We start from the raw sequence: 55,970 nt of genomic DNA, 5'->3' as shown, positions 1-55,970 counted from the left end.
CCCACGAATTCGAAATCTGTTTTAGGGGAAGTGCATATGTCTGCTGTGATCCAACGCAGCCACCTGGATTGGCTGGAATCGGAAGCAATATTCATCCTGCGCGAGGTGGCCGCCGAAAGCGAGAAACCCGTGCTGCTGTTCTCGGGCGGCAAGGACTCCGTGGTGCTGCTGCGCCTGGCCGAAAAGGCCTTCCGGCCGGGGCGCTTTCCGTTCCCGCTGATGCACATCGATACCGGCCACAACTTCGAAGAAGTGATCGCCTTCCGCGATGCGCGCGCGGCCGAGCTGGGCGAGACCCTGATCGTGCGCAGCGTCGAGGATTCGATCGCGCGCGGCAGCGTGGTGCTGCGCCGCGAGACCGATTCGCGCAATGCCGCCCAGGCCGTGACGCTGCTGGAGGCGATCGAGGAATTCGGCTTTGACGCCTGCATAGGCGGGGCGCGCCGCGACGAGGAAAAGGCCCGCGCCAAGGAGCGCATCTTCTCGTTCCGCGACGAATTCGGCCAATGGGATCCGAAGGCGCAGCGCCCGGAACTCTGGAACCTGTTCAATACCCGCGTGCACCGCGGCGAGAACATGCGCGTGTTTCCGATCTCGAACTGGACCGAGCTGGACGTCTGGCAGTACATCCAGCGCGAGCAGCTGGCGTTGCCGTCCATCTACTACAGCCACCAGCGCGAAGTCGTGCGCCGCAAGGGGCTGCTGGTGCCGGTCACGCGGCTGACCCCGCCGCAGGATGGTGAACAAGTCGAACGCCTGCAAGTGCGGTTCCGCACGGTGGGGGACATCTCCTGCACCTGCCCGGTGGCGTCCGACGCGGCCGACACCCGCGCCATCATCGCCGAAACCGCGGTGACCGACATTACCGAGCGCGGCGCCACGCGCATGGACGACCAGACTTCCGAGGCCTCGATGGAGCGCCGCAAGAAGGAAGGCTATTTCTGATCGCATGACACGCCGGCATGCGCCGGCGACCAGGAACGCACATGAACGCACTAAACGACTCTTTTCTTTCCGGCGCCGACACGGGCGTGCTGCGCCTGATCACCGCGGGTTCGGTGGACGACGGCAAATCCACGCTGATCGGCCGTCTGCTGTATGACAGCAAGGGCGTGTTCGCCGATCAGCTGGACGCGATCTCGCGCGCCAAGCACAAGCGCGTGGCGGGCGACGGCATCGACTTCTCGCTGCTGACCGACGGCCTGGAGGCCGAGCGCGAGCAGGGCATCACCATCGACGTGGCCTATCGCTATTTCTCCACGCCCGCGCGCAAGTTCATCATCGCCGACGCGCCGGGGCACGAGCAGTACACGCGCAATATGGTGACGGGCGCGTCGACGGCGGACGTGGCCGTCATCCTGATCGACGCCACCCGCGCGGCCGACGGCGTGCTGCTGCCGCAGACCAAGCGCCACAGCACCATCGCGCGCCTCTTGGGCATCCGCCACATCGTGGTGGCGGTCAACAAGATGGATCTGGTGGACTGGGACCGCGCCGTCTTCGAGCGCATCCGCGACGCCTATGCGGACCTGGCGGGCAAGCTGGGCATCGAGCATTTCGACGCCTTGCCGCTGTCGGCGCTGAACGGCGACAACGTCGTCACGCTGTCGCCGCAGACGCCCTGGTACGAAGGAGAGCCATTGCTGGCCCTGCTGGAATCGCTGGACCTGGCGAGCGACGGCCGCGCCTTGCCGCTGCGCTTTCCGGTGCAATGGGTGGCGCGCCATGACGGCAGCCGCAAGGATGACTTCCGCGGCTATGCCGGCCGCGTCGCAAGCGGCGTGCTGCGGCCGGGCGACGAGATCACGGTGCAGCCCTCGGGCGTGACGGCAGTCGTGCGCGAAGTGCGCGCCTTCGACCGCGCGCTGGATGAAGCGGTGGCGGGCGACTCGATCACGCTGGTGCTGGATCGCGACGTGGACGTGTCGCGCGGCGACGTGATCGTGCATGCGTCGGCGCCGGCGCAGGTCACGCGCGAGTTCGAAGCCGAGCTGTGCTGGCTCGATGCGCAGGCGTTGAACCCGGCGCGCAAGTATCTGCTGAAGTCGGGCACGCGCCTGACCTCGGCGAAGATACGCGCGGTGCTGTCGCATCGCGACATCCACGAACTGCAGGAAGTGGAGAACACCGAAGGCACGCTGCGCATGAACGACATCGGACGCGTGACGATCACCACGCGCGAGTCGCTGGCGGTCGATCGCTATGCCGATGTGCCCGCGACGGGCACGTTCATCCTGATCGACGAGGCCACGCACCAGACCGCGGCGGCGGGCATGCTGCGCTAGCCCGGAAGAGACTGGAAAACAACGGATTTCCGGCCCTTCAGAACCTGTTGTTTTTTTGCTAAATTCAATACTGGTGCGGGTTTCCGGACGATCTCGTCTGGTGAAATCGATTTGTCCGGACGGCGTTGGCGTCTTGCGGTAAAGTGGGGTTGTCTTACGAAAAGGCTTTTGGTGCTTGTCAAAACCACTGTGTTTTTGTACAGTAGTTTTCATGGCACGCACCGATCATTCTTTTCCCGCCGGTTCTGGGTCCCCGGCTGCCGCCCCCGCCGCCTTGCGCGGTCGGGGTGCGGTTACTAATGTTCGGCATCGCTTTCAGCGCGATGACCGTGTGCAGGTCGACGACGGCTGGTCTTCCTCCGGTCTACCCGCCGACTTCGTAGATTCCGTCCCCGATAATTTCCCTGAAGCAGCCTCTGGCGAGCAAACCGCCGCCCGCGTCATTCCCATCCTGCCGGATGCGCGCATCGCGCCGGCCGCTCCCAAGACCACGGTCACCGCCGAAGAAGCGCGCAAGATGTTGTCGCGCAACGATTCGCCGGACATTCCCTTCGACGTCGCGGTCAATCCGTACCGCGGCTGCGAACATGGCTGCGTCTATTGCTACGCCCGGCCCACCCATTCCTACCTGGGCCTGTCTCCGGGGCTGGACTTCGAAACCCGGCTGGTGGCCAAGGCCAATGCGGTCCAGGCCCTGCGCGCCGAACTCGCGCGGCCCGGTTACAAGCCGTCTCCCATCAACATCGGTTCCGCCACGGACGCCTACCAGCCCATCGAACGCGAATGGCGGCTGACCCGCGGCCTGCTGGAACTGATGCTGGAAACCCGTCACCCGCTCACCATCGTCACCAAGAACGCGCTGGTCGCCCGCGATCTGGACCTGCTGGCCGCCCTGGCCGAGCAGAAGCTGGTGGTGGTGTACATGAGCATCACCACGCTGGACGCGGGCATGGCCCGCACGCTGGAACCGCGCGCCGCCGCGCCGTGGCGCCGGCTGGAAACCGTGCGCAGCCTGACCGACGTCGGCGTGCCGGTGGGCGTGCTGGTGGCACCCATCATCCCGTTCATCAACGACGAGTCCATGGAACACATCCTCCAGGAGTCCAAGGCGGCCGGCGCGCACTACGCCAGCTACACCGTCCTGCGCCTGCCCTGGGAGGTCAAGACCCTGTTCGAGGACTGGCTCAACGCCCATTTCCCGGACCGCGCCCAGCGCGTCCTGCATCGCATCGAAGACCTGCGCAATGGCCGCCGCAACGATCCTAATTTCGGGTCGCGCATGCGCGGAACCGGCGTATGGGCCGATCTGCTGCGCCAGCGCTTCACCATCGCTACCCGCAAGCTGGGCCTGAACCGCCACCGGCTGGCGCTGGATTGCGACCGTTTCCTGCCTCCCGCCGCATCGGTGGGGGCTGCCGATTTCCTATCCCCGGTTGGCGCGCAAGCGTCTTCAGGGGTCCCTTTTTCCGCCGTATCGCCCGCAGCCGGCGCCGTGCACGGGCGCGCAGCGCGCCAGTTGCAAGCCATGGCCGCGGGCCAGTTGTCATTGTTCGATTGACCGCCGGCTGCCGCCGCGGATGCCTGCCGGGGGGCTACGCCCTGGCGCTGGACCATCTTTGCTAGGAGTTCCCTATGAACACCGCTGATATTTCCGTCTTGTCGGACGAACTCGTCGTCACGCTGAACCCGCTGCGCCGCGGCACGAACCACGCCCGCGCCTGGTGCGCCAGGGTGGCCGGCATGGCGCTGCCCTGGAACACGTCCGCGGCCGACGTTGAACCGCGCCGTCGCGTGCGGCCCGGTTCCGTACCGGCTCGCTGGCCGTTCCCGCCAGCGCCCGCCGAAGCGGGCGCACTGGCCGGCCAGGCTGTCGCCGCGCCGGTACCGATGCCTGCGCCCGCAGTACCGGTTGCGCCGGTCGAGGCCGCGCCGGCCTCGCGCGAGCGCTGCCTGGGCAACGCCACGGTGGAGCCCGTGACGGCTCAGGTCACCAGGAAGGCCATGGTGATCGATGTGGTGATGGTGTTGGCCTGGGGCGCGATCATCCCCGGACTGATGTGGCTGGGTGCGGCCGCCGGCTTCTGAGCGGTACAGGGCTGGTCAGCTCGAACCCAGCAGAATGACGCCCGCCAGGATGCCCAGGCAGCCGGCCAACCGGCCTGGTCCGACTTTTTCGCGCAGCAGGAACATGCCGGCCAGGGTGCCCAGCATCATGGACATTTCCCGGGCAGGGGCGACCAGGCTTAGCGGCGCGCCGTTGCGCAGGGCGTACAGCACCAGGATGTATCCCAACGGCGACAGCAGGCCCACGGCCAGCGCCAGATGCCAGTGTCCGCGCATGGCCTCCCAGGACTGGGGGCGGCGGCGCAGCATGTGGGGGGCCATCATGGTCGTGCGGGTGACACAGGTAAACCAGTCGAACAGCACGGGGCTGATCAGCAGCACCTTCACGCCATAGGCGTCGACCACGGTATAGGCGGCGATGAACAGGCCGATCACCACGCCCCAGCGCACGCCCACCCAGGCCTGGGCCTGCTTGAAGATGGTCAGGCGCCCCTGGGTTGCGATCAACAGCACGCCGCCCACCACGCAAAGCATGCCGATGATGCCGGTGCTGGTGGCGGGTTCGCCCAGCAGCAGAAAGGCGCCGGTGGTGGACAGCAGCGGCCCGGTGCCCCGGGCGATGGGGTAGACCACCGACAGGTCGGCCACCTGATATCCCCGTTGCAGGCACAGGCTGTAGCCCAGATGCAACAGGCTGGAGGTCAGGATGGCGCCGACCACCGGCCAGGTCCAGGTCATGCCGTCGTGCAACAGCACCCAGATGACCCACGGCGCGTACAGCACCGAGGCGCACAATCCATAGGCGAAGACGAAGGGAGCGCCCACCATGGCCGCGCGCTTGGCGAGCAGATTCCACGTGGCGTGGGCCATTGCCGCCAGGACGACCAATATCAGGGACGAATACGACATGAAGGAACAGCGCCAGATGACGTGTTTGTTACAGAAGACGGAAGGGTACTCCAAACCGCGAGAACCGGGGCCATGTTACCTGATGCCTGGGGCGATTTTTGGTGTAGAATCATTGGTTTGCCAAATCTCATCCTCTGCTTGCGGCACATGCAACGGGAGCTGGCCTAACCGCCAGTTGGCCGTGCAGCACGCGACGAATGTGGGCTTGTGCGTACAGCGCAATCCTGCAGAAGCGGCGTGAACAACATCGAACGGCAAAAGTTTTAGTCCGCAAAGACATGATGATCTAGGAGTTCTCATGAACCTTATCGCTATCCTGGAACAGGAAGAAATTGCCCGTCTGACCGGCGGTCAAGCCAAGCCTGAATTTGCTCCTGGTGACACCGTCATCGTGAGCGTGAACGTCGTTGAAGGCACCCGCAAGCGCGTGCAGGCTTTCGAAGGCGTTGTGATCGCCAAGCGCAACCGCGGCCTGAACTCCGCGTTCACCGTGCGCAAGATTTCGTCGGGTGAAGCCGTGGAACGTACGTTCCAGCTGTACTCGCCGCAAATCGCCGGCATCGAAGTCAAGCGCCGCGGCGACGTGCGCCGCGCCAAGCTGTACTACCTGCGCAACCGCTCGGGCAAGTCGGCGCGTATCAAGGAAAAGCTGGTCAGCAAGCAAGCCCCGGCGGCTTGATCGCTTATCGGCACACGGCCCCACCAGTGTCGGACGCTCACGCCATCCAGCGTTTTCGTTCGGCACGGGTTTCCGGGTTAAAAAGGCACCTGCGAGGGTGCCTTTTTCTTTTTGCAGAGCCTTTTGCAGAGACGTATGTCTGATTCCTCGTCTTCCCCGCGGCCCCGGCGGCCGCTGGCGCGTCCCGGCTTCGATCCGGCGACGCAACCCTGGGTGGTGGCCAACGCGTCCTTGCCGGCCGTGCCCGCCCGCCTGTTGACCCCGGATTCGTTGCGGGGCACGCTCAGCCAGCCGTCCACCTGGACGCTGGAGCTGTCGCGCGATACCGACCTGCGCTATCCGGGCCGCGAAGGCGTGCCCGTGCCGGCGGCGGTGCTGATTCCGCTGGTGACGCGCGACAACGGTGTGCACATCATGCTGACGCAGCGCGCCGCCCACCTGCATGACCATGCCGGCCAGATCAGCTTTCCGGGCGGACGCATCGAAACCAGCGACTCCACGCCGGAGGCCGCGGCCTTGCGCGAGGCGCAGGAAGAAACCGGGCTGCCCGCCAACCACGTGGAAGTGCTGGGCAGCATGCCGCCGTATCTGACGGCGACGGGCTTTTCCATCATTCCGGTAGTGTCGCTGGTGCGTCCGGGTTTTGACCTGGCGCCCGACGCCTTCGAGGTGGCGGAAGTATTCGAGGTGCCGCTGTCCTTCCTGATGGATCCCGCCAACCACCGGCTGTATGAAGCCCGCCTGGAAGACGGCCGGGTGCGTCAGTATTACGGCATGCCCTACGGCAAGCATTTCATCTGGGGCGCGACGGCCGGCATGCTGCGCAATCTGTACCACCTGCTGCGGCACGGCTTCACGCCTCGTTGATCCCGGCCGGCGCTTGCCGCCGCAATGCATACGGCCCCTGGATGGGGCCGTATGCATTGCGGAACTGCGCTCGGGATCCGGTGCCCGGCTTGGCGTTGCCGGTCTTTCGGCATGGGGCGCCTAGTAGCGCTGCTGCCCCGCCAGGTTCTCTTCCAGGATGCGCTGGTACAAGGCGTAGCGCGCCGGATCGATCGCGCCGGCCTGCAGGGCCGCGACCACGCCGCAGCCGGGCTCCTGCCGGTGGGTGCAGTTGTAGAAGCGGCATTGCTCGATGGGTTCGGTGAACTCCGGGAAGCCGCGGATGATGTCCTCGCGGCTCAGATGCTGCAGGCCGAAGGCCTGGAAGCCCGGTGAATCGATCAGGTCGCCGCCCGGCGCGGGCAGGTGATAGAGCCGCGTGCTGGTGGTGGTGTGCTTGCCCATGTCCAGCGCGGTGGAGTGCTCGCGGGTGGGGGCGGCGGCGTCCGGCACCAGGGCGTTGAGCAGCGTGGACTTGCCCATGCCGCTCTGGCCCAGCAGCAGGCTGGTGTGTCCGGCCAGGCGCGGCGCCAGCAGCGTATGCACCTTTTCGGGCTCCAGCGCGCTGAGTTCGATCACGTCCACGCCCAGCGCTGCGATCGGCGCCAGCCGCGCGCGCGCCGCGGGCAGTTCATCGGCAAGGTCGGTCTTGTTGAGGATGATGATGGGCGCGATGTCCGCGCTCCAGGCGCCGGCCAGGGCGCGCCCGGTCAGGTCGTCCGAAAACGTGGGCTGCACGGCGACCACGATCAGCAGCTGGTCGACGTTGGATGCGAACTGCTTGGAACGCATTTCGTCCGAGCGGTAGAGCAGGTTGCGGCGCGGCAGGATGGCGTCGATGGCGCCTTCGTCCTTGCCCTGGGGCGTGATGCGCACGCGGTCGCCGACCGCGGCGCCTGCCTTCTTGCCGCGGGGGAAGCACTTGCGCAGCGTGCCGTCGGCAAGCTCCACGGTGTAGTGGCGCCCGTGGGCGGCGATGATGCGGCCTTCGTTGGGTCCGGCTGCGGGCGCGCTCATGCAGCGGCCGCCGTCAGGTGGCGGATGCGCACGGCGGCGGGTGGGTGGCTGTCGTAGAAGGCGGAGTGCACGGGGTCGGGAGTCAAGGTGGCGGCGTTGTCGTCGTAGAGTTTGACCAGCGCGGACACCAGGCGTTCCGGCGAGCTCTGTTCGGCCGCGTAGCGGTCCGCTTCGAACTCGTCACGGCGCGAGTACCAGCTGGCCACGGGCGTGAGCATGAAAGTGAATACGGGGATGACCAGGAAGAACAGCAGCAGCGCCATGGCGTCGTTGCGTCCGCCCAGCTGAGGCATGACGCCCAGCCCCACGTAGAACCAGGGCTGCTGCGAGACCCAGCCCAGGATGGCGAAGAAAACCAGCGCGGCGGCGAAGCTGAACACGATGCGCTTGACGATGTGGCGCTTGGCGAAATGGCCCAGCTCGTGCGCCAGCACGGCCTCGATCTCGTCGCCGTTCAGGCGCGCCAGCAGGGTGTCGAAGAACACGATGCGGCGCGAACGGCCGAAACCCGTGAAATAGGCATTGCCGTGGGCCGAGCGGCGCGAACCGTCCATCACGAACAGGCCGTTGAGCGCAAAGCCGCAGCGCTGGGCCAGGCGCTGGATGCGTCCAGCCAGCTCGGGGTCGGACAGCGGCGTGAATTTGTTGAAGAGCGGGGCGATGAACATCGGGTAGATGATCAGCAGCGCCAGGTTGAACGCCGTCCACAGCGCCCAGGCCCAGACCCACCAGTAGGCGCCCGCGCTGCCCATCAGCCAGAGCACCGCCGCCGCCAGCGGCAGGCCCAGCACCGCGGCCACCAGCAGGCCCTTGACGGCGTCGGCGACAAACAGGCCCGGTGTCATGCGGTTAAAGCCAAAGCGCGCCTCCAGCTTGAACTGCCGCCACAGCGTGAAGGGCAGGCCCAGCACGCCCAGCAGCAGCGCCACCACGACCAGCAGCAGCATCTGCCGCAGGAAGTCGTTGCTGGTAAGTTGGGCCACCATCAGGTCGATGAACTGCAGCCCGCCCATCAGCGTCAGGCACACCAGCAGGATGGCATCGTAGGTGCGTTCGAGCATGCCAAGCTTGACCCGCGCCACCGTGTAGTCCGCCGCGCGCTGATGGCTGGCCAGGCCGATACGGTGGGAGAATTCCGGCGGCACCTGGTCGCGGTGGAGCGCGACGTGGCGGATCTGGCGCGTAGCCAGCCACAGGCGCACGGCGATATCGGTCAGCAGGAAGGCAACGAACAGCAGTGTGAACATGGGCGGTGCGGCTTGCTCAAGTAAGTGTGTGCGAAAATCGTGTGTTTTACCGCCGGGCCGCCCCTAGGTAAAAGCGCCCCCTGGGGGGCAGCAAGCCGAAGGCGCGGCGTGGGGGTAATCTTTACCGCCGGGCCGCCCCTAGGTAAAAGCGCCCCCTGAGGGGGGCAGCGAGCCGAAGGCGCGGCGCGGAGGTATCCCTTATAGGCAAATTATATGGCTGTGAACGAAAACCGCCTGGTTTGGCTGGACATGGAAATGACCGGCCTGGATCCCGAGAAAGAACGCATCATCGAAGTCGCCGTGGTGGTGACGGAGCCCGACCTGACCGTCGTGGCTGAAGGCCCCGTGCTGGTGGTGCACCAGCCCGACAGCCTGCTCGACGCCATGGACAGCTGGAACAAATCCACCCACGGCAAGAGCGGCCTGATCGACAAGGTCAAGGCGTCCACCATTTCCGAGGCGCAGGCCGAGGATACGCTGCTGGCGTTCCTGGCGCAGCACGTGCCGGCGGGCAAGTCGCCGCTTTGCGGCAATACCATCAGCCAGGACCGCCGCTTCATGTTTGCTTACATGCCGCGCCTGGAGCAGTTCTTCCACTACCGCAACCTGGACGTGAGCACGCTGAAGGAACTGGCGCGCCGCTGGGCGCCGGCCGTGTACAAGGGCTTCGAGAAGAAGAGCCGCCACGAAGCGCTGGCCGACATCTACGAATCGATCGACGAACTCAAGCACTACCGCGAACACTTCCTGAAGGTGTAAGCGGTACCTGCCCATGCCCGCCGCCCCGTCCGCCTGCGAGCCGCTCATCGGGGATCACCCGTCGATGGCGGCCCTGCGCGATCTGGTCGGCCGGGTCGCGCGCAGCAAGGCCAGCATCGTTCTCATCTATGGCGAGACCGGCACGGGCAAAGGGCTGGTCGCCCGCAATCTGCATGCGCAGTCGGCGCGCGCGGCCAAGGGCTATACCGAAATCAATTGCGCCGCCATACCAGGCAATCTGCTCGAGTCCGAGCTCTTCGGCCATGAACGCGGGGCCTTCACTGGGGCAGTGGCGCGCAAGACCGGGCTGCTCGAAGCGGCCAACGGCGGCAGCGTGTTCCTCGACGAGATCCGCGAGTTGGATCCGGTCATGCAGGCCAAGATCCTGACCCTGCTGGACAGCCGGCGTTTCCGCCGCATCGGTTCCGTCCAGGAGGTCTCGGTCGACGCGCGCTTCATCGCCGCCACCAACAAGATCCTGTTGGGGGAAGTGCAGGCCGGGCGCTTTCGCGACGATCTGTATTACCGCCTGCAGGTGGTGTCGATCAACCTGCCGCCGCTGCGCGAGCGCGGCGACGACGTCATCGTGCTGGCGCAGCGTTTCCTGGAACGCTACAACGCCACCCACGGCAGCCGCTTCACCGCTATTGATCCCGAGGTCCAGCGCATCTTCAAGGCCTACGCCTGGCCAGGCAATGTGCGTGAACTGAGCAATCTGCTGGAGCGGATCTGCATCCTGGAAGACGGCGACACGGTGCTGGCGCGGCATCTGCCGCAGCGCATCCTGCGCGAAGCGGGCAAGCCCGCGCCCGCGGCCGCGCCTGCCGCAGCCGGCAGCTATGCCGAACTATCCGCGCAGTTCCAGCGCGGCCTGATCCGCGCGGCCCTGCAGGCCCAGGACGGCAACCTGGGGCGCGCCGCCGAGTCCCTGGGACTCACGCGGCACGCCTTGCGCCACCAGATGCTCAAGCTGGGGCTGGACGGCTGACGCCTATTCCGCGCTGATGTTGTGCTTGCGCGCAATGGCTTGCCACTGGGCCAGCTCCTCGCGCACGCGCGCGCCGAATTCGGCGCTGTCCATGCGGGACGGCACCGTGCCGTCCAGATCCAGCAATGTCTTCATTTCCGGCGAGGCCGCGATCTCGACGAGCGCGGCGTTGAGCTTGTCGATGTAGGGCTGCGGCGTGCCTGCCGGCGCGAACACGCCCACCCAGATCTGCACCGAATAGCCCGGCAAGGCCTGGGCGGCCGGTGGCAGATCGGGGAAGGCCGGGGAGGGCGACTGCGCCGTGGTGGCCAGCAGCTTGACCTTCTTGCCCTGCACCACGGGCGCCAGCGTGCTGTAGTTGGACAGCATCACGTGGATCAGGCCGCCGGCCAGGTCGGACGCGGCATTGGCCGCGCCCTTGTAAGGCACGTGGGTCATCTCCGTGCCCGCGGCGTCGTCCAGCATGACGGTAGCCAGATGCGCCAGCGAACCGACGCCAGCGCTGCCGTAGTTCAGGGCGCCCGGCTTGCCGCGCGCCGCTTCCAGCAGCTGTTTCAAGGAGGTGTAGGGCGTCTGCGCCGAGGCGGCGATGACCAGCGGCCCCTGTCCTATCATCGCCACCGGCGCGAACTGCTTCAGCGGGTCGTAGGGCAGGTGAGGCTGGGTGGCGGCGGTGGTCAGGAAGGTCGACGAGGTCAACAGCAGCACCGAGCCGTCCTTGGCCGAACGGGCGACGTACTCGGAGCCGATGGCGCCGGCCGCGCCGCCGCGGTTTTCCACGATCACCGTATTGCCGAGACGGGCCGCGAGCTGCGGCGCGATCGCGCGGGCGATCGCGTCATTGCTGGCGCCGGCGGTGAACGGCACCACGATCTTGACCTGCTTGGGCACATCCGTCTGGGCCGCGGCCGCGCCAGCCAGCAGGGATGCCGCCAGGAACAACGTTGTTTGCATGAGCGCTTTCATGATCGATTCTCTGGGAGAGCGAAGGTTGGAGCGGGCGCCGGACGCGGCGCCCGCGGTGTTCAGTCCGGCATGGGCACATCGACGTCCAGCAGCGGCGCGTACTGCTGCGCGCCGAAGATGTCGCCGTCGCCCGCGGATCCGCTGGGAGCCAGCCGGTAGATCGTGAACTTGATGGCCAGGCCGGGATCGTAATGCACGAAGTCCGAGATGCGGCTGTCGTCGATGCGGTACAGGGCCGCCATGCTGGCGCGCGTGAGTGCGCCGGAGCGCTTGACCGCCTCGTAAGTCGCCGGCTCGCGGAAGATGATGTCGAAGGTGATCTTGTTCACGCCCGCGTTCTTGCTGCGGATGGTCTTGGCCAGGGTGCTGAGTTTCTGGGTGCTCATGGTCTTGCCGGCTCAGGCGCCAGCCTCGGTGAGGTGGGTCGGGAAGAGTTCGCCGGCGTCTGTCACCGGCAAGGTGTGGTTCAGGGTCCAGCGGTAGGCGGCGCTGGTGCGCACCACCTCGTCCAGCGGGAACGACACGGAACCGGCCGTGCCCTTCACGTCGGGCAGGCGGGCGTAGAACATCTGGCGCAGGCCCGTGAGCGTCAGCTCCTCGGCCATTTCGGCGGTCGGCGCCACGCCCTGGACCATGACGCAGAGCTCATGGCCGGGCTGGCCGCGCAGCGGCTCCAGGTCGCCCATGACGCCGTCGCGGCCGTAGACCTTGTAATGCAGCTCATAGCCCGAATCGCCGAAGCGCTCGCGCACCTTGTCGCGCGCCCAGGCGATGACGCGGTCGACGTTGGCGATGGTGTAGGGGTCGCGTATGCCGCAAAGTCCCATATAGCGTTCGCCGACCTTGCCCGAGCCTTCCAGCTTCACGCGCACCTGGGCGGCAGGCTCGAAGCGCGAGCCGGTGATGCGGGCGGTCTTTTCGCTCAACTGCTCGTAGCGGCATTCGGCCATGTCCAGCCGGCCGCCCGCGAAGAATTCTTCGTAGGGGTTGGAGCGCTCGTACATCGCATGGCCCGCGACCGAGGCGATGGTGCAACGCTGGTCGGGATGCATGGCCGTGACGCGCACGTCCTCGGCCGAGATCTCGCCCATCACGGTTTCCTTGCCGCCATAGGGTTCGGCGCAGAACGAGGCGCACTCCAGCACCTTGCCCAGGTAATAGGCGCGGTCGGCGTCGTAGCCCTGGTGCAGGGCCGGGGCGGCGAACACGGCGGCGTCCGAGCTGCGGCCGCCGATGATGACGTCCGCGCCGGCTTCCAGCAGCTTGATGTAGGGATGCACGCCGGCCACCGCCACGATGCGGTCGCTGGCGTCGAGTTCGGCCTCGGTCAGGTCGGCATAGCCGTCCAGGCCCGCTACCTGCCGGCCGTCGCGCAGCGCGCGGCGCACGCGCTCCTTGTCGACTTCCGAATAGAAGTAGCCGATCTTGAACGGCGCCAGCTTGTGCTCGGCGGCGATCTCCTTGATGAGGCGCACGTACAGGTCGACGCGGCTGTTGGAGCCGGTGTCGCCGGCCGATCCGATGACCATCGGCACGCCCAGCTTGCGCGCGGCCAACAGCATCTGCTCCAGGTCGTGGCGCTGCCAGGCTTGCGGGCTGGTGGACGTGTCGGAGCCCAGCGGCACGGGACCCACGTCGTCGCTGCCCGAGTCGGCGGCGATGCAGTCCGGCCCGGCGGCCACGCCGAGCTGGAAGCTCTCGGTGCGCAAGGGGGCGAATCCTAAGTGCCCATTCGGGCAGATGATGCTCATGGAACGCATGGGTGTAGTCTCTTTCAGTTGAGTCGTCCGGTCTCGTTCGTACCGGCCAGGACTACAACGCAAGATGCGTGCCAGCCGGCAAGAGGCGCAAATCCCGCGTATTAGCGGGGCTGGCGGCGCAATCTCTTCCGAATTGCGGGTAAATTTTCACGCAATGCGTGAATTTCACGTATGGGCAAACTATGTCGTCTTCCTACTCGGTCGCCCGGATCCGCGACGCCGAACGTCAGGCCCTGGCCGCCGGCAGGCGCTTGATGCCGCTGGCGGGGGCGGCCGCGGCCCGCTACGCGGCGGCCCGGATCCGGCCGGGGGCGGTGGTGCTGGCGCTGGCGGGTCCAGGGAACAATGGCGGCGACGCGCTGGAAGCCGCGGCCGGCTTGCGCGCGTTGGGGCATGACGTGCGCGTGCTGCTGCCGTCGGGCGCGCAGCGCCTGCCGGCCGATGCCGCGCGCGCCTATGCAGGCTGGCTGGCGGCCGGCGGCGCAACCTGGTCCGAGCTGGAACCGGGCTTCGTGCCGGGGCTGGTCATCGACGGCCTGTTCGGCATCGGATTGAATCGCCCGCTGGGCGCCGGCTGGCAGGCGCTGGTGGACACGGTCAACGCCTGGAACGTGCCGGTGCTGGCGCTGGACGTGCCCAGCGGCATAGACGCGGACACGGGCGAGGCCCTGGGACGCCCGATCCGGGCGCGCTGGACCCTGTCGTTCATCGGCCGGGCCAGGGGGCTGGAACGGCCGGGGCCGGGGCGCGATGCCTGCGGCGTATCGGAGGTGGATACGTTGGGCGTGGCCATCGCCCCGCAGGCCTGAGCCTGGGGGGGGCTCGTTTCAGGCGGGTTTTCCGCCGAAGCGCGCGGCGATGTCGGCCGCCAGCGGCGCGTAGCGTTCGTTGTCGCGGCCGGCCAGCGCGTCCAGGTGCGCTTCCGACGCGTCGAACACCTGCCAGTAGATGCGTCCGCAGATTTCGCGGGCGGCATGGCCGGGCCAGTCTTCGGGCAGCATGGGGCCGGGCAGCTGCGGGTCGTGCAGGACGATACGGCGCCAGCTGTGCAGCAGCATGACCCGCACGATGAAGGCTTCGGCGGGCGAGGGCGGGGTCTCCAGCAGCTTTTCCAAGGGCCCGAAATTCTTGGCGAACTGGCGGTACTGCTCGGCCAGCTCGTCCAGGTTCCAGCATTGAGAGGCCAGGCTGGCTATCGGCAGGCCGCCAGCGCCCGCCAGATCGCGCGCCGACAACACCAGCGCGCGGTCGGGGATGCCCAGCTTTTCCAGAATGTCGTGCGCGGCGCGCGCCTCGGTGTGCGGGTGGGCGAACAGGCCCGGCGCGATCATGCCGAATCCTTCCCAGACCAGTTCCCGGCGCAGCTCCGCGCGCTCGGCCAGGCCGTTGCCGGTGCGCGGCAGGGCCACCAGCGTCCATTCCCCGTTCCATTCCTGGGCCGGGCCGACATAGATGCGCTGCGAGGCGTGCGCGGTGTGGCGCAGCCCCTGCTCGGAGATCAGATAGAGGCTGCGCCGTCCGTGGCGTTCCGATTGCAGCCAGTTCTGGGCCACCAGACGAAAGACGCTGGTGCGCAGCAGTCGTTCGTTGATGCCCAGCGGGGCCAGCAGTTCGATCAGGTCGCCCAGCCAGATGGCGCCGCCGTGCGGCGCCAATGCGTCCCCAAGCAGGCTGACGCAAAGCGATTTCGCGCGCGGCGGATCGTTCTTGATCAGGCGTGAGAGAAAGCGGTCCAGGGGCGACTGAGGGTTTGCCATTAGAGGGGGCCGGGGGCGGCCGATATCGGGATCCGCAATATGATACATAAATCCAATGTGATACAGATTTGAGTTTGACAATGAATTTTTTGTATTAAATAATCCGCCTATGACATGACGGCACTGCGGAACGTTTGCTTTGCGTTTTCGCAAACCGTCTTCAAGGAGACAAACATGTACGCTCAACTCGTCGAAACCGGCGTCAAGCAGGTCAAGACCGCGGACCAGCTCGAAGGCCGGGAACAGACGTTCCAACGCCGGATCGACGACGGCGTCCGCATCGAGGCCAAGGACTGGATGCCGGACGCCTACCGCAAGACGCTGGTGCGCCAGATTTCCCAGCACGCGCACTCCGAAATCGTGGGCATGCTGCCCGAAGGCAACTGGATCACCCGCGCGCCTTCGCTCAAGCGCAAGGCCATCCTGCTGGCCAAGGTGCAGGACGAAGCCGGCCACGGCCTCTACCTGTACAGCGCCGCCGAAACCCTGGGCGTGTCGCGCGACGACCTGATCGACGACCTGCACGCCGGCCGCGCCAAGTACTCCAGCATCTTCAATTACCCCACGCTCAGCTGGGCCGACATCGGCATGATCGGCTGGCTGGTCGACGGCTCGGCCATCATCAACCAGATCCCGCTGTGCCGCTGTTCCTACGGCCCCTATGCGCGCGCCATGGTGCGCGTCTGTAAGGAAGAGTCCTTCCACCAGCGCCAGGGCTACGACCTGCTGATGCAGATGTGCCTGCATGGCACGCCCGAGCAAAAGGCCATGGTGCAGGACTCGCTGAACCGCTGGTGGTGGCCCGCGCTGATGATGTTCGGCCCGTCCGATGCCGACTCGCCCAACAGCGCCCAGTCCATGGCCTGGAAGATCAAGCTCTTCTCCAACGACGAACTGCGCCAGAAGATGGTGGACCAGACCGTGCCGCAGGCCGAATACCTGGGCCTGACGGTGCCGGATCCCGAAGTCAAGTGGAACGCCGAGCGTGGCCACTACGACTTCGGCGAGATCGACTGGACCGAGTTCTACGCGGTGCTCAAGGGCAACGGCCCCTGCAACCGCGAACGCCTGGCCGCGCGCGTCAAGGCGCACGAGGACGGCGCCTGGGTGCGCGATGCCCTGGTCGCCTACGCCGACAAGCAGGCCGAGCGCAAAGCAGCCTGAAAGGATGACGCCCACCCCCGAAGCGCTGCGCGCTTCCCCCTCAAGGGGGCGCCGCTGCGGACCGGCAAAGCCGGCTCCGCGCGGCCGCGCTACGGCTCCGGTAGGTGAGCTTCCAGACTCACTCTTCTAACCATTGCAGATCAGGGCGCGCGGCGCGCGCCCGGCATTCAAGGACATCCATCATGAGCAAAGACTGGCCCCTGTGGGAAGTGTTCATCCGCAGCCAGCACGGCCTGGCGCACAAGCACGTCGGCAGCCTGCACGCATCCGACGCCGAAATGGCGATCAACCACGCCCGCGACGTCTACACCCGCCGCAACGAGGGCCTGAGCATCTGGGTGGTGCGCGCCTCCGATATTTCGGCCAGCAGCCCCGGCGACAAGGACCCGCTGTTCGAACCGGCCAACAGCAAGGTCTACCGGCATCCGACGTTCTTCCCGATGCCCGAAGAAATCAAGCACATGTAAGACGGCGGGGGAGACATGGACAAGACTCTGTTTGAATACCTGCTGCGCCTGGGCGATTCCTCGCTCATCCTGTCGCAGCGGCTGGGCGCCTGGACCGGCCACGGCCCCATCCTGGAAGAAGACCTGGCGCTGACCAACACCGCGCTCGACCTGCTGGGCCAGGCCCGCATGTGGTTGACGCTGGCGGGTGAAGTCGAAGGCGCCGGCCGCGACGAAGACGCGCTGGCCTACCTGCGCGACGCGCACCAGTTCCACAACCTGCTGCTGGCTGAACGCCCCAACGGCAATTACGCCGACACCATGGCGCGCCAGTTCCTGTTCGACGTCTGGCACTACTTCCTGCTGCAGCGCCTGGAGCAGTCGACGGACGAGCGCGTCGCCGCCATCGCGGCCAAGGCCATCAAGGAAGTGACCTACCACGTGCGCCGTTCCTCGGACATGGTGGTACGCCTGGGCGACGGCACGGCGGAAAGCCACGCCAAGATGCAGGCTGCCATCGATGACGCCTGGCGCTTCACCGGCGAACTGTTCGCCGACGACGCCGTGGACCTGGACGTCGCCGCCCGCGGCATCGGCTGTGAGCTGTCGGCCTTGCGCCAGCCCTGGCTGGCCCATGTGCGCGAAGTGCTGGAAGAAGCCACCCTGACCGTGCCCGACGAAGCCGCCGCCAACCATCTTGCGTACCGTGGCGGCCGCCAGGGCAGGCACACCGAGGACCTGGGCTACGTGCTCGCCGAAATGCAGTTCCTGCCGCGCGCCTATCCGGGAGCCACCTGGTGAACGCGCTGGCGCCCGTTTCCGCCGACCAGGTCTACGCCTGGCTGCAAGAGGTCCCCGATCCGGAGATCCCCGTGCTGTCCGTGGTGGATCTGGGCGTGGTGCGGGACGTGTCCTGGGACGGCGAGGCCTGTGTCGTGGTCATCACGCCCACGTACTCCGGCTGCCCGGCCATGCGCGAGATCACGCAGGACATCCAGCAGACGCTGGCCCGCCACGGCATCGCCGAGGTCCGCGTGGAAACGCGCCTGGCGCCGGCCTGGACCACCGACTGGATGAGCGAGAAGGGACGCGAGGCACTCAAGGGCTACGGCATCGCCGCGCCCGTCCAGCGCGCCGTCGACATCTCGGGCATCAGCCGGCGCACGGCCGGCCCCGCCATCGCCTGCCCGCGCTGCGGCTCGAAAGACACGCGCCTGGTCAGCAATTTCGGGTCCACGTCCTGCAAGGCGCTGTATCGCTGCGTGTCTTGCCGCGAGCCCTTCGATTATTTCAAGACTCACTGAGAGCGGTTTCGCAATGAGCCAGAACCAATTCCATTCCTTGACGGTGGCCTCGGTGGCGCGCAACACGCGCGACGCCGTGGTCGTGACCTTCGACCTGCCCGAGACGCTGGCGCAAGAGTTCGCCTTCCTGCCGGGCCAGTACCTGACGCTGCGCACCGAGCTCGACGGCCAGGAACAGCGCCGCTCCTATTCCATCTGTTCGGCGCCTCATGACAAGCTGCTGCGCGTGGCCATCAAGAAGGTGGACGAGGGCGTCTTCTCCAGCTGGGCCAACCATGAGCTGCAGCCTGGCCAGACCCTGGAAGTCATGGCGCCGGCCGGCAACTTCACGGTCGATTTTTCGCCCGAGAACAAGCGCCACTACGTGGCGTTTGCCGTGGGCAGCGGCATCACGCCGGTGTTCTCGCTGGTCAAGACCGCGCTTTCCACCGAGCCTGGCAGCACGTTCACGCTGTTCTTCGGCAACCGCGCCTCGTCCGCGGTGCTGTTCCGCGAAGAGATCGAGGACCTGAAGAACCTCTACATGGAACGCTTCTCGCTGGTCTACATCATGAGCCGCGAGACCCAGGACATCGAACTCTTCAACGGCCGCCTGGACGGCGACAAGGTCGACCAACTGATGTCGGCCTGGATGAGTCCCGAGGATATCGATTACGCTTTTGTCTGTGGTCCGCAGACCATGACTGAAAGCGTGGTCGAGCGGCTGCAGGCCCGCGGCATTCCGAAGTCGAACATCAAGTTCGAACTCTTCGGCGCGCCCAAGGGGCCGCGCGCGTTGCGCACCGGCCAGGACGCCCGCCAGGCGCCCGGCAAGGGGCAGTGCGAGGTTACCGTGGTGCAGGATGGCCACAGCCGTATGTTCGTGATTGAAAAGAATAAAGACAGCGTGCTGGATTCGGCGCTGGCGCAAGGGATTGAACTGCCGTATTCGTGCAAGGGCGGGGTGTGTTCCACCTGCCGCTGCAAGGTCATCGAAGGCGAGGTGGACATGGACGCCAACTTCGCCCTGGAAGACTACGAAGTGGCGCGCGGTTTCATCCTGAGCTGCCAGAGCTTCCCGGTCAGCGACCGCCTGGTCATCGACTTCGACCAGGAAACCTGACCCGGCCCGCGCCAGGCAGAAAACCATACTTATCTGGAGAGACGCAGTGTCCCAACAATTCTTCGAACGCCACCAGCCCCTGCTGGAACAAGCCATCGCCGCCGCCGCCCTGCGCGGCTACTGGAGCCCCTTTCCCGAGTCGCCCAGCCCCCGCAACTATGGCGAGACCGCCAACGACGAAGGCCGCGCGGCCTTCGAAGCCTTGCAAGGCAAGCCTTTCCCGCTGAACCTGCATGATGCCGACGGCACCGTGGGCGGCGAAAAGTCGCCCTTCGGCTTCGACCTGGGCATCACCTACCCGCGCGTGCCCGCCGACAAGCTGATCTCCGCTTCCAAGCGTGCGCTGGAAGACTGGCGCCGCGCTGGTCCGCGCGCCTGGGTGGGCGTGTCGCTGGAAATCCTGGCGCGCCTGAACAAGCGCAGCTTCGAGATCGCCTACGCGGTCCAGCACACCACCGGCCAGGGCTTCATGATGGCCTTCCAGGCCGGCGGCCCGCACGCGCAGGACCGCGGCTTCGAAGCCGTGACCTACGCCTGGCAGGAAATGTCGCGCATCCCCGGCGTGGCCGTCTGGGAAAAGCCGCAAGGCAAGAATGACCCGATCCGCATGGAAAAGCAGTTCACCGTGGTGCCGCGCGGCGTCGCGCTGGTGATCGGCTGCTCCACCTTCCCGACCTGGAACGGCTACCCCGGCCTGTTCGCCAGCCTGGCGACCGGCAACACCGTCATCGTCAAGCCGCACCCCGGCGCCATCCTACCCCTGGCCATCACCGTGAAGGTGGCGCGCGAAGTGCTGCAGGAAGCAGGCTTCGATCCGGACGTGGTGCAGCTGGCCGCGCATGCCGCCGGTGACGACACCGCGCAGAAGCTGGCGCTGGACCCGGCGGTCAAGATCGTCGATTTCACCGGCAGCACCGCCAACGGCGACTGGCTGGAAAACAACGCCCGCCAGGCGCTGGTCTACACCGAGAAGGCCGGCGTCAACCAGGTCATCATCGATTCCACCGACGACCTGAAGGGCGTGGCCCGCAACCTGGCGTTCTCGCTGGCCCTGTACTCGGGCCAGATGTGCACCGCGCCGCAGAACATCTACGTGCCGCGCGACGGCATCCAGACGCCGGAAGGCCGCGTCAGCTTCGATGAGGTCGCGGCCGCCCTGGGCGCCGCGGTCGAAAAGGTTGGCGCCGATGCGGCCAAGGCCGTCGAGCTGACCGGCGCGATCCAGAACGAAGGCATCGTCGAGCGCATCGAAAAGGCCCGCGCGCTGGGCCTGCCGGTGGTGGCCGACAGCAAGGCGCTGGCGCACCCGCAATTCGAGAACGCCCGCGTCCGCACGCCGCTCTTGCTGCGCACGGAAGCCGGCAACGCCGCCATCAGCCAGGAATGGTTCGGTCCGATCGCCTTCGTGGTCGCCACCGATTCCACCACCCACAGCATCCAGCTGGCGCGCGACAGCGTCATCAAGCATGGCGCGCTGTCGCTGTCCGCCTACACCACCAGCGACGCCGTCGCCGACCAGGTGCAGGACGCGGCGGAAGTCTCGGGCGTGTCGCTGTCGCTGAACCTGACGGGCGGCGTGTTCGTCAACCAGACGGCTGCCTTCAGCGACTTCCACGGCACCGGCGCCAACCCGGCCGCCAACGCCGCGCTGTCCGATTCGGCCTTCGTGTCCAACCGCTTCCGCGTGGTGCAAACCCGCCGTCACGTTTGAACGGGGCGGCCGACATGAGCTACCAGGATATCCAATTCGACCTGTCCGGCGGCATCGCGCGCCTGACGCTGAACCGCCCCGACAAGCTGAACAGCTTCACGGCCAACATGCACGGCGAAGTGGCGGATGCCCTGACCCGCGTGGAAACCGAAGGCGCGCGCGTGCTGGTGCTGACCGGCGCCGGCCGCGGTTTCTGCGCCGGCCAGGACCTGAGCGAGCGCAAGCCCGCGGCCGATGGCACGCCGCCCGACTTGGGCGAGACCGTCGACAAGTTCTACGGGCCGCTGGTGCGCCGCGTGAACGCCTTGCCCATGCCCGTCGTGGTGGGTGTGAACGGCGTGGCGGCCGGCGCGGGCGCCAACCTGGCGTTTGCCGGCGACATCGTCATCGCCAAGGCTTCGGCCACGTTCATCCAGTCGTTCTGCCGCCTCGGGCTGATCCCCGACACGGGCGGCACCTTTGTGCTGCCGCGCCTGGTCGGCCGCGCCCGCGCCATGGGCCTGGCCATGCTGGGCGACAAGCTCAGCGCCAAGCAGGCCGAAGAATGGGGCCTGATCTGGCAATGCGTGGCGGACGAGGAATTCGACGCCGCGCTGGAAGGCCTGGCGCAGCACTTCGCCAAGGCGCCGACCATGGGCCTGGCATACACCAAGCGGGCCATGCAGGCCAGCCTGGGCAATGACCTGTCCACGCAGCTCGATCTGGAACGCGACATGATGCGCGAACTGGGCCGCAGCGCGGACTACGCGGAAGGCGTGGCCGCCTTCCTCGGCAAGCGCGAACCGCAATTCAAGGGGCAATAAGAATGAACGCACACGTTCCCGCGGTCGAAGTGCCGGCCGATCCCCAGGAGCTGGCGCACGCCGTCGGCACCGTGATGTACGCGGGCGATGCCGCGTCGCAGGGCCTGGACATGAAAGTCGAGGAAATGGCGCCGGGCTACGCGCGCCTGACCATGCGCGTGCGCGCCGACATGTTGAACGGCCACAAGACCTGCCACGGCGGATTCATCTTCGCCCTGGCCGACAGCGCCTTCGCGTTTTCCTGCAATTCGCGCAATGTCAGCACCGTGGCTTCGGGCTGCACCATCGATTACCTGGCGCCGGGTTTCGAAGGCGATCTGCTGACGGCGGTGGCGCAGGAGCGCTCGCTGGCCGGCCGCACCGGCGTCTACGACGTAACCGTGACCAACCAGGAGGGGCGCAACGTGGCGTTGTTCCGCGGCCGCTCCTACCGCATCAAGGGCCAGATCGTCGGCGTCCCCGCGGACGCTTAAGGCAGCCAGCCAAGCAAAGAGATACGGCCGCGGGCCGCGTTGCGAGCGGGCAGGGCTTCCGCCCGCCGCGATCAGGCCCCGCGCAGAGAGAATTTCAGGAGAGAGATAACCATGTCCAACACCATGAGCAAGCCGGGGCTGGACCCCATCGAGCATGCCAGCGAGGATGAGCTGCGCGCGTTGCAGCTGGAGCGGCTGAAGTGGTCGCTCAAGCATGCCTACGAAAATGTTCCGCACTACAAGAAGGCCTTCGATGAAGCCGGGGTGCACCCGGACGACCTGAAGCAGCTGTCCGACATCTCGAGGTTCCCCTTCACCACGAAGAAGGAACTGCGCGAGAACTATCCTTTCGGCATGTTCGCCGTGCCGCGCGAGCGCATCTCGCGCATCCACGCCTCCAGCGGCACCACCGGCAAGCCGACGGTCGTGGGCTACACCAAGAGCGACCTGGACAACTGGGCCAACCTGGTGGCGCGCTCGATCCGCGCGGCGGGCGGCAAGCCCGGCGACACGGTGCACGTGGCCTACGGCTACGGCCTGTTCACGGGCGGCCTGGGCGCGCATTACGGCGCGGAACGCCTGGGCTGCACGGTCATCCCGATGTCGGGCGGACAGACCGAAAAGCAGGTGCAGCTGATCAACGATTTCCGTCCGGACATCATCATGGTCACGCCTTCCTACTTCTGCAATATTCTGGAGGAACAGCGCCGCCAGGGGATTGATCCGCGTCAAAGCTCGTTGCGCATCGGCATCTTCGGCGCCGAACCCTGGACCGGGCAGATGCGCGCCGACATCGAGACCGAAGCCGGCATCGACGCGGTGGACATCTACGGCCTGTCCGAAGTGATGGGGCCGGGCGTGGCCAGCGAGTGCGTCGAAACCAAGGACGGCCCGGTGGTCTGGGAGGACCATTTCTACGCGGAAATCATCAATCCCGACACGGGCGAACCCGTGGCCGACGGCGAGCCGGGCGAACTGGTGTTCACCTCGCTGACCAAGGAAGCGATGCCCATCATCCGCTACCGCACCCGCGACCTGACGCGCCTCTTGCCGCCGACCGCTCGCAGCATGCGGCGCATCGGCAAGATCACCGGCCGCAGCGACGACATGCTGATCGTGCGCGGCGTCAACATGTTCCCGACGCAGGTCGAGGAACTGGTCCTGAAGATCGCCCAGTTGGCGCCGCACTACCAACTGGTGCTGTCGCGCTCCGGCAATATGGACGAGCTGGAAATCCTGACCGAGTTGCGCGCCGAGTTCTCGACCCTGTCGGACGCGGAACGCGCGAACCTGGGCAAGCAGCTGCAGCATGCGGTCAAGACGCATATCGGCGTCAGCGCGCGCATCCAGGTGTCGGATTCGGGCCACGTGGAACGCACGCTGACCGGCAAGGCGCGCCGCGTGATCGATAAACGGCCGAAGTAGGCCCCCACGCCGCGCCCGCTGCGCGGGCTAGCTGCCCCCCGAAGGGGGCGCTTTCCCCTTGGGGCGGCCCGGCGGGGAAAGGCCCCCACGCCGCGCCCGCTGCGCGGGCTAGCTGCCCCCCGAGGGGGCGCTTTCCCCTTGGGGCGGCCCGGCGGGGAAAGGCCCCCACGCCGCGCCCGCTGCGCGGGTTAGCTGCCCCCCGAGGGGGGGGGCTTTCCCCTTGGGGCGGCCCGGCGGCGGGGCGGATTCTTGTACGCAGTAGTCAAAAAGCAGCCGCAAGGCTGCTTTTTTTACTTGATCGTCCCGCGCACGATGCGCCGGTACCAATAGTGCAGCAGCGCGGCCGACAGTCCCAGTCCGACCATGGCCATCAACCACATGCTGCCCGCGCCCTGCGGCGAGCCCGGCACCAGGATGGCACGCACGCCGTCCAGGCCGCCGCGGCCCGGGCCGAAGCCGAACCACCAGCCGCCGACCAGGCCCACGCCCGCCAGGGCGACCACTTGCAGCAGCAGCGGCACCACCGCGACCTTGTAGGCGCGCAGCAGGTAGGAGTTGATGCATTGCATCGAGTCGAACAGGTGGAACAGGGGCAGGACCGCCAGCAGCGTGGTCGCGACCGCGGCCACCTCGGGATTGTCGGTGTAGGCGGCCAGGATGAGCGGGCGGCCGGCCAGCAGCACCGCCGCCGTGAGCAGCGCGCCCAGGATGCCCAACGTCAGACCCGCCATGCCAGTGCGATGCGCGTGCGCGAGATTGCCCGCGCCGATGGCCTGCGCGGTCAGGGCTGCCGTGGCCACGCCCAGCGCCATCGGCATCATGTAGCAGAGGGCGGCCAGGTTGGACATGATCTGGTGGCCGCCGGTCACGAAAGTGCCTTCGCGCGCCACTAGCAGGGCCATGAACGTGAAGGCCGATACCTCCACCAGATATGAACCGCCCATGGGGATGCCCAGGCGCAGCAGTTCCTTGAGCGTCTTCCAGTCGGGCTTGCCGACGTGCAGCTTGAAGCGTCGGTAGTAGCGGTCATGGGTGATGACCCACAGGCCCAGCCCCAGGCTCATCCATGACACCACGGCCGTCGCCAGCCCGGCGCCGGTGGCGCCCATGGCCGGCAGGCCAAGATTGCCGTAAATCAAGAGCCAGTTGAAGAAGGCTTTGAAGCCGATCGCCGTCAGGTTGATTGCCATGACCAGCTTGGGGCGCGAGACCGAGGTGCCCAGCGCATAGATAGTGCGGAACACCAGCGCGGCGGGCAGGGCCAGCACCAGGGCCTGCAGATACGAGCCGATGCGTTCGCGCACGCCGGGGGCGACTTCGCCCGACATGGACAACCACATGTTCGGAAACAACATCAGCACGGCGCCCACCACGGACAGCCCCAGCGCCAGCCAAACGCCTTGGCCCCAGCTGCGGCCGACCTCAAGATTGTTGCCGGCGCCGAAGTGCTGGGCCAGGATGGGGATCAGGGCGTGGACCACGCCCATCAGCCCGACAAAGACGGTGATGTAGATGGATGCGGACAGCGCCATCGCCGCCAGGTCGGCGGCGCTGGAGTGGCCCGTCATGGCGGTGTCGAGCACGCCGAAGGAGATGCCGGCCCATTGGCTGACCAGCACCGGCCAGGCCTGCCTGGCGATGCCGCGCAGGGTGGCGCCGAAACTGATCGGCGCGGCGGGCGCGGGCGTCATCGGGGAGTGCCGACTCTGAGCAGGCGAAATACTTCCTGACGGTCGGCGCGGCGGCCGCCTTGCCATAGCACTTCGGCGCCGTCGCTGTATGCGGCGGTATTGTCCCGCAGGCTCTGGTTGCTGGTCTGCTGCAGCACCAGCGTGCACTTGGAGTCGAACGTGAACGTCAGATTATTGAAGATCAGGAACGAGGCGCGCTGTCCGCTGCCCAGGCTTAGTCCGCGCACGCACTCGCCGGGACGCACGTTCTGTTCCAGCGCCAGGGCCAGTTGGCCCGACACGGTGCGATAGCTGCGGGCGTAGTCCACGGCGGGCTGCCACAGCAGCACCAGCAGGATCCAGGTCACGGTCAGGCCGCCGGCCGACAGCACGGTGCCACGCCATAGCGCCTGTGGGCGCACCCGCAGCCGCCACACCACCAGCGCGATCCAGCCCACGGTGAACCCCAAGGCCAGCGCGAACGCCACCCAGGAGATCTCGGGCTGGTAGCCGGTGGTCTGGCGGGCGATATTGCGCGAAATCTGCGCCGGCCAGCCGAAGTGCAGGGCGACCCAGCCCAGCCAGACCGTGGTCGCCGTCAGCGAAAAGCACATGACCGCGAACCAATCCAGCGTGTTGACCACGCCGCGGCGCAGCGTGGGCAGCGAGAATGCGCCCAGCACCGCGCAGGGCACGGCCAGCAGCACATACTCGGAGTCAGAAGCTTCTTCCAGGCCGAACAGGACGACCGCGGAGCACACCAGCAGGCTCAGGGGCAGCCAGATGTGCGGCGCATAAAGCCAGGCGCGCCAGCGCCAGATGGCCAGCAAAGCCAACGGCCAGGTCGGCCACAGGTACCAGGGCAGGTCGCGCAGGGTGCGTCCGATGTCGTGCCAGGAGGGCGCGGTGAAGGACGACAGGTTCCAGGTCTTCCAGTTGCGGATCCAGTATTCGCTGCCGTGGCTGGCGGGGATCCACCAGGCCAGGATAAGGAGGGTGGCCAGCAGCGCGGTCCAGGGCAGCCAGCGGCGGCATTTCCACAGCCGGCTGCGGGGATAGAACGCCAGGGCTACGCCCACCATGATCGGGATGGCGCCGACCCAGCCGCGGGTCAGGAAGCTGGCCGCGAGGGCGATGCCCAGGGTGGTGCTGCCGGTGAACGGCCGGTCGATGCTGCGCGCCAGCGAATAGAAGGCCAGCGCCTGCCACGCCATGATGGCGGGCACGACGGTGGTTTCGTGGGTGCGCTGCAGGATGCCGACCGTGGCTAGCAGCAGCAGCAGCGCGGCGTCCGCCAGCATGCGGCCGTAGTCGCGGGGTTCCGGCTCGCCGCCGAAGGGCAGGGCCAGCGGCTGCGCTTCGGCGCGGCGGCCCAGCAGATAGGTGCCATACCAGACGCTGGTCGCGGTGATGCCGAACCACAGCAGATTGGGCAGGCGGCCGGCGGGGATGTCGCCGATGATGGGACCGAACAGCCAGATGCAGATCGCGCCCACCCAGGTGATCAGCGGACCTTCCTCGGCATGGGCCAGGTGCCCCACCTGCGGCAGCAGCCAGGTGATGCCGCCTTCGCGGATCGCCGTGAGCATGGTCGCCAGCCCCACCGCATCATCTGTTTTCCACGGGTCGCGCATGAACAGGCCGGCCACGATATAGGCCAGCGACAAGCCCAGCAGGATCAGCCTGGGCAGTTTCGCGGTGGCCACGGACGTGAGCCGGGCCGGAGTGGAAATAGAAAGTGGGGACACGGGCGTTAATGTAACCGAGTGGTCTGATTGCGCTAGTACCCAGCGTCAAAACTGGACGGCCAGGGAGAAAAAAAAGCAGCCCGGAGGCTGCCTTTTCGCTGCGGCTCCCGGGGGAGCGACAGATCAGGAAGCGGACTTGACCGTGCCGGCAGTGCGGGCGAAACGGGCGCGGAACTTTTCCACGCGGCCGGTTTCGACGATGCGGGTCTGGGCGCCCGTGTAGAACGGGTGCGATTCGGAGGTCACGTCGCACTTGAAGAGCGGGTACGACTTGCCGTCGATTTCAACGGTTTCGCGCGTGTGCACGGTCGAACGGGTGATGAACTTGTTGCCCGTTTGCAGGTCGGCGAAGACGACTTCGCGGTATTCGGGGTGAATGCCTTCTTTCATGGTGCTTTCCTAAGGCTCTTCCGAGCCTTGCAAGTTGTTAGGGTCGCCAGCCAGGACGCGCGCTCATCCCGCCTGCCCGGCAATTCCTCCGATATGGTCATCGGGGCTGCCTAGCGGCCGGATACTCGTCGACTGTTCCAGCCACGTATCCAAAAAGTAACCCCAAATTCTAGCATGGGAATTTTGGCCAGGCCAAGAGGGAAGCACGCCCGTGCTGGGCGCTGCTTCCTGCTAAAAATTTGGGGCCGGATAAAGGGCTGCGTTCAGAGATCCGTGCGCAGCTTCCAGATCTCGGGGAAGAGCACCACTTCCAGCATGCGCCGCAGGTAATCCACCCCCGATGTGCCGCCGGTGCCGCGCTTGAAGCCGATGACCCGTTCGACCGTGGTGACGTGGCGGAAGCGCCACAGGCGGAACGCGTCCTCCAGGTCAGTCAGCTTTTCTCCCAGCTGGTACAGGTCCCAATAGCGGTCGGGCTCGCGGTAGACCGTCAGCCAGGCGGCCTCCACGCCAGCCGACGATTGGTAGGGCTGGGTCCAGTCGCGCTCGAGGTGGTCGGCCGGCACATCCAGGCCGTGGCGCGCCAGCAGCCGCAGCGCCTCGTCATACAGCGACGGCGCTTCATAGGCGCTGCGCACCTGGGCCAGCAGGTCCTCGCGGTGCGCATGCGGCTTGAGCATGGCGGCGTTCTTGTTGCCCAACAGGAATTCGACCTGGCGGTACTGGTAGCTCTGAAATCCGCTGGAACGCGCCAGATAGGGACGCAGCGCGGAGTATTCGGGCGGCGTCATGGTCGCCAGCACGTCCCAGGCATGGACCAGCTGTTCCATGATCTTGCTGACGCGGGCCAGCATCTTGAAGGCCGGCTGCAGCCGGTCGGCGGCCACGTTGGCGATGGCGGCGCGCAGCTCGTGCAGCATCAGCTTCATCCAGAGTTCGCTGGTCTGGTGCTGGATGATGAAGAGCATCTCGTTGTGCTCGGGCGACAGCGGATGCTGCGCACCCAGCAGTTCGTCCAGATGCAGGTAGTCGCCGTAGGTCATGTCGCGCGTGAAGTCCAGTTGCGCTTTTTCCTGGCGGACGATGTCTTCGGGGCGTTCGGAGTGGCTCATGCGCGGCCTCCATGGCAGGGCGGCGCGGCGCGGCGCGCGGAGGCGGGCAGGGCGCGCCACGAGGGCGCATGGGGGCGGGCGCAGGCAAGCGCCGCATGCAAATCGGAATGGTCTTTCATGGTCATGCTTCCAGAACCGGCGGCTGAACCCGGTCAGCCGCCTGTGGCCAGCGGACCAGCCTACAGTTCGCGCAAGACGGCGCGAACCGGGCTGGCATCGGCCTGGACCAGCGCCAACGGCAGTGCGATCAACTCGTAATCGCCTTCCGGCACATCGTCGAGCACCAGGTTCTCCAGTACCCGCATGTCGTGCCGCAAGATCGTATGGTGGCTGTCCAGGGTCTTGCTGGACGCGGGGTCGATGCTGGCCGTATCCAGGCCGATCAGCATGACGCCGCGTTCGGCCAGCCATTCGATGGTCTGGGGCGCGTAGGCGGAGAAATCGTCGGTCCACCAGTCCTGCGCGGCATGCTTGGCGGTGCGGACCAGCACGCGGGGCGGCAAGTTCAAGGCCGCATGGGCCAGGTGGTCCACCGTGATGAGGGGGCCGCAGTCGATGGCATGGATGACGCGACAGGGGCCCAGGAACGGTTCCAGCGAGACCGCCCCGATGGCGGCGGCGCCGTTCTGGTAGTGCAGCGGAGCGTCAGCATGCGCGCCGATGTGCGGCGACATGGTGATTTCGCTGACATTCACCGGACAGCCGGGCGCAAGCGACCATTTCCATTGCTGGCGGTACGGCGTGTCGCCAGGAAAGACTGGCGAGGCCGTGGAGACGGGCGGGGAAATGTCCCACAAGCGTTTCATGTCAGGCGGGGTGGGTCGAGAGATGCGTTAAGCCTAAAGCAATTGCGGGCGCTAGTCTAACGAATTCGGGCGCCATCCGCAGCCCCTACAGGCCGCCGAGTTCGGCCATGGACACGACCGTGCCGGCGGCGACGATCAGATGGTCCACCAGCCGGATGTCCACCAGCGCGAGCGCCTGTTTCAGGTGCTGGGTGAATATGCGGTCCGCGGCGCTGGGCTCGGCCAGGCCGGAGGGGTGGTTATGGGCGATGATCAGGGCAGCCGCATGGTGGCGCAGGGCTTCGCGCACGACCTCGCGAGGGTAGACCGATGCCTGGGACAGCGTGCCGCGCGCCAGTTCGCCGGTGGCGATCAGGCGCAGCCGGTTGTCCAGGTAGAGCGCGATGCAGTGTTCCACCTGGCGGTGCCCCAGCGCCATTTTGCAATATTGTTTTACCTGCGGCGGGTGGTCCAGGTTGCTGTTGCGGGCCAGATCCTCCTCGACGGCGCGGCGGGCCAGTTCCAGCAGGGCGGCCAGCATGCACGCCTTGGCAACCCCCAGGCCGCGAATCGTGGCGAGCTCCTCGGGCGTCGTTCCCAGGAGCCCCCGCAGGCCGCCGAACCTGGTCAGCAGCTGGTTGCCCAGTTCCACCACGTCCAGGCCTGGAATGCCGGTGCGCAGGGCGATGGCGAGCAGCTCCGCGTCCTGCAGCGTGGCGGCGCCGTGGCGCAGCAATCGCTCCCTGGGGCGCTCGTGTTTGGGCAGCCGGTCGGACAATTTCATAAGAGGCTCTAAAATCAAGGTTTATTCAATTGCATATACGGTGGCAGATCTTGAGCATCGCCTCTAATGAAGTGAACGTTTTGGTCCGTCCGGATTCCTACCTGACGCTGCACTATCGCATCACGCTGGCCTCCGGCCCCGGCAAGGATTCCGTGTTCGCTGACACCTTCGACGGCCGCCCCGGCACGCTGCAGATGGGTAGCGGCCAATGGGCGCCCGGCCTGGAAGCCGCGCTGATCGGCCGCGCCGAAGGCGAGCGCTTCAGCGTCACGGTGGCGCCCGCCGATGCCTACGGCGAGCGCAATCCTGAACTCATCCAGCGCGTCACGCGCGCCATGCTGGCCGAGCATGCCGGCGCCGACGCCACCTTCGATCCGGGCGACCTGGTGGAATTCGCCGCGCCCAACGGCGGCCGCTACTCGGGCGTCCTGAAGGAAATCAACGACGAATCGGCCCTGTTCGATTTCAACCACCCGCTCGCGGGCATCAGCTTGCGGGTCGACGTGGCGCTCTTGGGAGTCCTCTGATGAGCCAGCTTGTCACCGCCGCCGACGCCGAAGTCCTGCTGGCGCAGCCGCGCGGCTTCTGTGCCGGCGTGGATCGCGCCATCGACATCGTCGAGCGCGCGCTCGAGCTGCACGGCGCGCCCATCTACGTGCGCCACGAGATCGTCCACAACCGCTACGTGGTGGAAGACCTGCGCGCCAAGGGCGCCATCTTCATCGACGAGCTGGACGACGCGCCCGCCGGCGCCATCGTGGTGTTCTCGGCGCATGGCGTGTCCAAGGCGGTGCGGGCCGAGGCCGAATCCCGCGGGCTGCGCGTGTTCGACGCCACTTGCCCGCTGGTCACCAAGGTCCATATCGAGGTGGCCCGCATGCGCGCCGCCGGCCGCGAGATCATCATGATCGGCCACAAGGGCCATCCCGAGGTCGAAGGCACGCTGGGCCAGGCGCAGGGCGGCATGTACCTGGTCGAGACCGCCGAGGATGTCGCCAGCCTGCAGGTGACCGATCCCGAGAACCTGGCCTACGTCACGCAGACCACCTTGTCGGTGGATGATGCGGCGGCCGTGTCGCGGGCGCTGAAAGCGCGCTTTCCCAATATCGTCGAGCCCAAGAAAAGCGATATCTGCTACGCCACCCAGAACCGCCAGGACGCGGTCAAGGTCATGGCCCCGGATTGCGACCTGGTGCTGGTGGTGGGCAGCCCCAACAGTTCCAACTCCAACCGGTTGCGCGAAGTGGCCGAGCGCAAGGGCGTGGCGTCCTATCTGATTGACGGCGCGCAATCGATCGATCCGGCCTGGCTGGTGGGCCGCAAGCGCATCGGCGTGACCGCGGGCGCTTCCGCGCCCGAGATCCTGGTGCAGCAGGTGATCGACCGCGTCAAGGAGCTGGGTGCGCTGTCGGTGCGCACCATGCCGGGCCTGGAAGAAAACGTGGCGTTCCCGCTGCCCAAGGGCCTGTCCCGCAAGTCGGCGCAGACGGAATCGCTGGAATAAGCAGGCGGGCGCCGCGCGTGCGCGCGGCGCCGCATCAGAACACCAAGGAGACTTCATGCAGTTGTACAGCTACTTTCGCAGCTCGGCCGCGTACCGCGTGCGCATCGCCCTGAACCTCAAGGGCTTGCCCTACGAATACCTGCCCGTGCATCTGCTGAAGGATGGCGGCCAGCAGTTGTCGGCGGACTACCGTAAGCTGAACCCGACCGCGCTGGTGCCCACGCTGATCGATGGCGACGCCGTCATCGGCCAGTCGCTGGCTATCATCGAATACCTGGAAGAAACGCATCCTGAAGTGCCGTTGCTGCCGGCGGACGCCATCGGCCGGGCTCGGGTGCGCGATCTGGCGCTGGGCATCGCTTGCGACACGCATCCCTTGAACAACCTGCGCGTGCTGAAGTACCTGAAGCACACCCTGGGCGTGGACGAGGCGGCCAAGACCGCCTGGTACAAGCATTGGGTGCACCAGGGCCTGGAAGCGCTGGAGGCCCAACTGGCGGGTTCTTCCGCCACCGGCCGTTTTTGCCATGGCGACACGCCTACGATCGCCGACCTGTGCCTGGTGCCCCAGGTGGCGAACGCCCAGCGTTTCGACTGCGACCTGTCGGCCATGCCCAACGTCGTGCGCATCGACGCCGCCTGCCGCGCACTGCCGGCCTTCGACGCGGCCGCGCCGGGCAAGCAGCCCGACGCGGAGTAGCGGCTATCCGGGTGCGGACCGGCTCAGCCGATCTGCACCGGCACGAAGATCTTGTCTTCGCCGCGCTGTACCAGCAGGGCGACCGTCTTGCCCGCCTTGGACAGCGCATCCTTCACCTGTGCGACATTGCGCACCGGCACGCCGTTCAGCGATAGCAGCACGTCTCCCGGTTCGATCCCCGCCTTGGCGGCCGGTCCGATCGAACGTTCGATCAGCAAGCCTTCGGCGCCCGCCGCCTGCTGCTCCTGCGGGCTCAGCGGGCGCAGCGCCAGGCCGAGCTGGCCGCGCTGCACCTCCTGATCTCCCGCCGCGGCCTGCGTCTTGTCCTTGGGCACGCCACCCAGGGTGGCGACCAGTTCCTTCTGCGAACCATTGCGCCAGACGTCCAGCTTGATCTTCTCGCCCGGGGTCGCCAGCGTGATGGTGGAGGCCAGGTCGCCCGAGGACACGATGGTCTTGCCGTCGATCTTACGCACCACGTCGCCGGGCTGCAGGCCGGCCTTGTCGGCGGCGCTGCCTTTCTCCACGCTGGACACCAGGGCGCCCGAGGGCGTATCCAGCTTGAAGGAGTTGGCCAGGTCCTGGTTCACTTCCTGCACCGTCACGCCGAGTCTGGCGTGCTGTACCTTGCCGTGCTCGAGGATCTGGTCCTTGATCTTGTAGGCCACGTCGATCGGAATCGAGAACGACAGGCCCTGGAATCCGCCGGTGCGGCTGTAGATCTGCGAATTGATGCCCACGACTTCGCCGCGGTCGTTGAACAGCGGGCCGCCCGAGTTGCCGGGGTTGACCGCCACGTCCGTCTGGATGAAAGGCACCGAGGTGTCGTCAGGCAGCGAGCGGCCCTTGGCGCTGACGATGCCGGCGGTAGCTGTGTTTTCCAGGCCATAGGGCGAGCCGATGGCCAGCACCCATTCGCCCACCTGCAGCTGGTTGACGTCGCCCACCTTCACCACCGGCAGGTTCTTGGCGTCGATCTTGAGGACGGCCACGTCGGTCTGCGGATCCGAGCCCAGCACGCGGGCCTTGTATTCGCGGCGGTCGGTCAGCTTCACCGTGACTTCCTTGGCATCCTGCACCACGTGCGCATTGGTCAGGATGATGCCGTCGGCGCTGACGATGAAGCCGGAGCCTTCGCCGCGCATGGGGACTTCGCGCGCAGGCCGCTGGCCGCGCGCGCCGGGAATCTGGCCGAAGAACTGGGCGAAGGGATCGCCTTCGTCGGCGGACACCTTGCGCGTGCCGCTGACGCTGATGTTCACCACGGCCGGGCCGAAGTCGCGCGTGATCTGCGCGAAGTTGGGCGGGCTGGACGTGCCCGGCGCCTGGAGGGAGGAGGTGATGGCCGGCGCGTTGGCCGCCATCGAAACGCCGCCGGTGAAGGCGGTTGCGCCCGCGCCGCCTATGGCGCCGGCTGCCAGCAGCGCCAGCACCAGGCGCGAGGGTTTCATTTGGGTGGTCTTCATGTCGGCTCCTGCGTTCATGTTGAAGGACATGGCGCTATCTTCGGGCCTGACACTTAGGCGAGTCTTAAGCCGGGAAAACCACCTTCACGCGCAGGCCTGCGCCGGTTGGCGTGTCCTGCAGTTCGATCGTGGCGCCATGCTGGTCGGCGATGCTGCGCGCGATCGCCAGCCCCAGGCCGCTGCCGTGCTGCGCATTGCCTTCGACGCGGTAAAAGCGGTCGAACACGCGCTCGCGCTCGTCCGGCGCAATACCTGGGCCCTCATCGTCGATCAGCAGGGCCGTCTCGCCGGGGGCCTGTTCCAGATGGAGGTGGACGCGCTTGCCGGCGGGCGTGTACTTGATTGCGTTGTCCAGCAGGTTGCGCACCAGCAGCGTCAGCGCGTCGCGGTGCCCCTGCACCGATGCTTGCGGCGCGCCGTCCAGATCGATGTCGATCGATTTCGCGTTCGCCTGGGGCAGCATTTCGGAGAGCGCCTGGCGCAGCACGTCGGCCAGGTCCACCGCTACGGCCGGCGTCTGTCCGGCCGCGCTTTCATGGCGTGCCATGGATAGCAGTTGTTCGACCAGGCGCGTGGCGCGGTCGATGCCGGCGGCCAGGCGCTGTTCGGCCAGCCGGCGCGCATCCGTGTCGTTGGCGCGTTGCAGGGCCTGCAATTGCAGGCGCAGCGCCGTCAGGGGCGAGCGCAGTTCGTGCGCCGCATCGCCGACGAATTGCTTCTGCTGCGCAAAAGCGCCGCGCATGCGTTCCAGCAGCAGGTTCAGTTCCAGCACCAGGGGCCGGATCTCATCGGGCAGGCCCTCCACGCTGACGGGCGAAAGATCCTCGGGCTGGCGCGCCGCGACCTGGGCGCGCGCCCGCTTCACCGGCCGCAGCGACCAGCTGACCACGCACCAGACGATCAGCATGAGCAGGGGCGCGGCGGCGGCGATGGGGGCGATGGTGCGCAGCGCCAGCGCGCGCGCCATGCTGGTGCGCACGGCCATGTCCTGCGCCACCTGGATGACCTGGAAGGGCGTGGCCAGCGAGTACACGCGATAGGTGCTGCCCTCCATCTTCGCGTCGGAGAAGCCGAGGATGATCTGGTCCGGCAGCGGGCGGCGGGAGCGGGAATTGAAGACGCGCACGCCGTCGGGCGTCCAGATCTGGATGATCAGGTCATCGGCCACGGGCGAGCCCGCGCCGCGCGCGTGCGCCGGGCCCGTGCTGAGCAGCGCGTCGCCGGTGCCCAGCGACAGGGCGGTGCGCTGCAGCAGCGAATCGAAGATGTCGTCGGCCTGCGCCAAAGTGCTGCGGTAAGCGATGGCGCCCTGCACCAGCGCGCCGACCACGATCGCGGCCAACAGGAAGAAAAGCAGCCTGGCTCTCAGTGAGTAGCTAAGCGGAATGCTCATGTTTTGGGGATGACATAGCCGACGCCTCTGACGTTCTGGATCAGGTTCGGACCCAGTTTCTTGCGCAGGCCATGAATATAAACCTCAACCGCGTTGCTGCTGATGCCGTCCTTCCAGCTGTACAGCTTTTCTTCCAGCTGGGCGCGCGAAAAAATCATGCCCGGGCGCGCGATCAGCGGTTCCAGCACCGCCCATTCGCGCGCGGTCAGCGTCACGGGGGCGCCGTCCACCATGGCGGCGTGGGACTGGGGGTCGATGGTGATGCCTTCGTGTTCGAACACCGGCTCGGCGCGGCCCGCGCTGCGGCGGATCAGGGCGCGCATGCGGGCCAGCAGCTCGTCCACGTCGTAGGGTTTGACCACGTAGTCGTCGGCGCCGGCGTCCAGCCCCGCAATGCGGTCGCTCACGGCGTCGCGGGCGGTGGCGATCAGCACCGGCGTGCGGTCCTTGCGCGTGCGCAGGTCGCGCAGCAGCGACAGGCCATCGCGCTTGGGCAGGCCCAGGTCCAGCAGTATGAGGTCGTAGGTGTCGGTGCGCAGCGCGAGTTCCGCCGCATTGCCGTCCTTGACCCAGTCGACGGCATAGTTCTCGGCGCGCAGGCAGTCCAGCACGCTCTCGCCTATCATGAGGTCGTCTTCGACTAGAAGGATGCGCATGGTCGTGTCCGCCAGGATGGTCCAGCTGGTTGGACGCGCGGCGGCGGGCGGGAGTTCCCGCGTAAAGGTTGGCGCGGAAATGAAAAAAGCAGCCCGAGAGGGCTGCTTTTTGGAATCTGGTGCCGGCAATAGGAGTCGAACCTACGACCTTCGCATTACGAATGCGCTGCTCTACCAACTGAGCTATGCCGGCAAGACCATTTGCTTCGGAACTGCAAGCAAAACATCTTTGTTTTTTTCCGGTCCGTCGCCCTGATTTATAGGGTCCGATCTGGAAAGACCGAGATCATATCAGAGTTTTTTTGCGATGGGAAACCAAGCAGGCAAAACAGGCAAAAAACTCAGCGATTTGCACAGTTCAAATTTTTAGTTCATAATCTCGTTTCTTAGCAGTTCCCCGATAGCTCAGTCGGTAGAGCGACGGACTGTTAATCCGCAGGTCGCTGGTTCGAGCCCAGCTCGGGGAGCCAAAGAATTCAGGGTCATTCACGCAAGTGAATGGCCCTTTTGGTTTTCTGCATCGGAATGGCGGGCATGGACGACAGGCGGGACGACAAGCGCATAGGCGTGACGGTGATCTCCGGTTTCCTGGGCAGCGGCAAGACGTCGTTGCTCAATCGCCTGCTGCGGGATCCGGCGTATGCTGACGCGGTCGTCATCGTCAATGAGTACGGTGAGGTCGGTGTAGATCATCACCTCGTGCGCCAGGCGCGTGACAACATCGTCCTGGTCGAGGGCGGCTGCCTGTGCTGCGTCGTCAGCGGCGCGGTGGTCGAAGCCTTGCGCGAATTGTTCATGCTGGCGCTCAGCCGCAAGATCAAGCCCTTTCGCCGCGTGCTCATCGAAACCAGCGGGCTGGCCGATCCCGCGCCCATCCTGTTCACCCTCAAGCACGACCGCTTCCTGGCCGAGCGCTATGCGTACCGCGGCGCGATCGTTCTGGCGGATGCGCGCAACGGGCTGGATCAGTTGGAAAAGCAGCCCGAGGCGGCCCGCCAGCTGGCCTTGGCGGATGTGGTGGTATTCAGCAAGCCGGACCTGTCGGACGCCGCGCGCATGGAGCGCCTGGGGCGGGCGGTCGCCGCCATCAATCCGGGCGCGCAGCGTTGCGTGCAATGGCCCGATGCGCCGCTGGCCGATGCGCTGCGCGCCGGTCTCGATATGCGGGCCAGGCGCGATGGCGCCGCCTTGGCGAATTGGCTGCGGCCGTTTGCGCAGCCGCGGGCGGCCGGTCATGGCAGCGTGGGCAGCTTCTCCCTGGCTTTGGTTGCGCCTGTCGGGCGCGCGGCGTTCCTTGCTGGCGTATCGCGGATCCTCGAGCGCTATGGGGCCGGCTTGCTGCGGATGAAGGGGCTGGTGTGCTTCGAGGGCGAGGCGCTGCCGTGCGAGGTGCATGGCGTGCATGGCGAGCTCTATCCGGTGACGCCGCTCGATCAGTGGCCAGACGGCGATAGAGTGTCGCAATTGGTTTGCATCCTGCGTGGGCTTGATGTGGCCGAGGTTCGTGCCGCCGTCGGCGCCGCGCTCGGACAGCCCGTCTCTTGATTGTCCCTGTCTGGCTGATCCATCAAGCGCGAGTCTTGATTTTGATGTCGGCGTTGCACCGAAATACGGTATAACCGGAGCAGTCTGGTGCAAGAATCGAGACAATCATGGATCGTTTGAAAGCCATGCAGGTGTTCGTGGAAGTCGCTGACAGGGGTAGCCTGTCGGCGGCGGCGATTCATCTGGACATGTCGCGCGCCATGGTGTCGCGCTATCTCGCGGAAATGGAGCAGTGGGTGGGGGTGCGCCTGCTGCACCGCACGACGCGGCGCCTGAGCCTGACGCCCGCCGGCGCCGAAACGCTGCCGCGCTGCAGGCAGATGCTGGACATGGTGGGGGACCTGCGCAATGCGGTATCGACCCCGGATGACACGCCGCGCGGCTTGCTGCGCATTACCACCAGCATGTCGTTCGGCTCCCGCCATCTGGCCAGCGCCATCACCGACTACGTCAAGCTGCATCCCGGCACCTCGGTGGATCTGATGCTGGTGGACCGCGCCGTAAATCTGGTGGAAGAGCGTGTCGACCTGGCCGTGCGCATCACCAACGACCTGGATCCCAACCTCATTGCCCGCAAGCTGGCGGTCTGCCGTTCGGTGGTGTGCGCCTCGCCCGAGTACCTGCAGCGCGAAGGCGTGCCGGCTCGCATCGAGGACCTGTCCTTGCGCAACTGCCTGACCCATTCGTATTTTGGCAAGAGTCTGTGGCGCTTCGAGCGCGACGGCGAGCCGGTGGATGTGCCTGTCAGCGGCAATATCAGCGCCAACGAGGTGTCGGTGCTGGCGCGCGCGGCGCTGGATGGCGCGGGCATTGCCATGCTGCCCACCTACTATGCGGCTGACTACATCGCATCGGGCCGCTTGCGGGCCATCCTGACGCAAAGCAAGCCCCAGGAACTGGGCATTTACGGTGTCTATGTGTCGCGCCGCCAGATGCCCCTGATTCTGCGGTCCATGCTGGATTTTCTGGTGAGCCGCCTGGAATCCACGCCGTGGGACCGGCCTGTTGCGTAGTTTTCGCGCTGCTTGGGGCGCTGCGCGGGCTTGAGGGTGGGGTATATGGCGGTATAATGGAACAACTGCTTGAACATGCTTGGCGCGGCAGGCTTATGTCTGCCAGCGCGTAGTTTTAGAAAACATCCAAGAATCGTGGTTGCGGCTCAAGTGGGTCGCGGCATCGCGGAACCGGTTTTTCGCGTGCGCCAGGGGAAACGTATCGGGTTTGTGGGTTGCGGCGGTCTGTCCGCGCTACCCGGGCCTCGATGATCAGGTCCTTGATATCGATTGCCGCAGCAAGACGGCGCCGGGTTGCCGGCGTGCTCTGCGGGCTGGCCGGCGATTTCTGCCGGCTTTTCCAGAATTTGCTTGAGTGTTTGCCGTGCGGGTCGCGGCAGGCATTCCGCCCAATTCCGATTGGCGCGGTCGTTTCGGCGCATCTCCGGGATACGCATATCCGGGGCGCATGGCGGTAAACACAGGAATCCAGTGAGAACTTCTCAAACCCATGCTGTCTGTTGCTGGCGAGCCGCCGAGGCTGCCGGCCCGGCGGCGGGTGCGCGCGCCGGCATGCTGGATCTGCGCGCGCTGGCGGGTTTGTCGTGCTTGTTGATTTTTTCCGGCGCCGCAAATGAAAAAGGCCCGGCGCGTACGCCAGGCCTGAATCAATTTGGTTGCGGGGGCAGGATTTGAACCTACGACCTTCGGGTTATGAGCCCGACGAGCTGCCAGACTGCTCCACCCCGCGTCTGAGAAATGAATAGTAGCCTTATTTTCAACCTAGCGCAAGTTAGCCCTTTTTGAATTTGAATGTCGATGAACGATAGCGAGGCAATACTCGTGTTGGAAACCGCGCTGCTTTGCGCGGCGCAGCCGATGCAACTGTCCGATATGCGCAAGCTGTTCGGGGACGATGAACAATTCGACAACAGCGCGTTGCGCGCGCTGCTGGAAACGCTGCAGGCCAATTGGGCCGACGGCGGCCTGGAACTGGTGCAGCTGGCCACCGGGTGGCGCTTCCAGAGCCGCCCGCGCATGCAGCGCTACCTTGAGCGCCTGAATCCGGAAAAGCCGCCCAAGTATTCGCGCGCCGTGATGGAGACGCTGGCCATCGTGGCCTGGCGCCAGCCGGTGACGCGGGGCGACATCGAGGACATCCGCGGCGTTACGGTGTCTTCCCAGATCGTGAAGGCGCTCGAGGACCGCGGCTGGATCGAGGTTATCGGCCACCGCGACGCGCCGGGACGTCCGGCATTGTTTGGCACCACGCGCCAGTTTCTAGATGATCTGGGCCTGCGGGCGCTCGACGAGCTGCCTGCGCTGGAATCCGCGCAGGCGGCCGCGGCGCTGGCCGGGCTGGACCTCGGCGAAGTGCAGCAGGTGATGGGCGGGGAAGGGCCTGTTGCCGAGGGCGATGCGCCCGCCGAAGGCGAAGCAAGTGCCGAGAGTGAGGCTGGCGGCGAAGCCGTGGCTCGTTCCGAAGGCGAACCGGCGTCTGCCGCGGGCGAGGACGAAGCGTCTGAAACCAGTATTCCGGTTGCGGAATTGTCTGTTTCGGAACAGGATGTACCCATAGCTCCCGTCGATAGCGTAGAATCCGTGCTTTCGCGCACAGAAGAAGGCGCGGATCCCGCCGACGAATCCACCGTCCGGGAGCAAGCCGAAGGCTTGTCCAATAAGTCAGCCATGTCCGGTTTTCCCGACGACGCGGCTGACAACGACATTTCCGATATGGCCGCCGATGCCCCAGAAGCCGGTGCTGCAAAGGAAAGCGTCGAGAACGCAAAACACGCGGAACCGACCGACCCGATTGACCAGACCGATACCGTGGCGCCTGACGCCGCCGGGCATGAGCCCGCTTCCGGTCTTGCCTCTCCTGTTCGGCCTGGCCCGGATGCCGCCTCCCCGGAATCGGATGAGGCAGGCTTCGAGCGGCCAGAGGCTGATCGTGAGCCGGCGTCCCCAGATGATGACGAGCCTGCCGCAGGCAGGCCCACCCAAGTTTGAAATTCGGAGCTGTCCCAGTGACAACGAATACAGCAATGCAGGACGACAATCCCCGTTCGGATGATGCCGTTTCCAACGGCCAGCCGGAATCCGCCGCGCGCGAGCCGGCGGCTGAAGGCGAGACGGGCGCCCGCGGCCGGGGCCGCAAGTTGAGAACGCCGTTCCGCCGCCGCCGCGGCGATGCCGCCGCCGAACAGGCGCCGGCGGGCGAGGCCCAGCCGGCAGCGGCCGCTGCCGCTCCTGAGCAGGCCGAGCCGCAGGAATCGCGCGGCACCGAGCAGGAAGCCGAGCAGGCGCTGTCGTACCTGGAAACCGCTGACCGCATGGAGCAGCGACTGGGCAAGTACCTGAACAGCGATTCGGTCATGCCCAAGCTGCACAAGGTGCTGGCGGATGCCGGTATCGGTTCGCGCCGCGAAATGGAAGAGCTGATCGTCGCGGGCCGGGTGTCCGTCAACGGCGAGCCGGCCCATATCGGCCAGCGCGTGGCGCCCAATGACCAAGTGCGCGTCAACGGCAAGCCCATCATGCGCGTGAATACGAAGAAGCCGCCGCGCGTGATCCTGTATCACAAGCCTGCCGGCGAAATCGTCAGTCACGACGATCCGGGCGGCCGCGCAAGCGTCTTCGCCCGCCTGCCCAAGCTGCGCACGGGCAAGTGGCTGTCGGTGGGCCGTCTGGACCTGAACACCGAAGGTCTGCTGATCTTCACGACGTCCGGCGACATGGCCAACCGCATCATGCATCCGCGCTATGGCACGGAGCGCGAGTATGCGGTTCGCGTGCTGGGCGAGATGGACGAGGCCCAGCGCCAGTCGCTGGTCGACGGCATCCAGCTGGATGACGGCATGGCCGCCTTCGGCGCGCTGGACTATCTGGGCGGCGACGGCAGCAACCGTTGGTACCGGGTCACCCTGCAGGAAGGCCGCAACCGCGAAGTCCGTCGCATGTTCGAGGCCGTGGGTGTCACGGTCAGCCGGCTGATCCGCACCCGTTTCGGCGATGTGGTCCTGCCGCGCACGCTGCGCCGCGGCCGTTGGGAGGAACTGGATTCCTCCCTGGTTACGGCCCTGATGGTCCAGCTGGGCCTGGTGCGCGACGATGACGAATCCGGCGCCAACCGCCGCCGCTCCAAGCAGCCGCAGTCGCATGACAGTGCGCTGCCCCCGGGCTTTGGCACCATGGATCGCAACGGCATGAATGGCGCCCGCATCGGCCGCCGCGGCAAGCTGCAAGGCGGTCGCTTGGGCAGCGCGGGTCAGGCGGCTGCGTGTCCCTCGGATCCTTTCGGCACGGGCTTGATGATTGCCGGCGGTTATGCCAACGGGCATCCCTTGTCGGGAGAGAGCGCAGGCGGCAACCGCAAGGTCGGCAAGCCCGTAGGCGGCCGTGCCGCAGCGGGCGGCGCCAAGCCTGGCAACAAGCAGGGCGGCAAGCCTGGTGGCAAATCCGGCGGCAAGCCGCGCGGTCCGCGCGCGGCTGCGGCGGGTGATCAACCTGGCAATGCCGCGTCGGTCGAGGCCGGCATCGGCAACACGGCGGAGGCGCCGGCTGGCGGCCGTCGGCCGGCCGGCGGCAAGCCTGCCGGTGCGCGCGGCGGCAGCGGTCGCGGCGGCAAGCCGGCGGGTGCGGGCGCTGGCGCGGGCGCTGGCGGCGGCCGTGGTGGCAACAAATCGGGCGGCTCCGGCAATAAATCGGGCGGCTCCGGCAATAAGGGACCGGGCGCTGGCGGCAAGCCGCGCGCGCCCCGCAGTGCCTCATCGGCTCCTCGCGGCGATGACTGGCAGCCGCGCGGCGCATCGGCTCACGAATCCCGTCTGGGCGTGATGGGCGGGCGCGGCCGTCAGGGTCGTTGAGGGTCTCCGGGCGGCGCGCTGGCAGCGCCGCCGCGTGGGATATGTCCCGCATAAACGTAAGCCCGTGACGAATCAGGCGTTTTTCCAGTTTATCTGGTAAAATCACTGGTTTTCATGGCTTCGTGTCGTTGCCTTTTGCGTGCCTGCAAGGAAAATGCAGGCAAATACAGCACGCAAATACAGGGAATGACGGCGACAGCCTGGCAGTTTGCATCGGACTTTGCGCCTGGTGTCGCCTGGCCCGGATTGCGGGTTGGGGCGGCGGGTCAAGAATGGCCTGGGCGGCGCAAGCCAAATTTAGGTCGCAATATAGGGCACTGCCCAGCATTGCTCCTTACGTGCAGTAGGGTGGCGGCTGGGCTCTGTGCAATACGGTGGGCTGGGCGTACAGCCCATTTTTTTTGAGTATATGGCTGATTTATTCGCATTGACCAAAGAGGCTCTGGCCGGCATGGACGTCGAACTCGTGGACGTCGAGCGTGCCGCCCTGGGCCTTTTGCGCGTCACGATCGATCGGGTCGGCGGTGTGCGCATCGAAGACTGTGAGCAGGTGTCCCGCCAGTTGTCGCGGGTGTTCGAAGTCGAAAATGTCGACTACAAGCGGATGGAAGTCGGTTCGCCGGGCGTAGACCGCCCGCTGCGCAACGAGGCTGAATTCCGCCGTTTCGCAGGCGAGCGCATCGAAATCAAGCTGCGCGAGGCATTGGACGGCCGTAAGGTCTTTGCCGGCATATTGACTTTGCCCGAAGACGACGCCGCAGCCTCCGACGCGGCTGCTGGGGTGCAACAGACCGTGTTCGGTCTCGAATTTGAGGCAAAAAAGAACGAAGTCCAGGTATTGAATTTCACGATCGACGATATCGAACGTGCAAAACTGGATCCCGTTCTGGATTTCAAGGGCAAAAAGCGATGAGTCGCGAAATTCTTCTGTTGGTCGATGCCTTGGCGCGTGAAAAGAACGTCACGCGCGACGTCGTGTTCGGGGCGCTGGAAAGCGCGCTGGCCTCGGCGATGAAAAAGCGCTTCAAGGACGATGCGGACATCCGTGTCGCCATCGATAGGGACACGGGCGATCACGAAGGCTTCCGCCGCTGGCTGGTCGTGCCCGATGAGGCAGGCCTGCAAGAGCCCGACAAGCAGGAAATGCTGTCGGACGCGCTGGAAATCGTTCCCGGCATCAAGGAAGGCGAGTACATCGAAGAGCCGCTCGAACCCATCGAGTTCGGCCGCATCGGCGCGCAGGCCGCCAAGCAGGCCATTCTGCAGAAGATCCGCGACGCCGAACGCGAGCAGGTGCTTAATGACTTCCTGGACCGTGGCGAAAGCATCGTGTCCGGCACGATCAAGCGCATGGACAAGGGCGACGCCATCGTCGAAACCGGCAAGATCGAAGCGCGCCTGCCGCGCTCCGAAATGATCCCGAAGGAAAACCTCCGGGTGGCTGACCGCGTCCGCGCTTTTGTGTTGCGTGTAGACCACGCCGCGCGCGGCCAGCAGGTGATCCTGTCGCGCACCGCGCCGGAATTCATCCGCCAGCTGTTCGAGAACGAAGTTCCCGAAATCGAGCAGGGCCTGCTGGAGATCAAAGCCGCAGCCCGCGACGCCGGCGTGCGTGCGAAGATCGCCGTGGTGGCATACGATAAGCGCATCGACCCGATCGGCACCTGCGTGGGTATGCGCGGTTCGCGCGTTACCGCCGTGCGCAACGAGCTGGGCGGCGAGCAGGTCGATATTGTGCTGTGGTCGGAAGACCCCGCGCAGTTTGTCATCGGCGCCCTGGCGCCGGCCAACGTCGAGTCCATCGTCGTTGATGAAGACAAGCACGCGATGGATGTCGTGGTGGACGAGGAAAACCTGCCCAAGGCCATCGGCGCCAAGGGTCAGAACGTGCGCCTGGCTTCCGAGCTGACCGGCTGGCAGATCAACATCATGACGCCGGAAGAAAGCCTGAACCGCCAGGAAGTCGAGCGTTCGGGCCTGCGCGCCACGTTCATGAGCAAGCTGGACGTCGACGAGGAAGTCGCTGACATCCTGATCGACGAAGGTTTTACCGGTATCGAGGAAATCGCCTACGTGCCCATGCAGGAACTGCTGGAAATCGAGGCTTTTGACGAAGACACCATTAATGAGTTGCGCGCCCGTGCCCGCAATGCGCTGCTGACCGAGGCAATCGCCCAGGAAGAGCGCCTTGAGACTGCGCAGGATTTGCTCGAACTCGAAGGCATGACGCCCGAGCTGGCTGCGAAGCTGGCCGAGCGCCAAGTGCATACGCGTGATGATCTGGCCGAACTGGCGACGGACGAGCTGGCGGAAATCGCCGGCCTGACCGAACAGGAAGCCAGCGATCTCATCATGCGTGCCCGCGCCCATTGGTTCGACGAGGAATAACCAAAAGGACACGGGTCCGCGGCGGGCGGGATATCCGCCGCCGCGAGTTCACGTTGTTTGTAATAGCTGCATATAGGGAAGAGAGAGCCTAATGTCGAGTAATACCGTCGCGCAGTTCGCTACCGAGCTGAAAATGCCTGCCAATGTGCTGCTGGATCAGCTGCGCTCGGCCGGCGTTGACCTCAAATCGGTCGACGATTCCGTCACCGACAGCGACAAGGCGAAATTGCTCGAATCGCTGCGTCGCGCCCATGGTGCGACCGAAGGCAAGAAGATCACCCTGACGCGCCGCCAGACGTCCGAGATCCGCCAGGCCGATGCCACCGGCCGTTCGCGCACGATCCAGGTCGAAGTGCGCAAGAAGCGCGTGTTCGTCAAGCGTGATCCCTCCGAAATCGCCCTGGAACAGGCCGCGTCCGCGCGCGCCGAAGATGAAGCAGCCGCCGATGTGGCGCCGCAGGTGTCGGCGCCCGTCGCACCCGAGGCTCCCTCTGCTGCCGCTTCTCGCGAGGCCGCTCCCGTCCAGGCGGAGGCTGCTGCTCCCGTCAAGGCGGAAGAGCCCGTTGCTGCAGAAGCGCCCGCGCCGGTTGAAGCGCCCGCGCCTGTTGAATCCGTCGCGGCCGAAGCGCCCGCTCCCGTCGAGGCGCAAGCCGTCGAAGTCCAGGCCCAGCCTGAACCCGAACCGACGTCGGCGCCTGCTCCTGCCGAGCCCGTGGCCGAAGAGGCCAAGCCCGAAGTCAAGACTGAATCCACCGAGCCCAAGGCTGAAGAAGCCAAGCCGGAACCCGTTGTGCTAGCCAATAAGTCCGAACCATCATCCTCCCAGGCCACCGCGCCTGTCGCCCAGGCTCAGCCTGCTGCGAAGTCCGAACCCGTCAAAACCGCCGCGAAGCCCGAGCCCGCCGCGCCCGCCGTCAAGGTAGGCAACCGCGCGGACAACCGCCGCGCCGGCCCGCCCCTCGCAGCTTCCGCTGCGCCGGCAGCCCGCGATGAGGCCCGCCGTAAGGCCGAGGCCGAAGCTGCCGCTCTGCGCGAGATGCTGAACCGCCCGCGCAAGGTGCTGCGCGCTCCCGAGCCGGAGGCGCCCGCCGCTGCGGCGCCGATCTCGGGCACGCTGCACAAGCCGGCCGGCAAGCCGGGCGCGACTCCTGGCGCCAAGAAGGACGCCAAGCCCGCTGCCCCTGGCACGAAGAAAACCATCAAGACCGCCGAAGTCGCTTCGACCTGGTCCGATGACGCATCGCGCAAGAAGCCCGCGGACAAGCCGGCAGCTCCGGCCAGCCGCGACGGTTGGCGCGCAGGTGGCAAGGGCGGTGGCAAGGGCGGCGGCCGAGGCGGCCGCCACCAGCAGAATGACCGTCGCAACGAGCCGGCGCCGCAGGAATTCATCGCGCGTGAAGTCCACGTGCCGGAAACCATCAGCGTGGCCGACCTGGCCCACAAGATGTCCGTCAAGGCCGCCGAAGTCATCAAGCAATTGATGAAGCTGGGCCAGATGGTCACCATCAACCAGGTGCTGGACCAGGAAACCGCCATGATCGTGGTCGAGGAACTGGGCCACGTGGCAATCGCCGCCAAGCTGGATGACCCGGAAGCCTTCCTGGACGAAACCGCAAGCGTGTCGGAAGCCGAACAGCTGCCGCGCGCCCCGGTCGTGACCGTCATGGGCCACGTCGACCACGGCAAGACCTCGCTGCTGGACTACATCCGCCGCGCCAAGGTTGCCGCGGGCGAAGCCGGCGGCATCACGCAGCACATTGGCGCCTACCACGTTCAGACCGAGCGCGGCATGGTGACCTTCCTTGACACCCCGGGCCACGAGGCGTTCACCGCCATGCGTGCCCGCGGCGCCAAGGCGACCGATATCGTGATTCTGGTGGTTGCTTCCGACGACGGCGTGATGCCGCAAACGCGTGAAGCCATCCACCATGCCAAGGCCGCGGGTGTACCCATGGTCGTGGCCGTGACCAAGATCGACAAGCCGTCCGCCAACCTCGACCGCGTCAAGCAGGAATTGGTCGCCGAACAGGTCGTGCCGGAAGAATACGGTGGCGACGTGCCGTTCGTGGGCGTGTCCGCCAAGACCGGCGAAGGCATCGACGCCCTGCTCGAAAACGTGCTGTTGCAAGCCGAAGTGCTGGAGTTGAAGGCAGCGGAAGACGCGCCCGCCAAGGGCCTGGTCATTGAAGCCCGCCTGGACAAGGGCCGCGGCCCGGTCGCGACCATCCTGGTGCAGAGCGGCACGCTCAAGCGCGGTGATGTGGTGCTGGCCGGCGCAAGCTTCGGCCGGGTGCGCGCCATGCTCGACGAAAACGGCAAGCCGATCCAGGAAGCCGGCCCCTCGATCCCCGTGGAAATCCAGGGCCTGACCGAAGTGCCGGCCGCCGGCGACGAACTGATGGTGCTGTCCGACGAGCGCAAGGCGCGCGAAATCGCGCTGTTCCGCCAGGGCAAGTTCCGTGACGTCAAGCTGGCCCGCCAGCAGGCCGCCAAGCTCGAGTCCATGTTCGACAACCTGGGCGAGGGCACGCAGACGCTGGCCCTGATCGTGAAGACCGATGTCCAGGGTTCGCAGGAAGCGCTGGTGCAGTCCCTGACCAAGCTGTCGACCGACGAAGTGCGCGTGCAGGTTGTGCACGCGGCCGTGGGCGGCATCTCGGAAAGCGACATCAACCTGGCCATCGCCTCGAACGCCGTCGTCATCGGCTTCAACGTCCGCGCCGAAGCCAGCGCCAAGAAGCTGGCCGAGAACAACGGCATCGACGTGCGCTACTACAACATCATCTACGACGCCGTGGATGAAGTGAAGGCCGCCATGTCGGGCATGCTGGCGCCCGAGAAGAAGGAAGAAATCATCGGCTTGGTCGAGATCCGCGAGGTCTACAGCATCTCCCGCATCGGCAACATCGCCGGTTGCATGGTGCTGGACGGTCTGGTGCGTCGCGATTCGCAAGTCCGCCTGCTGCGCAACAACGTGGTCCAATGGTCCGGCCAGCTCGAGTCGCTGCGCCGCTTCAAGGACGACGTCAAGGAAGTCAAGTCGGGCTTCGACTGCGGCCTTACGCTGCGCGGCAACAACGATATCCAGGTGGGCGACCAACTGGAAGTCTTTGAAATCAAGGAAATCGCGCGTACGCTGTAAGGCGTCCGCGAGGCAATTTTTCTAATGAGCCGTCACAAGTCCAAAGCCATCCCCGGCCGCAATCTGCGGCTGGCCGACCAGATCCAGAAGGATCTGGCCGGGATCATCCAGCGCGAGATCGACATGACCCGCGCTGGACTGATCACGCTCTCTGGTGTGGAACTGTCGACCGACTACGCGCATGCCAAGGTGTATTTCACGGTTCTGGGCGCCGAGCCCGAAGCCGCGACCGCCTTGCTGAACGAAAAAGCCGGTTGGCTGCATTCCCAGCTGTACAAGCTGCTGCACATACACACTGTCCCCACTTTGCGCTTCTTCCACGACGAGCAAATCGCCCGTGGCATCGAAATGTCGATCCTCATCGACCGCGCAAACCGGCCCGGCCCGCACTCGGGCGTGCCCGACGAACCTGAAGACCAGTCCTGATCGGGCTGTCGTCACTGCTTTAAACCGGATTCCGACGATGGCTAAACGACGCGGGCTTACGCTCGACGGTGTGCTGTTGCTCGACAAACCCGTGGGTTTGTCGAGTAATCACGCCCTGCAACGCGCCAAACGCGCCATGGACGCGGCGAAAGCCGGCCATACGGGCACGCTTGATCCCTTCGCCACCGGCCTGCTGGTGTGCTGCATGGGCCGCGCGACCAAGATTTCCGGCGCGATGCTCAACGCCGACAAGGCATATCGCGCTACGCTTCAATTTGGCTCCGAAACCGATTCTGGCGACCTGACCGGCAATGTCGTGTCGACCGCCGAACCGGGTTTTGCCGTGGATGAGCAGGCGCTGCGCGATGCGCTGTCACGTTTCTCGGGCACGATCGAGCAGATTCCGCCCATGTACTCGGCGCTCAAGCGCGACGGCAAACCTTTGTACGAGTACGCGCGCGCCGGCATCGAGCTGGAGCGGGCGCCGCGCCAGATCACGATACACCGCATCGAGCTGTTGTCCTTGAACGGGACGCAGGCAGAGATCGATGTGGCTTGCAGTAAAGGCACATACATCCGGACACTGGCCCAGGACATCGGGCGCGTGCTGGGCTGTTACGCCCACCTGACGGCGCTGCGGCGCACGCACGTCGGGCCTTTTTCTCTGGAACGCGCCGTTGCGCTGGAAGCCTTGCAGGCCATGCCAGACCCCAAGCAGGCATTGCTTGCACTGAACGAATTGCCGGAGGGCTTGCTGCCCTCCACCCTGACCTTAAAGGACTCGCTATGACTCGCGCCTTGCGCAACGTCGCCATCATCGCCCACGTGGACCACGGTAAAACCACCCTGGTCGACCAGCTGCTGCGTCAATCCGGCACCTTCCGCGAAAACCAGGCGCTGACCGAACGGGTCATGGACTCGAACGACCTGGAAAAAGAACGCGGCATTACGATTCTGGCCAAGAACTGTGCCGTTGAATACGAAGGCACGCACATCAACATCATCGACACCCCGGGACACGCGGACTTCGGCGGTGAAGTCGAGCGCGTGCTGTCCATGGTCGACGGCGTGCTGCTGCTGGTGGACGCGGTTGAAGGCCCCATGCCCCAGACCATCTTCGTGACCCGCAAGGCGCTGGCCCTGGGCCTGAAGCCCATCGTCGTGGTCAACAAGGTCGACCGTCCGGGCGCCCGCACCGATTTCGTCATCAACGCCACGTTCGACCTGTTCGACAAGCTGGGCGCGACCGACGAGCAGCTGGACTTCCCGGTGATCTACGCTTCGGGCCTGTCGGGCTACGCCGGCCTGACCGCCGATGTGCGCGAAGGCAATATGCGTCCGCTGTTCGAAGCCATCCTTGAACACGTGCCGCAGCGCGAAGACGATCCCAATGGTCCGCTGCAGATGCAGATCATCTCGCTGGACTACAACAGCTACGTCGGCAAGATCGGCGTGGGCCGCATCAACCGCGGCCGCATGCGCCCCGGCATGGAAGTGGCCTACAAGTTCGGCCCCGAAGGCCAGGGCGGCCGCGGCCGCATCAACCAGGTCCTGAAGTTCCATGGCCTGGAGCGTGTCGTCGTCGAGGAAGCCGAAGCCGGCGACATCGTGCTGATCAACGGTATCGAAGAACTGGGCATCGGCTGCACGGTGACCGACACGGTCACGCAAGATGCGCTGCCGATGTTGCGCATCGACGAACCCACGCTGACCATGAACTTCATGGTGAACACGTCGCCGCTGGCCGGCCGCGAAGGCAAGTTCGTGACTAGCCGCCAATTGCGCGACCGCCTGGACCGCGAACTGAAGTCCAACGTGGCGCTGCGCGTGCGCGACACGGGCGACGACACGGTGTTCGAAGTGTCGGGCCGCGGTGAACTGCACCTGACCATTCTGCTGGAAACGATGCGCCGCGAAGGCTACGAGCTGGCCGTGTCGCGTCCGCGCGTGGTGTTCAAGGATATCGACGGCGTGAAGTGCGAGCCGTTCGAATCGCTGACCGTCGACGTCGAAGACGCCCACCAGGGCGGCGTGATGGAAGAGCTGGGCCGCCGCAAGGGCGATCTGCAGGACATGCAGCCGGACGGCCGCGGCCGCACCCGCCTGGAATACCTGATCCCCGCCCGTGGCCTGATCGGCTTCCAGAACGAATTCCTGACGCTGACGCGCGGTACCGGTCTGATGAGCCACATCTTCCACGAGTACGCGCCCATCAAGGAAGGCTCGATCGGCGAGCGCCGCAACGGCGTGCTGATCAGCCAGGACCAAGGCGATGCCGTGGCCTACGCCCTGTGGAAGCTGCAGGATCGTGGCCGCATGTTCGTGAGCCCGGGCGATGCGCTGTACGAAGGCATGATCATCGGCATCCACAGCCGCGACAACGACCTGGTCGTGAACCCCATCAAGGGCAAGCAGCTGACCAACGTGCGCGCTTCGGGCACCGACGAAGCCGTGCGCCTGGTGCCGCCGATCCAGATGTCGCTGGAGTACGCCGTGGAATTCATCGACGACGACGAACTCGTGGAAATCACGCCCAAGTCGATCCGTCTGCGCAAGCGCTTCCTGCTGGAAAACGAGCGCAAGCGCGCCGCGCGCGAATCCGCCGTTTAAGCGGCTTGCGCGGAGCCCGGCTCCGCGCTGGTTCGAAAAAAACGCAGCCCACGGGCTGCGTTTTTTTTGCCGTGCGATGGCGGGACTAGCCGTGCTGGTGCCGGTATTCCTGCGTCGCCCCGCCATATCCATAGGCGGCCGCGCGCGCGTCGATGACATGCACGTAGGAACACTCGTGCAACTCGCCCAGGATGTCCTGGAACGCCGCGTAGATCTCCTTGATGTAGCGCGCCTTCTCGGCCTTGGTATTGGTTTCGTCGGTGACGCTGATGTCCAGGTGGAAGGCGTTCTTGCCCTGTTCGGACAGGGGCCGGCCGCCAATGAACCAGAGGTCGTGGGGGATGTGCTGCAGCGTGATCGCGATGACCGGCAGTTGCTTGCCCAGCACGGACTGGGTCAGGCCGGCCACGGCTTGTACCACGCGGCGATTGATGGCGGCATCGGATAGGCCGGACAGGTGGACGACGATATGGGGCATGGCGGAACTCCGTTGGTTTGAAGGTGTGCAGCCAGTCTAGGATCCGGATTGACATCGGAAAAGCGGGAATTTACGATTTCATCCATCGATAATTCCGTTGGATAGGCCATGTCCGGATTCGACCTCGATCAATTGCGCACCCTGGTCGCCGTGCTGGATGCCGGCAGCCTGACGGCGGCCGCGCCCAAGGTCTTCCTGTCGCAGTCATCGGTCAGCGAACAGATGCGCAAGCTGGAAGAGCGGGCAGGGCAGCCGCTGTTGGTGCGCGGCAAGGCCGGCGTGGTGGCCACGCCCGCGGGCGAACGGCTGTTGACGCATGCGCGCGCCATCCTGGCGCTGAGCGACGAGGCCTACCGCGACCTGCGTGGCGTGGCCTTGCGCGGCCAATTGCGCCTGTGCATTACCGACTATTTCCGTCCCGGCGACGTGGCGCGCATGCTGCGCCGGCTGAACGAGCAATATCCCCAGGTGCGCCTGCACGTCACCATCATGAAAAGCGGCGCCATCGAGGACGCCTACGAGCGGGGCGAGATCGACGTGGGCATCTCCATGCGCATCCAGGAGCGCGGCGCCGTTCGTGGCCGGGCGCAAGGGGCGCTGCTGCGGCGCGAGCCGTTGCTGTGGATGGCGGCGGAAGGCGCCGCCGCGCCGGCGCAGGACGCCTTGCCCTTGCTGGTGCTGCCAGAGACTTGCGCGCTGCGGCAGTATGTCGAGCGCCTGCTGTCGCGCCGCGACGTTCCTTATTCGGTGGCGCACGTCGCGTCCGGGGTGGCCGGCCTGCAACTGGCCGTCGCGGCGGGGCTGGGCGTGGCATGCCTGAATGAATCCGCATTGGGGCCCGGCATGGGCCGCCTGTACGCTCCAGGCCTACCGGCCTTGCCGATGGCGGAATTCCGCCTGTTGCCTGCAAGGGCCGGTGAAAGCGAGTTCGTCGGGCTGGCGCGGGAAGCCATCGTCAAGGCGCTGGGCTAACGCATCAGCCAGGCCGGAGAGTCGGGGTGCGGTCAGCGAGTTTCGATTTCCGTCAGAGTCAGATATTCCAGCATTCAGCCGGGGATTGTGCGGTGTTGCGCAGGTATTCCACCGATTCAGATCGGAAGAACTCGGCGAGAAATATCTGCTGTTATCGGGTCTGATTCGTGCTCAGGGCTAGGGGCGTGCGCATCACAGGTGTGCATATTAAAACTCTAGTGGGCCGTATGGTGACGCCTCTTCTTGGATGCGTAAAGAAATAGTGTTCTTCATATAAAAAAATATACGCCAAGTTATTGATTTGTCAGCATAAATCTCGTTCCTCGGATTCCGTTATCCGGGTGTCTGGGGCAGGTGCATGGCAGATGCCCAGATCGCTCGAAGGATAGCCATTAATCATGGGGTAGGCGGAAATGAAGAAATACCTGAATGCTCTTGCGTCGCTGGGGGCTGGCATGTTGTTGGCGCCTTGCGCGCATGCCGCTGAAGACACGATTTCCAAGGAGGCGTCAGCGGATATTACTTATGTTTATTCATCCGGCCAGGGCATGGGGAGCGTAACGTTGCTACACGCCATCTCGTCGGATTTTCGCTCGGGGACATTGAACAAGCCGAAAAAACTGCTGTGGTTGAAATACGAGGTGGCGAGCTATCCGCAGGCATTTTCAGACCGCGTGGAATTGTGTTATTTCGAGCCCTACCGTAGCTCGCCCAGCAAATGCAGAGAGCTGCCTGGAGGCGCATCCGACACTACCCAGTTGTTCAATGATCTTCGATTCGATGCAGGAGCCTACGTGCAAATTCAGCACTATCTGAAGGGCGCTCCTGGGACAAATCTTCGACCATCGGGGAAAGAACGGGTGACCTGGAAATATAGCTACTGAGCGGTTCGGCATATCCCACCAGTTGCCGAAAGGCTCATGGCCCAAAAAACGGCTTGAACAGGATTTACCTATGAAGGCGATTTCGACGGCGAACAATGAAGCAACATGCGTCATGCAGGCCTACTCCGGTGCCAAGGTTTCACCTCGGAAAAACCCCGCCGCTGCGGTCGGCAGTCCAGCAGCGGCGCCGTCTCCGCCCGCGACGCCCGGCAGGACTCTGCTGCGCGAGCGCTTATTCAGAGACGCGAATTTTGAAGCGCCATTCCGGACGGATCCAGGCTTTTCCGCGGAGGTAACGCACTACCTCTGGGAAGAAGATCGCGTGATGCTGTCCGATCTGTATGTCGAGGCGCAGCAGCAAGGTATTGATTTACGCAATGTCGATATGTTGGGATTTGAGCTGGGATACTACCGAAGAACATCAAAAATGAATTTTGTGAATGCAAATGAAGGAGGTACGTTCGATTCTGAGGGTCATCAGCTGAGCTATTTTTTTTCCGATACGAATGCGGCCATAGCCGAGCGGATTTTGGCTAGCGATGGACTGTCAAGTTCTCGACTGGATAGGGGGTTCCTGGAGCGGACGCTGAATCCCGGGTTATCCCTTGTTCACGACGTGGATTTCGGCTTTCTCGAAGAGGTTTTCAATAAGTTCGGACCCTCCGCTCCCAAGTCCGGGCAGCCTTTCGACTCCAAGTTCTCGGAATTCATTCATACCCGGGACGAAGGCATCGTCAAGGCGTCTGCGGAAGTGATTCTGGATCTCTCTTCTGACAAGACGGAGACTGAGTGCATAAACGGGGTCTTTCGAATTACGGAGTACGGCTACCAGCTTGGCTTGCGCCTGGTGAATGGATTGCCCGTGCAAGGTCCAGCAGGGCTGGCTGGAAATACCGATGCGGGGCAGGCGGTATTGCCTTCCGCCAGCATGCCTGAACAGCCCGCCCTGATGGAACGGCTGAGGGATCTCATGTCCGCGAGGAAGAACACCGATGCCGTGGGCGCGGTGCTGCGTACCATCTGGGACGGGAACGTCCCCCGAGATTTGCAGAGCTAGAACCTCAGTGGCTGGAAGCGGCTACCGCGCCCGGCAGCCGCTGCACCGCGTCCAGCAGCCGGGCGGCGAATTCCTGCGCCGCCCGGCTGCGCGAGGCTTCCTTGCGCCACAGGATGGCCGCCCGGCGGATGGTGGTCGGGTCGGTCAGGGCGATGCTCGTCAACCCCGATCCGGCCGCACCCGCCGCATGCTCGGCGGCGATGGTCGCCAATTCGCCCTGCCGGCTCAGGTGGATAAGGGCGTCGACCGATTCCATCTCTACCCGCACCTCGGGTATCAAGCCGGCCTGGGCGCAGGCCGCGTCTATCATGCGGCGCGTGGCGAAGCTGCGCGGTAGCAGCGCCAACGGCACGCCCGCGAGATCACGCATGCGCAGGCTGCGCCGCGAGGCCAGCGGGTGGTTCTTGCCGACCACCACCTGCAGGCGTTCGTCGAACAGGGGTTGCGCCTCGATTTCCTCGCGCAGCGCCGGATGGAAGGAAATGCCCAGGTCCAGCTGGCCGCTGACCAGCAGGTCTTCGATGGGGCCGGCCCGCAGATCGCGCACCTGGATCTGGACCTTGGGGAATGCCAGGCTGAAGCTGGCCACGGCGTCCGGCACGAAATGGGTCAGGAACGTGGGGATGACGCCTATGGTCAGCGATCCAGCCTGCAAGCCCGCCAGATCCGCCAGGGCCATTTTCCCGGCTTCGACTTCCTGCAAGGCCCGGCTGGCGTGGTCGCGCAGCACCCGGCCCGCCTGCGACAGGCGCAACCCCCTGCCGATACGGTCGAACAAGGGCATGCCCAACTCTTCTTCCAGCTGGCGCAGGCCGTGCGACAGGGTGGATTGGGTGACGTGCAGGGCGTCGGCTGAACGGGTCAGGTGCTCGGTTTCCGCGACGCTGAGAAAGTAGCGTAGCTGGCGCAGTTCCATCGGCGGGACTCCTGGTGCAAAGCCGGAACGGACGGTCAATGATGGGTGGACTTATCATTCGATGATATCGAACAATAAATGCAATATAAATCATTGGATGCAAAACCGGCCGGGCCCTAATCTTGCCTGTATCACTCATGGCAGGGCTATAGGCTTTATGACATCCGTTTCGACCCAGGCTCCGATCACGCCGGACGATGCCTCCTGGCGCATCGAGCGCATCCACGCAAGAATCGTCGACATCCCGACGATCCGGCCGCACAAGTTCTCGTTCGGCGCCATCAACCGGCAAAGCCCGGTCATCGTGCAGCTGTGGCTGGCCAACGGCGCTTGCGGTTTTGGCGAGGCGGCCACGATAGGCGGACCGTCCTGGAACGAGGAGTCGCCCGAAACCATCCTGCACGCGATCCAGAACTATCTGGCTCCCGCCGTCAATGGCGCCGATGCGCGCAGGTTCGCCGAACACATCAATCGCTTCGACGCCGTCTGCAAGGGCAATGCGTTTGCCAAGAGCGCGGTGGAAATGGCGTTGATCGATGCGGTGGCGCGCAGCCTGGGCGTGCCGGCCTGGCAACTGCTGGGCGGCAAGCGCATCGAACGCCTGCCGCTGGCCTGGACGCTTGCCAGCGGCGATTCGCAGCGCGATCTGGAGGAGGCCGAGCAGATGATGCAGGCACGCCGCCATCGCCTGTTCAAGCTCAAGATCGGCGCGCGCAGCCCGGCGGACGACGTGGCGCACGTG

Annotated in this window: 53 protein-coding genes and 3 tRNA genes (1 of these 56 only partly in view); 36 read left to right on the top strand and 20 right to left on the bottom strand. The window is 65.7% G+C overall.

Going from position 1 to position 55,970, the window contains the following annotated elements; translation table 11 throughout:
• Positions 1-36: 36 nt before the first annotated feature.
• The 4 genes from cysD (at position 37) to FOC84_RS03835 (ending at position 4,370) form a co-directional block, all read left to right on the top strand.
• Positions 37-945 carry a sulfate adenylyltransferase subunit CysD gene (gene cysD, locus FOC84_RS03850; RefSeq protein WP_173143255.1) on the top strand — a complete coding sequence of 303 codons (909 nt, stop codon included), beginning with the start codon at positions 37-39 and terminating at the stop codon, positions 943-945.
• Positions 946-986: 41 nt separating this feature from the next.
• A complete protein-coding gene (locus FOC84_RS03845; protein ID WP_173143254.1) occupies positions 987-2,285 on the top strand; it encodes a sulfate adenylyltransferase subunit 1 in 1,299 nt (432 codons plus the stop codon).
• Positions 2,286-2,496: 211 nt separating this feature from the next.
• Positions 2,497-3,843 (top strand): PA0069 family radical SAM protein, encoded by a 1,347-nt coding sequence (locus tag FOC84_RS03840; protein WP_173143253.1) that lies wholly within the window; start codon positions 2,497-2,499, stop codon positions 3,841-3,843.
• 74 nt (positions 3,844-3,917) lie between these two features.
• Positions 3,918-4,370, top strand: a complete 453-nt coding sequence (locus tag FOC84_RS03835) for a hypothetical protein (protein WP_173143252.1) — start codon at positions 3,918-3,920, stop codon at positions 4,368-4,370.
• A gap of 15 nt (positions 4,371-4,385) precedes the next feature.
• Here the strand turns inward: FOC84_RS03835 and FOC84_RS03830 are convergent, their stop codons facing one another.
• Positions 4,386-5,258 (bottom strand): DMT family transporter, encoded by an 873-nt coding sequence (locus FOC84_RS03830; protein WP_173143251.1) that lies wholly within the window; start codon positions 5,256-5,258, stop codon positions 4,386-4,388.
• A 298-nt stretch (positions 5,259-5,556) separates the two neighbouring features.
• Here FOC84_RS03830 and rplS point away from each other — a divergent pair, with 298 nt between their 5' ends.
• The gene (rplS, locus tag FOC84_RS03825; protein WP_054423686.1) at positions 5,557-5,937 is read left to right on the top strand and encodes a 50S ribosomal protein L19; all 381 of its coding nucleotides are present in this window, start codon (positions 5,557-5,559) and stop codon (positions 5,935-5,937) included.
• A gap of 135 nt (positions 5,938-6,072) precedes the next feature.
• Positions 6,073-6,804, top strand: a complete 732-nt coding sequence (locus FOC84_RS03820; protein ID WP_173143250.1) for a CoA pyrophosphatase — start codon at positions 6,073-6,075, stop codon at positions 6,802-6,804.
• 120 nt (positions 6,805-6,924) lie between these two features.
• On the opposite strand, the gene rsgA is transcribed toward FOC84_RS03820, so the two are convergent.
• A complete protein-coding gene (gene rsgA / locus FOC84_RS03815) occupies positions 6,925-7,839 on the bottom strand; it encodes a ribosome small subunit-dependent GTPase A (RefSeq protein WP_173143249.1) in 915 nt (304 codons plus the stop codon).
• Positions 7,836-9,086, bottom strand: coding sequence for a M48 family metallopeptidase (locus FOC84_RS03810; RefSeq protein WP_173143248.1), 1,251 nt, complete (start codon positions 9,084-9,086; stop codon positions 7,836-7,838). Before FOC84_RS03810 ends, rsgA begins: the two co-directional genes overlap by 4 nt.
• A 213-nt stretch (positions 9,087-9,299) precedes the next feature.
• Here FOC84_RS03810 and orn point away from each other — a divergent pair, with 213 nt between their 5' ends.
• Both orn and FOC84_RS03800 read left to right on the top strand, forming a co-directional pair.
• Complete coding sequence (gene orn, locus FOC84_RS03805; protein ID WP_173143247.1) at positions 9,300-9,845, top strand: oligoribonuclease; 546 nt, start codon at positions 9,300-9,302, stop codon at positions 9,843-9,845.
• A 13-nt stretch (positions 9,846-9,858) separates the two neighbouring features.
• On the top strand, positions 9,859-10,833 hold the full coding sequence (locus tag FOC84_RS03800; RefSeq protein ID WP_173143246.1) for a sigma-54 interaction domain-containing protein: 975 nt from the start codon (positions 9,859-9,861) through the stop codon (positions 10,831-10,833).
• A gap of 3 nt (positions 10,834-10,836) precedes the next feature.
• Here the strand turns inward: FOC84_RS03800 and FOC84_RS03795 are convergent, their stop codons facing one another.
• The 3 genes from FOC84_RS03795 to FOC84_RS03785 form a co-directional block, all read right to left on the bottom strand.
• Positions 10,837-11,787, bottom strand: coding sequence for a tripartite tricarboxylate transporter substrate-binding protein (locus tag FOC84_RS03795; RefSeq protein WP_254241905.1), 951 nt, complete (start codon positions 11,785-11,787; stop codon positions 10,837-10,839).
• A 71-nt stretch (positions 11,788-11,858) separates the two neighbouring features.
• The gene (locus FOC84_RS03790; protein ID WP_173143244.1) at positions 11,859-12,185 is read right to left on the bottom strand and encodes a DUF4387 domain-containing protein; all 327 of its coding nucleotides are present in this window, start codon (positions 12,183-12,185) and stop codon (positions 11,859-11,861) included.
• A 12-nt stretch (positions 12,186-12,197) separates the two neighbouring features.
• On the bottom strand, positions 12,198-13,559 hold the full coding sequence (locus tag FOC84_RS03785; RefSeq protein ID WP_173143243.1) for an acyclic terpene utilization AtuA family protein: 1,362 nt from the start codon (positions 13,557-13,559) through the stop codon (positions 12,198-12,200).
• Positions 13,560-13,741: 182 nt separating this feature from the next.
• Here FOC84_RS03785 and FOC84_RS03780 point away from each other — a divergent pair, with 182 nt between their 5' ends.
• Positions 13,742-14,368: an NAD(P)H-hydrate epimerase gene (locus FOC84_RS03780; protein WP_173143242.1), complete on the top strand. Its 627-nt coding sequence runs from the start codon at positions 13,742-13,744 to the stop codon at positions 14,366-14,368.
• An 18-nt stretch (positions 14,369-14,386) separates the two neighbouring features.
• Here the strand turns inward: FOC84_RS03780 and paaX are convergent, their stop codons facing one another.
• Complete coding sequence (paaX, locus tag FOC84_RS03775) at positions 14,387-15,316, bottom strand: phenylacetic acid degradation operon negative regulatory protein PaaX (protein WP_173143241.1); 930 nt, start codon at positions 15,314-15,316, stop codon at positions 14,387-14,389.
• Positions 15,317-15,490: 174 nt separating this feature from the next.
• Here paaX and paaA point away from each other — a divergent pair, with 174 nt between their 5' ends.
• The 9 genes from paaA (at position 15,491) to paaK (ending at position 23,744) form a co-directional block, all read left to right on the top strand.
• Complete coding sequence (gene paaA / locus FOC84_RS03770; RefSeq protein WP_173143240.1) at positions 15,491-16,480, top strand: 1,2-phenylacetyl-CoA epoxidase subunit PaaA; 990 nt, start codon at positions 15,491-15,493, stop codon at positions 16,478-16,480.
• A gap of 182 nt (positions 16,481-16,662) precedes the next feature.
• On the top strand, positions 16,663-16,947 hold the full coding sequence (gene paaB, locus FOC84_RS03765) for a 1,2-phenylacetyl-CoA epoxidase subunit PaaB (RefSeq protein ID WP_013392438.1): 285 nt from the start codon (positions 16,663-16,665) through the stop codon (positions 16,945-16,947).
• Between the two features lie 15 nt (positions 16,948-16,962).
• Entirely contained in the window at positions 16,963-17,727 is a 765-nt protein-coding gene (gene paaC / locus FOC84_RS03760; RefSeq protein WP_173143239.1) for a 1,2-phenylacetyl-CoA epoxidase subunit PaaC, read from the top strand.
• Positions 17,724-18,230 (top strand): 1,2-phenylacetyl-CoA epoxidase subunit PaaD, encoded by a 507-nt coding sequence (gene paaD, locus FOC84_RS03755; protein ID WP_173143238.1) that lies wholly within the window; start codon positions 17,724-17,726, stop codon positions 18,228-18,230. The genes paaC and paaD overlap by 4 nt, the downstream gene beginning before the upstream one ends.
• 13 nt (positions 18,231-18,243) lie before the next feature.
• Positions 18,244-19,332 (top strand): 1,2-phenylacetyl-CoA epoxidase subunit PaaE, encoded by a 1,089-nt coding sequence (gene paaE / locus FOC84_RS03750; protein WP_173143237.1) that lies wholly within the window; start codon positions 18,244-18,246, stop codon positions 19,330-19,332.
• A 46-nt stretch (positions 19,333-19,378) separates the two neighbouring features.
• Positions 19,379-21,043, top strand: coding sequence for a phenylacetic acid degradation protein PaaN (paaN, locus tag FOC84_RS03745; RefSeq protein WP_173143236.1), 1,665 nt, complete (start codon positions 19,379-19,381; stop codon positions 21,041-21,043).
• A gap of 14 nt (positions 21,044-21,057) precedes the next feature.
• Positions 21,058-21,846, top strand: a complete 789-nt coding sequence (gene paaG, locus FOC84_RS03740; RefSeq protein WP_173143235.1) for a 2-(1,2-epoxy-1,2-dihydrophenyl)acetyl-CoA isomerase PaaG — start codon at positions 21,058-21,060, stop codon at positions 21,844-21,846.
• A gap of 2 nt (positions 21,847-21,848) precedes the next feature.
• A complete protein-coding gene (gene paaI, locus FOC84_RS03735; RefSeq protein WP_173143234.1) occupies positions 21,849-22,319 on the top strand; it encodes a hydroxyphenylacetyl-CoA thioesterase PaaI in 471 nt (156 codons plus the stop codon).
• Positions 22,320-22,430: 111 nt separating this feature from the next.
• Positions 22,431-23,744, top strand: coding sequence for a phenylacetate--CoA ligase PaaK (paaK, locus tag FOC84_RS03730; RefSeq protein WP_173143233.1), 1,314 nt, complete (start codon positions 22,431-22,433; stop codon positions 23,742-23,744).
• 290 nt (positions 23,745-24,034) lie between these two features.
• Here the strand turns inward: paaK and FOC84_RS03725 are convergent, their stop codons facing one another.
• From FOC84_RS03725 to radC, 6 genes are all read right to left on the bottom strand, one after another.
• The gene (locus tag FOC84_RS03725) at positions 24,035-25,435 is read right to left on the bottom strand and encodes an MATE family efflux transporter (protein WP_173143232.1); all 1,401 of its coding nucleotides are present in this window, start codon (positions 25,433-25,435) and stop codon (positions 24,035-24,037) included.
• A complete protein-coding gene (locus FOC84_RS03720) occupies positions 25,432-27,162 on the bottom strand; it encodes an ArnT family glycosyltransferase (RefSeq protein ID WP_173143231.1) in 1,731 nt (576 codons plus the stop codon). Before FOC84_RS03720 ends, FOC84_RS03725 begins: the two co-directional genes overlap by 4 nt.
• 123 nt (positions 27,163-27,285) lie before the next feature.
• Positions 27,286-27,552, bottom strand: coding sequence for a type B 50S ribosomal protein L31 (locus FOC84_RS03715; RefSeq protein ID WP_173143230.1), 267 nt, complete (start codon positions 27,550-27,552; stop codon positions 27,286-27,288).
• A 263-nt stretch (positions 27,553-27,815) separates the two neighbouring features.
• Entirely contained in the window at positions 27,816-28,664 is an 849-nt protein-coding gene (kynA, locus tag FOC84_RS03710) for a tryptophan 2,3-dioxygenase (protein ID WP_173143229.1), read from the bottom strand.
• A gap of 179 nt (positions 28,665-28,843) precedes the next feature.
• Positions 28,844-29,470, bottom strand: coding sequence for an arylformamidase (kynB, locus tag FOC84_RS03705; RefSeq protein WP_054450978.1), 627 nt, complete (start codon positions 29,468-29,470; stop codon positions 28,844-28,846).
• An 85-nt stretch (positions 29,471-29,555) separates the two neighbouring features.
• Positions 29,556-30,233 (bottom strand): RadC family protein, encoded by a 678-nt coding sequence (gene radC, locus FOC84_RS03700; RefSeq protein ID WP_173143228.1) that lies wholly within the window; start codon positions 30,231-30,233, stop codon positions 29,556-29,558.
• A 50-nt stretch (positions 30,234-30,283) separates the two neighbouring features.
• On the opposite strand from radC, the gene FOC84_RS03695 reads away from it, so the two are divergent.
• The 3 genes from FOC84_RS03695 to maiA are packed head-to-tail and all read left to right on the top strand — an operon-like array spanning position 30,284 to position 32,437.
• Complete coding sequence (locus tag FOC84_RS03695; protein ID WP_173143227.1) at positions 30,284-30,760, top strand: FKBP-type peptidyl-prolyl cis-trans isomerase; 477 nt, start codon at positions 30,284-30,286, stop codon at positions 30,758-30,760.
• On the top strand, positions 30,760-31,737 hold the full coding sequence (gene ispH, locus FOC84_RS03690) for a 4-hydroxy-3-methylbut-2-enyl diphosphate reductase (protein ID WP_173143226.1): 978 nt from the start codon (positions 30,760-30,762) through the stop codon (positions 31,735-31,737). The genes FOC84_RS03695 and ispH overlap by 1 nt, the downstream gene beginning before the upstream one ends.
• Positions 31,738-31,792: 55 nt before the next feature.
• The gene (gene maiA / locus FOC84_RS03685) at positions 31,793-32,437 is read left to right on the top strand and encodes a maleylacetoacetate isomerase (RefSeq protein WP_088139247.1); all 645 of its coding nucleotides are present in this window, start codon (positions 31,793-31,795) and stop codon (positions 32,435-32,437) included.
• Between the two features lie 23 nt (positions 32,438-32,460).
• Here the strand turns inward: maiA and FOC84_RS03680 are convergent, their stop codons facing one another.
• The 4 genes from FOC84_RS03680 to FOC84_RS03665 all read right to left on the bottom strand — a co-directional run bounded on the left by FOC84_RS03680 (position 32,461) and on the right by FOC84_RS03665 (position 36,145).
• On the bottom strand, positions 32,461-33,903 hold the full coding sequence (locus FOC84_RS03680) for a DegQ family serine endoprotease (RefSeq protein WP_173143225.1): 1,443 nt from the start codon (positions 33,901-33,903) through the stop codon (positions 32,461-32,463).
• A gap of 64 nt (positions 33,904-33,967) precedes the next feature.
• Positions 33,968-35,296, bottom strand: coding sequence for an ATP-binding protein (locus FOC84_RS03675; protein ID WP_173143224.1), 1,329 nt, complete (start codon positions 35,294-35,296; stop codon positions 33,968-33,970).
• Positions 35,293-35,952 (bottom strand): response regulator, encoded by a 660-nt coding sequence (locus tag FOC84_RS03670; RefSeq protein WP_173143223.1) that lies wholly within the window; start codon positions 35,950-35,952, stop codon positions 35,293-35,295. Before FOC84_RS03670 ends, FOC84_RS03675 begins: the two co-directional genes overlap by 4 nt.
• Before the next feature lie 117 nt (positions 35,953-36,069).
• A tRNA-Thr gene (locus FOC84_RS03665) sits at positions 36,070-36,145 on the bottom strand.
• Between the two features lie 201 nt (positions 36,146-36,346).
• On the opposite strand from FOC84_RS03665, the gene FOC84_RS03660 reads away from it, so the two are divergent.
• The 3 genes from FOC84_RS03660 to FOC84_RS03650 all read left to right on the top strand — a co-directional run bounded on the left by FOC84_RS03660 (position 36,347) and on the right by FOC84_RS03650 (position 38,510).
• A tRNA-Asn gene (locus tag FOC84_RS03660) sits at positions 36,347-36,422 on the top strand.
• Positions 36,423-36,486: 64 nt separating this feature from the next.
• On the top strand, positions 36,487-37,497 hold the full coding sequence (locus FOC84_RS03655; protein WP_173143222.1) for a CobW family GTP-binding protein: 1,011 nt from the start codon (positions 36,487-36,489) through the stop codon (positions 37,495-37,497).
• A gap of 107 nt (positions 37,498-37,604) precedes the next feature.
• The gene (locus FOC84_RS03650; RefSeq protein ID WP_173143221.1) at positions 37,605-38,510 is read left to right on the top strand and encodes a LysR family transcriptional regulator; all 906 of its coding nucleotides are present in this window, start codon (positions 37,605-37,607) and stop codon (positions 38,508-38,510) included.
• Positions 38,511-39,163: 653 nt separating this feature from the next.
• On the opposite strand, the gene FOC84_RS03645 is transcribed toward FOC84_RS03650, so the two are convergent.
• Positions 39,164-39,240, bottom strand: a tRNA-Met gene (locus FOC84_RS03645).
• 62 nt (positions 39,241-39,302) lie between these two features.
• On the opposite strand from FOC84_RS03645, the gene scpB reads away from it, so the two are divergent.
• The 8 genes from scpB to typA all read left to right on the top strand — a co-directional run bounded on the left by scpB (position 39,303) and on the right by typA (position 50,921).
• A complete protein-coding gene (scpB, locus tag FOC84_RS03640; protein WP_173143220.1) occupies positions 39,303-40,499 on the top strand; it encodes an SMC-Scp complex subunit ScpB in 1,197 nt (398 codons plus the stop codon).
• Between the two features lie 35 nt (positions 40,500-40,534).
• Complete coding sequence (rluB, locus tag FOC84_RS03635) at positions 40,535-42,355, top strand: 23S rRNA pseudouridine(2605) synthase RluB (RefSeq protein ID WP_173143219.1); 1,821 nt, start codon at positions 40,535-40,537, stop codon at positions 42,353-42,355.
• 409 nt (positions 42,356-42,764) lie between these two features.
• A complete protein-coding gene (gene rimP / locus FOC84_RS03630; protein WP_088139254.1) occupies positions 42,765-43,268 on the top strand; it encodes a ribosome maturation factor RimP in 504 nt (167 codons plus the stop codon).
• Positions 43,265-44,743, top strand: a complete 1,479-nt coding sequence (gene nusA, locus FOC84_RS03625) for a transcription termination factor NusA (RefSeq protein ID WP_173143218.1) — start codon at positions 43,265-43,267, stop codon at positions 44,741-44,743. Before rimP ends, nusA begins: the two co-directional genes overlap by 4 nt.
• A 91-nt stretch (positions 44,744-44,834) precedes the next feature.
• Positions 44,835-47,885 (top strand): translation initiation factor IF-2, encoded by a 3,051-nt coding sequence (infB, locus tag FOC84_RS03620; RefSeq protein ID WP_173143217.1) that lies wholly within the window; start codon positions 44,835-44,837, stop codon positions 47,883-47,885.
• A gap of 24 nt (positions 47,886-47,909) precedes the next feature.
• Positions 47,910-48,311: a 30S ribosome-binding factor RbfA gene (rbfA, locus tag FOC84_RS03615; RefSeq protein WP_088139257.1), complete on the top strand. Its 402-nt coding sequence runs from the start codon at positions 47,910-47,912 to the stop codon at positions 48,309-48,311.
• A gap of 37 nt (positions 48,312-48,348) precedes the next feature.
• Entirely contained in the window at positions 48,349-49,101 is a 753-nt protein-coding gene (truB, locus tag FOC84_RS03610; RefSeq protein ID WP_173143216.1) for a tRNA pseudouridine(55) synthase TruB, read from the top strand.
• Positions 49,098-50,921, top strand: a complete 1,824-nt coding sequence (gene typA, locus FOC84_RS03605) for a translational GTPase TypA (RefSeq protein WP_173143215.1) — start codon at positions 49,098-49,100, stop codon at positions 50,919-50,921. The genes truB and typA overlap by 4 nt, the downstream gene beginning before the upstream one ends.
• Before the next feature lie 85 nt (positions 50,922-51,006).
• Here typA and FOC84_RS03600 read toward each other — a convergent pair whose 3' ends face one another.
• Positions 51,007-51,399, bottom strand: coding sequence for a tautomerase family protein (locus FOC84_RS03600; RefSeq protein WP_173143214.1), 393 nt, complete (start codon positions 51,397-51,399; stop codon positions 51,007-51,009).
• A 108-nt stretch (positions 51,400-51,507) separates the two neighbouring features.
• Here FOC84_RS03600 and FOC84_RS03595 point away from each other — a divergent pair, with 108 nt between their 5' ends.
• From FOC84_RS03595 to FOC84_RS03585, 3 genes are all read left to right on the top strand, one after another.
• Complete coding sequence (locus FOC84_RS03595) at positions 51,508-52,371, top strand: LysR family transcriptional regulator (protein WP_173143213.1); 864 nt, start codon at positions 51,508-51,510, stop codon at positions 52,369-52,371.
• Between the two features lie 413 nt (positions 52,372-52,784).
• Entirely contained in the window at positions 52,785-53,255 is a 471-nt protein-coding gene (locus tag FOC84_RS03590; protein WP_173143212.1) for a hypothetical protein, read from the top strand.
• A 70-nt stretch (positions 53,256-53,325) separates the two neighbouring features.
• Entirely contained in the window at positions 53,326-54,312 is a 987-nt protein-coding gene (locus FOC84_RS03585; protein WP_173143211.1) for a hypothetical protein, read from the top strand.
• A gap of 4 nt (positions 54,313-54,316) precedes the next feature.
• Here the strand turns inward: FOC84_RS03585 and cynR are convergent, their stop codons facing one another.
• Complete coding sequence (cynR, locus tag FOC84_RS03580; protein WP_173143210.1) at positions 54,317-55,228, bottom strand: transcriptional regulator CynR; 912 nt, start codon at positions 55,226-55,228, stop codon at positions 54,317-54,319.
• Positions 55,229-55,385: 157 nt separating this feature from the next.
• Between cynR and FOC84_RS03575 the strand changes: the two genes are divergently transcribed.
• A protein-coding gene (locus FOC84_RS03575; protein ID WP_173143209.1) for a muconate cycloisomerase family protein crosses the window boundary here: on the top strand, positions 55,386-55,970 show its beginning. 642 nt of this gene lie beyond the right edge of the window; the window shows 585 of its 1,227 coding nt (coding positions 1-585); the start codon lies at positions 55,386-55,388; the stop codon falls past the right edge of the window.

The organism is Achromobacter pestifer, assembly GCF_013267355.1.
GTDB classification, from domain to species: domain Bacteria; phylum Pseudomonadota; class Gammaproteobacteria; order Burkholderiales; family Burkholderiaceae_B; genus Achromobacter; species Achromobacter pestifer_A.
This window is presented reverse-complemented; position numbering and strand designations above follow the sequence as displayed.

Coding starts and splice junctions, on each gene's coding strand:
- cysD (WP_173143255.1), top strand. CDS start 37: ATGTCTGCTGTGATCCAACGCAGCCACCTGGATTGGCTGGAATCGGAA.
- FOC84_RS03845 (WP_173143254.1), top strand. CDS start 987: ATGAACGCACTAAACGACTCTTTTCTTTCCGGCGCCGACACGGGCGTG.
- FOC84_RS03840 (WP_173143253.1), top strand. CDS start 2,497: ATGGCACGCACCGATCATTCTTTTCCCGCCGGTTCTGGGTCCCCGGCT.
- FOC84_RS03835 (WP_173143252.1), top strand. CDS start 3,918: ATGAACACCGCTGATATTTCCGTCTTGTCGGACGAACTCGTCGTCACG.
- FOC84_RS03830 (WP_173143251.1), bottom strand. CDS start 5,258: ATGTCGTATTCGTCCCTGATATTGGTCGTCCTGGCGGCAATGGCCCAC.
- rplS (WP_054423686.1), top strand. CDS start 5,557: ATGAACCTTATCGCTATCCTGGAACAGGAAGAAATTGCCCGTCTGACC.
- FOC84_RS03820 (WP_173143250.1), top strand. CDS start 6,073: ATGTCTGATTCCTCGTCTTCCCCGCGGCCCCGGCGGCCGCTGGCGCGT.
- rsgA (WP_173143249.1), bottom strand. CDS start 7,839: ATGAGCGCGCCCGCAGCCGGACCCAACGAAGGCCGCATCATCGCCGCC.
- FOC84_RS03810 (WP_173143248.1), bottom strand. CDS start 9,086: ATGTTCACACTGCTGTTCGTTGCCTTCCTGCTGACCGATATCGCCGTG.
- orn (WP_173143247.1), top strand. CDS start 9,300: ATGGCTGTGAACGAAAACCGCCTGGTTTGGCTGGACATGGAAATGACC.
- FOC84_RS03800 (WP_173143246.1), top strand. CDS start 9,859: ATGCCCGCCGCCCCGTCCGCCTGCGAGCCGCTCATCGGGGATCACCCG.
- FOC84_RS03795 (WP_254241905.1), bottom strand. CDS start 11,787: ATGCAAACAACGTTGTTCCTGGCGGCATCCCTGCTGGCTGGCGCGGCC.
- FOC84_RS03790 (WP_173143244.1), bottom strand. CDS start 12,185: ATGAGCACCCAGAAACTCAGCACCCTGGCCAAGACCATCCGCAGCAAG.
- FOC84_RS03785 (WP_173143243.1), bottom strand. CDS start 13,559: ATGCGTTCCATGAGCATCATCTGCCCGAATGGGCACTTAGGATTCGCC.
- FOC84_RS03780 (WP_173143242.1), top strand. CDS start 13,742: ATGTCGTCTTCCTACTCGGTCGCCCGGATCCGCGACGCCGAACGTCAG.
- paaX (WP_173143241.1), bottom strand. CDS start 15,316: ATGGCAAACCCTCAGTCGCCCCTGGACCGCTTTCTCTCACGCCTGATC.
- paaA (WP_173143240.1), top strand. CDS start 15,491: ATGTACGCTCAACTCGTCGAAACCGGCGTCAAGCAGGTCAAGACCGCG.
- paaB (WP_013392438.1), top strand. CDS start 16,663: ATGAGCAAAGACTGGCCCCTGTGGGAAGTGTTCATCCGCAGCCAGCAC.
- paaC (WP_173143239.1), top strand. CDS start 16,963: ATGGACAAGACTCTGTTTGAATACCTGCTGCGCCTGGGCGATTCCTCG.
- paaE (WP_173143237.1), top strand. CDS start 18,244: ATGAGCCAGAACCAATTCCATTCCTTGACGGTGGCCTCGGTGGCGCGC.
- paaG (WP_173143235.1), top strand. CDS start 21,058: ATGAGCTACCAGGATATCCAATTCGACCTGTCCGGCGGCATCGCGCGC.
- paaI (WP_173143234.1), top strand. CDS start 21,849: ATGAACGCACACGTTCCCGCGGTCGAAGTGCCGGCCGATCCCCAGGAG.
- paaK (WP_173143233.1), top strand. CDS start 22,431: ATGTCCAACACCATGAGCAAGCCGGGGCTGGACCCCATCGAGCATGCC.
- FOC84_RS03725 (WP_173143232.1), bottom strand. CDS start 25,435: ATGACGCCCGCGCCCGCCGCGCCGATCAGTTTCGGCGCCACCCTGCGC.
- FOC84_RS03715 (WP_173143230.1), bottom strand. CDS start 27,552: ATGAAAGAAGGCATTCACCCCGAATACCGCGAAGTCGTCTTCGCCGAC.
- kynA (WP_173143229.1), bottom strand. CDS start 28,664: ATGAGCCACTCCGAACGCCCCGAAGACATCGTCCGCCAGGAAAAAGCG.
- kynB (WP_054450978.1), bottom strand. CDS start 29,470: ATGAAACGCTTGTGGGACATTTCCCCGCCCGTCTCCACGGCCTCGCCA.
- radC (WP_173143228.1), bottom strand. CDS start 30,233: ATGAAATTGTCCGACCGGCTGCCCAAACACGAGCGCCCCAGGGAGCGA.
- ispH (WP_173143226.1), top strand. CDS start 30,760: ATGAGCCAGCTTGTCACCGCCGCCGACGCCGAAGTCCTGCTGGCGCAG.
- maiA (WP_088139247.1), top strand. CDS start 31,793: ATGCAGTTGTACAGCTACTTTCGCAGCTCGGCCGCGTACCGCGTGCGC.
- FOC84_RS03680 (WP_173143225.1), bottom strand. CDS start 33,903: ATGAAGACCACCCAAATGAAACCCTCGCGCCTGGTGCTGGCGCTGCTG.
- FOC84_RS03675 (WP_173143224.1), bottom strand. CDS start 35,296: ATGAGCATTCCGCTTAGCTACTCACTGAGAGCCAGGCTGCTTTTCTTC.
- FOC84_RS03670 (WP_173143223.1), bottom strand. CDS start 35,952: ATGCGCATCCTTCTAGTCGAAGACGACCTCATGATAGGCGAGAGCGTG.
- FOC84_RS03655 (WP_173143222.1), top strand. CDS start 36,487: ATGGACGACAGGCGGGACGACAAGCGCATAGGCGTGACGGTGATCTCC.
- FOC84_RS03650 (WP_173143221.1), top strand. CDS start 37,605: ATGGATCGTTTGAAAGCCATGCAGGTGTTCGTGGAAGTCGCTGACAGG.
- scpB (WP_173143220.1), top strand. CDS start 39,303: ATGTCGATGAACGATAGCGAGGCAATACTCGTGTTGGAAACCGCGCTG.
- rluB (WP_173143219.1), top strand. CDS start 40,535: ATGCAGGACGACAATCCCCGTTCGGATGATGCCGTTTCCAACGGCCAG.
- rimP (WP_088139254.1), top strand. CDS start 42,765: ATGGCTGATTTATTCGCATTGACCAAAGAGGCTCTGGCCGGCATGGAC.
- nusA (WP_173143218.1), top strand. CDS start 43,265: ATGAGTCGCGAAATTCTTCTGTTGGTCGATGCCTTGGCGCGTGAAAAG.
- infB (WP_173143217.1), top strand. CDS start 44,835: ATGTCGAGTAATACCGTCGCGCAGTTCGCTACCGAGCTGAAAATGCCT.
- rbfA (WP_088139257.1), top strand. CDS start 47,910: ATGAGCCGTCACAAGTCCAAAGCCATCCCCGGCCGCAATCTGCGGCTG.
- truB (WP_173143216.1), top strand. CDS start 48,349: ATGGCTAAACGACGCGGGCTTACGCTCGACGGTGTGCTGTTGCTCGAC.
- typA (WP_173143215.1), top strand. CDS start 49,098: ATGACTCGCGCCTTGCGCAACGTCGCCATCATCGCCCACGTGGACCAC.
- FOC84_RS03600 (WP_173143214.1), bottom strand. CDS start 51,399: ATGCCCCATATCGTCGTCCACCTGTCCGGCCTATCCGATGCCGCCATC.
- FOC84_RS03595 (WP_173143213.1), top strand. CDS start 51,508: ATGTCCGGATTCGACCTCGATCAATTGCGCACCCTGGTCGCCGTGCTG.
- FOC84_RS03590 (WP_173143212.1), top strand. CDS start 52,785: ATGAAGAAATACCTGAATGCTCTTGCGTCGCTGGGGGCTGGCATGTTG.
- FOC84_RS03585 (WP_173143211.1), top strand. CDS start 53,326: ATGAAGGCGATTTCGACGGCGAACAATGAAGCAACATGCGTCATGCAG.
- cynR (WP_173143210.1), bottom strand. CDS start 55,228: ATGGAACTGCGCCAGCTACGCTACTTTCTCAGCGTCGCGGAAACCGAG.